Consider the following 42,562-nt stretch of genomic DNA (forward strand, 5'->3'; position numbering starts at 1 on the left):
AGGACGTCCTGACACACCCGACGGCAGCAGCAAGCGCGCCTCGCCGGACGGTTACTAAACGCGTGAAGGTTCTCGGCGGGGACAATAGTTCGCCCCCCTACCCGCGTGACGCGCAAACGGCCTGCCGCGATGTGATTGTAGAGCGTGGTCCTGCCTAGGCTGGATGCCTGACAGGCCTCTCGGATGGTATATCCAAGCTTTGGCGTGTAGGTGTGCATTTCCGCTTTTCCCTACAGCAACACGCAAAGGCGGACGCGCCCGGTCGCTGTAGGACACCGTCAAACAGGTAACCGTTCCGCATAAAATCAGGGGTTCTGGAGAAATGTGTCGGGGAGGCGCTCGGACAGCGCACTTTTCAGCAGCTGCTTAGCAAAAGCTTGTGGTGCCTTTTTCGCGCCTGCTGTGTTCATTAGCGCATCAAAAACTAAGCGGTCGGGTGACTGCGTTCCAACCAAACGGCGGACCCGCTCCCTTATCTCCCGCATGTTCGTCGCAGTTGGATCAATTGGCCAATTCGACTCCTTAACCAGCTTCACGGCTGCATCAGTAGCAGGCCCCACATACGGAGATGCGCCTTCTTGCTGAAAATGGCGCACACAACATTCAGTGATCACGGCCAGCTGACCTTCGATAACCAACTGGCCGATAGACGCCGGAGGCGCCCCAGCCTTTCCCCTACGCCTCTGCTGCAATAGCGGGTTTGAGGCGCCACGTTCGGCATCAATCATCGCCTCGGAAATTGCGGATAGAGGGGTCAAAATGGCAAGAGGGAAGCCTTGGCTGGCAAAGAAGTCGATGACGTGCAAAATCGCGTTATAGGCACCAGTTCGCCCGCCATCGCCTTGATGTTCGAATATAGCTTTCGCAATCGCCAGCCGCGCCTGAAACTCGTTGAGCGCACTATCGAAGGACTGGGTCGCAGCAGACCTTGTCAAGAGGTCGGTCTGTAATGTTATGATGCCGTCGCCATCGGGGCTATGCTTCGATTTCGCTACCGGCAGCTTACGACGCGTCATGCCGCACCTCGAATCGGCTTCACATTGTCGCCAGCTGCGCTTCCCACGGTGCCGCAATAGCTGGCCCAATCATCCATGAGCCGCCGTCGCTTATCGAACAGGTCACCGCGACGATACGCCCGCTCCACCTTGTTATCGATCGTGTGCGCCAAGGCCATTTCCGCGACCTCATGGGCGTAGCCTGTGCATTCAGCACACCAATCACGGAAGCCAGAACGGAACCCATGCACCGTCACATCGATGTCCATCCGGCGCAGCAGCATCGCCATTGCCATCCCAGACATGCCTGCACCCTTGGTCGCCGGAAACAGCCATTCCTTGCCCAGCCCTCGGGTGGATCTCAGAATATCGACTGCACGCTCCGACAGCGGCACGCGATGTTCCTTGCCTGCCTTCATGCGGATTGCCGGGATGGTCCAGACTGCCTTGTCCAGATCGACCTCATCCCACTTTGCGCCGATCACTTCTCCAGTGCGGGCAGCAGTCAGAATGGCAAATTCAAGCGCCAGCGCAGCAACGGCCTCCCGTTTGTGCAGAGCGCCTACAAAGGACGGTATCGTGTCATAAGGCATGGCCTTATGGTGACCACGTGTGAGTTTAGCCCGCGCTGGCAAGATTTGCGCGACATGACCGCGCCAGCGCGCCGGGTTTTCGCCCTCACGGTATCCGCGCGCCTTGGCAGCATCGAGGATGGTCTCGATACGACCGCGAACACGGCTGGCCGTCTCGGGCTTCGTTTTCCAGATCGGTTCAAGGATTTGCAGAACATGGGCGGTGGCGACCTCCGCAACAGGCAACCCCCCGATTACCGGATAGACATAGGTTGCCAGCGTGTTCTTCCATTGCTGCCGGTGCTTGTCATTGCGCCAGCTTCCCTCATTCGCCTCGATATAGGCCTCAGCCACGGCCTTGAACGTGATCCCCGCAACCTGTGACGCCTGCGCGGCAGCAAGGGCCTTAGCGGCCTCCTGCTGGCGCTCTGCAAGCGGATCAACCCCAGCCTTGACCTTGAGGCGCAGCGCAGCGCGCGCGTCACGCGCGTCAGCCAGCGAGATGCCGTCAGGGCCAGCCGCGCCAAGGCCAACATCCCGAGACTTGCCGTTGAGCATGAAGCGGTAAACCCAAGATCGGGCACCGCTCTCCTTCACAAGCAAATGCAGTCCGCCACCATCGGCGTGGCGACCAGGCTTGGCATTCTTCACACCCAGGGGCGTGAGCGCGTTGCTGACCTTCTTTGGCATTATGGCTCCCTAACCGGGAACCGAACCTAGCCCGAGATGCCCTTAATGGCGTCGTAGGTCTCCGTTCCCAAAACAGTTCCCCTATAATAAGGCGGTTTTATGGGAACGCAATGGGACGACCTTGAACGCCTGAGAGCGCAAATCTGGAAAATACCCTCATATTATCAGGGCAATATGGTTGATTTTGAATGCCGGCGAACAATGGCTTGGAGGACACCCTGTCCGCCAGCTCCATATCTGGCCCAAAGACACTTGCTTGAGAGCGATCTGACGTCAGCACCTGGCGGTCCAGCACCGACTTTAGACAGAGTTGATATCAACCACGGTCGGGATCGTGTCGTTGAGCAGCACGATCTTCTTGCGCGCAATACGCCACACACCGTCCTGCGGCACGAGGGCGTATTCATACCGACCGAAGAAGCAGTCCGTCCGGTTCATCCGCACATCGAAGCGATGGCAGGTGAAGGCGGCGGAGACGTCCGCGCTCTCGGCGTCCGCGCGCGTCACCATGACATTGGTCACCTGATGCACCACGCGTGGCAGCGGGGATGATGCGGTGGAGAGCCCAGAGGTGAGGCGCATCACCCGGTCCTCGAGATTGCGGCGGCCCTTGTAGTAGATCAGCGAGAGCTCGCGGTCCGGGTCCTCGGTCGTGATCGTCTCGTCACGCCACGCAGGCATCCAGAACTCGACGTCCGGCGTGAACAGCTCCAGCCATTCGGCAAAGCGCTGCGTGTCGATCAGCAGCGCCTCGCGGTAGAGCAGGTCCTCAGCCTCGGCGCGGGTCAGGGGCGCGCTCATGCTTCTGCACCCCCGGCCATGCGCTTGGCCCATGCGCGGTAGTAGCTATGGAACAGCGTCTCGTCGCACAGCTGCGCGTCCGCGAGTACGCTGCGTTCGGGCGTCATGCCGATCAGGTCGGAGAAGCGGTTGCCGCCTTCCACCGTCGCCGTCATCCCGCGTGCGTAGCCCTGCAACCACGGCTCCACCATGGCACCATAGCCGATCTGGCAGTTCTCGTAGGATACGGTGTCATCCGGCGTCGCCATGCCTGTGGGATTGAAGAAATCCTCGTATTGCCGGATGCGCTGGCGGCGCGCGGCGGCGCTTTCGCCCTTGGGCGCGATGCACCAGGTGCGCATTTCGGTGAGGCCGGGCGCCAGCGGGCGGATCACCCGCAATTGGCTGGAGGCGTTTTCCGCGACCTGCAGATTGGGGAAGATCGTCAGGTTGCGCATGTTGAACATCCAGTCGCGCTTGCCCTCGCCGTGGCGCTCCGCCAGCGCGCCTGCGCTTTCATAGAGCGGGATCGCCGGGGTGATCCCGAAGATGCCCCAGTTGAGCACGTGGCCGTTCGCGAAGCTGTAGCTCCCGCCGGCAACCCCTTGCGCTTCCTCCTTCCAGTAGTCGCTGTTCTCCCAGACCGAGGCGACGACGTCGGCGCTCATTTCCTGCTGCCGCCGCTCCAGCACGCGGATGTAGGAGGGGTGCGCCGAGGTGAAGTGATAGGCGTCCGAGCAATTCTCAAGCTGGAGCTTCCAGTTGGCCTCATAGGTGAATGTCACTTGCCCGGGGACCAGCTCCAGCCCCTCCTCGCTCTGATCCGCGACCAGATCGAGCAGCTTGGCCGCCTCGCCCAGATAGTCCGCCAGCGGCATGACATCGGCGGCCAGACTGCCGAACAGGAACCCGCGATAGGCCTCGAAGCGCGGCAGCGCGGCAAGGCCGTGGTCGTCCTGCTCGAACGCCGCGCTGTAGCAGCCCGCGCGCTGGGACTTGATCGCCTTGCTGCGCCCGGCGCTGTCGAAGCTCCAGCTGTGATAGGGGCACACGTGGAGCCGCGCATTGCCGGCGCGGGTCTGCGCCAGCCGGGCGCCCTTGTGCGGGCAGGAATTGACGAAGGCGCGCAAGGTGCCCTCGCCATCGCGCTGCACCATGACCGGCACGCGGCCCATCGTGGTGGTGAAGAAATCGTGGGGGTTCTCGGCCTGGCTTTCGATGCCGAGGAACACCCAGCCGCCTTCGAATATCTGTGCGATCTCGCGGTCGAACACCGCCTGATCCGTGAAAATCGCGCGGTTGACGCGGAACACCCCGTCCTCTGGGCGGTCGTCAACGAACCGGGTCACATCCATCGTCTCGCCCTTCCTCAATCGATCACGGCTTCGACCAGCGTCGGCCCGTCCGCCGCCAGCGACCAAGTGAGCGCCACATCGAGCGAGGCTGCATCGGCCGCGCTGCGCCCGGTGATGCCATGGCCTTGCGCCAGCGCGCAGAAATCGAGCTCGGGGAACTGCGTGCCCACCAGCGTCTGCAGGCCGAACAACCGCCCGAAACTGTGGAGCGCCTCGTAGCGCCGATTCTTGAGCACGATGAAGCTGACGGCCACGCCCAGTTGCGCGGCGGCGTGGAGCCCCTGGATGGCGTACATCGATGACCCGTCGCCCAGCACCGCGATGATCTTGTCGCCCGGCCGGGCGAGCGCCATGCCGACCGCTGCGGGGAGGCCATGCCCCAGCCCGCCGCTGGCGCAGGTGTAGAACGTGTCCTTCGCCACGATCGGCAGATAATCGTGCATCGGCCCGCGTGCTGACGGCGCCTCCTCGACAATCACGCTACCGGGCGCGCGCAGCGCGGCGAGGCGCTGTAGCACATAGGAATCCGTCATCGCCGAGCCGTCGAGCACCGGTGGCAGCGCGCGCGGTGCCGGCGCTGTCCGTGAAGGCGCAGGGCCGCTTTCCAGCAGCAAGGCTAGCGCCTGACGCGTGTTTGCGACAATCGCCGTGCCCACGGGCGCCCATGCGGCATGGACATGGTTGTCGCCGATCAGCCAGACCTCGGTCCCTTCGGCGATATGCGGCCCATGCCCTTCGACATGGTAAAGGTTCATCGGTCCGCCCAGCGCCAGCACGAAGTCGTGGCCCACCAGCTGCGCGACGATGGCCTCGCGCCCAGCGGTAAGGAACCCGGCAAACAGCGGGTGGTTTTCCGGAAAGCTGCACCGGGCCGACATCGGCGCAACCCAGACGGCGGCCTGATGCTTTTCGGCGAGCGCGATTACCGCGTCCCATGCGCCATCACGCGCGACGCCGGCGCCCACGACCAGCGCGGGCCGCGCGGCCTTGCCCAAGGCTTCTGCGCATTCGGCCATTGCCGTGCGGTCCGGCGCGCGGGCTGCATGGATGCGGCGCGAGGCGAAGGGCTCACCCGGTTGGTCCCAATCATCAATGGGGATCGATACGAACGTCGGGCCATAGGGCGGCGCCATCGCCACCGCATAGGCCCGCGCAATCGCTGCTGGCACGTCCTGCGCGCGCGCCGGCTCGCAGGACCACTTCACGAATGGCTGCGGAAACTCGGTCGCGCGCTCGGCGAACAGGAACGGCTCGTAGGGCAGGATCGAGCGCGCCTGCTGGCCGGCCGTCACCACCAGCGGGGTCTGGTTCTTGAAGGCGGTAAAGAGGTTGCCGAGCGCATGGCCCACGCCCGCTGAGCTGTGCAGGTTGACGATGGCGGCATTGCCAGTCCCTTGCGCAAAGCCGTCCGCCATGCCCAGCACGACGCTTTCCTGCAGGCCCATGACATACCGGAAATCTTCGGGAAAATCGCGGAACATCGGCAGTTCGGTCGAGCCGGGATTGCCGAAGATGGTCGTCAGGCCCAGCTCGCGCAGCAGGCCGATGGTGATCTCGCGAACGCTAGGCATGGTCTCTCCCCGCGGGCCTGCCTCATCGCAAGCTTCGCGCAGCAGAGTGCCCGCCCTTCTCCATAGCTGCAATTGCATTCTTCGCTAAAAGGCATACGTGTCGCGCATGGAATTCGACGAACGCCAGCTTCGGGCATTTCTCGCCATCGCTGAAACCGGCAGCCTCGGTCGTGCCGCTGCGCTTGTCCACCTCACTCAGCCTTCCCTCAGCCGGATGATCCAGGGGATGGAGCAGCGGCTCGGTCACCGCCTGTTCGACAGGCAGAGCAAGGGCATGGATCTCACTCCCGCGGGGGAAATCCTGCTCGATCACGCGCGGCTCCTCGCCTTTGAGATGCAGGCCGCGCGCGACCAGCTCGATGCCTTGCGCGGCCTTCGGCGCGGGGTGGTGCGGATCGGCGCCGTTGCGGCAGTGATGCGCACGTTCGTGACCCGGGCCGTCGCAAAGCTGCTCTCGGAATATCCCGACCTCTCGGTAGAAATGACCGAGGGTACCGACAGCGATCTGCTGAGCGCCCTGCTGGACCGGAAACTCGAGCTGGTCGTGACGGCATCACAGCTCGAATCCGATGCGGTAGAGGCCATGGGAACTTGCGCCTATTCGGACCGGTTCGGCGTGTTTTGTGCTTCAGCCAATCCGATCAGGAATACCCCCTCTATGATGGACCTGGCCAGAGAGAGGTGGGTTATGCCGGGGACTTCCGCCACGCCGCGGATCCAGTTTGCGGCCCGGTTCCGCGAGATCGGCCTCCCCCTGCCGACAGTCCCGGTCGAAACCCGTTCGGTGGAGAGCATGATCGCCGTTTCCGCTGCCAGCCGCCTGCTGTGCTGGCTGCCCGGCCCACTGGTTGCGCCTCACCTTGCTAGTGGCACCATGCGCCAACTCGAAGTCCCAGCACTGGAAACCGAGCGCGAGGTCCTGCTCTATCGCCGCCGCGCGGGGCTTTTGCCGCAGGCCGCGCGGCAGTTTGCGGCGTACTTACCTCTGCGGACTTGACCCCCCAATCCGATCCCGAAACACTCGCGCGCATACGTGAGGAACCAGGTGATGCTTTCGAAGATCGTGATTGTCGGCGCTGGCGCCATGGGCTGCTTTCTGGCTGCGCGCCTCGCGGCTGGCGGGCTCGAGGTGACCGTGGTCGATGTCGATCAGGCGCGGCTCGATGTTATCGGGCGCGAAGGCATCACGCTCCACGATGATAGCGGCACCTCCACGGCGCAGGTCAAGGCCTGCCTCGCCGCCGAGGTGCAGGGGCCGGTCGATCTCGTGCTGCTGATGACCAAAGGCATGTTCAGCGCGGCCGCGATCCATTCGGTCGCCCACCTTGCGGCGCACGACCCGCTGGTGCTCACGCTGCAAAACGGGCTCGGCAATGTGGAAGCGATCGCCGAGGTTTTCCACACCGATCACATCCTGTGGGGCGTGACCGACTTTCCCGCCGATCTCGAAGGTCCGGCTCGGGTCGCCTCGCACGGCGAAGGGCACATCTGGCTGGGCGGCGCCAATGACCGCGCCCATGCCCATACCGATGCCGTGGCCGAAGCGCTGAACCGGGCTGCACTCAATGCCGCGATCGACCCCGAAGTGCGGGTTTCTGTTTGGGAGAAGGTCGCCTTCAACGCCGCGCTCAACCCGCTCTCGACCATCACCGGTCTTCCCGTCGGCGGGCTCGATTGCCTCGAGGGCCGCCGCATCGCCACCGCCGTCGCCGAAGAAACGATTGCGACCGCGATCGCGCTCGGCGTGCCTATCGATCCGGCCCGGGTGCTCACCAAGATCGACTTCGCGCTGGCCAACCACCGCACGCACAAGCCATCAATGCTGCAGGACCGCCTGGCCGGTCGCCGCACCGAGATCGAATCCATCAACGGCGCCATCGTGCGCATGGCCGAACAGGCTGGCGTCGCCACGCCGACCACCCGCATGCTCGCCGATCTGGTGCGCATGGGCGAGCCGCGCGGATAGCTCCTGCCAAGACTTGGCCCACACAACCCTCGCAATAAAGACGAGAACCAATCATGTCGCCAAGTCAAGGCAGCATTGCCTGATCAAACACTGCCGATGCTGCAGCTCAACCGGGTGATCTGGTGCTGTGCATCCAATTGCGTACTTCGTCATGCCACTGTGGGTCCCTGTGTGGGAACCTGGAATATCTGCCCCCAAATTTAGATTTCCATACAATCTCTTAGACCAGAATAAACAAGACTCTGTCCGCCCATGGCAGACCTTGGCCGTCCAACCTTACCTCAAAATCCGGCATTTCTGGCCAGTTGGATCACTTGGCCGAATATGACCTTTGCTTCGCTGGCGGCCATGGCGTGGAGAACTTGTTGCCCGATCAAGGCCAGGGCTGGCGCGCTCAGGAAGCCTCAACCTGACGAGACCACGGCCTGCGATTGAGAAATCGGCGAGCAGGCCTTTCGATCACGAAAAAGGACACCACACCCATGAGTATCGCTGCAAGGAGAAGCGCAAGCGGTGGAAATCGCCAACTGTAGCGCAGGATTGGTTGCTGCCAGAGGTACAGCGAGTAGGACAATATTCCAAAAGCTCTCAAGACCGGATTTGCCAGCATCCTCTTGAAGAACGCTGGCGATGAGTCGAGTCCATTCACCGCAAGTGCCATCAATACCGGGCCAACCGTATAGTGGATCAAATTGGAGGTTGTGAAAAACAGCAGCAGACTGGCACCCATGGTCCAAGGCGCCATTGCTCCCAGTACCTTCGCCACATGAACGGAGCGAGCGCGGTCCTCATTCAGCCAAAGGAAGATCGCCGCTGAAAGAAGCAATGGCGCCGCGCTGACATCCGTCCGCCAATAGATGACATGCACCCCGCCAGGGTTGGCCAACCAGAGCGGGATGGAATGGACCAGAGAAGCGCATGCGATTGCGCTGATAATCCACTTTGCGGTGAAGATGCCGCGCGGGCAGAGCCAAGCGATTATCGCCAAAGCAATGTAGCAATGCTCTTCAACGCATAGCGACCAAATATGGGCTAAATAGCGAGATTCCTCGCCGACCCAATACGCTTGAGCATAGTTTATGGTAAAAGTCAGGGCAGTGAAATATTCCCATGGGTGCATCATGATGGTTCCACGCCAGTAGAACCACATGATTGAATAAATGGCCAGATAATTCACCAACACAATCAAAGCTGGGGCAATTCTTGCAATTCTTCTCTCAAAAAACAATTGAATGGGTTGGCGCTTTACAAATAGAATGTCCGCCATAAGGCGTCCGCTGAGGACGAAAAACAGCGTGACGCCATATCCTCCCAAAACAAATAGTGCGGGGAAATTCCGACTAAGAAAGTGCCCGATAAGGACCGAAATTATCGCCAATCCTCGCCATCCGTCGAGATAGAGAAGACGCTCCGTCGGGTTGGGGTCGAACAAATGGAATCTGCCTTGCATGTCCGCTTGGAAGGAAAACACTGAACAAGCGCATCAAACTGGAGCGCATACCGACAACCGTCAATATGCCGGACCATCGAACAATTCCGGAGGCTTTGGCGATGTGGAGCGATGGTACATCCGACCTTGGGACGCATTGAACCCGGAGGCAGCGGGCCGACTTCAGCCAATGATCAGGAAGTCCAACCATGTCAGTTCGGGATGGTCGCCCTGGCCCATTTGCGCGATTGCGATCGGGCCGCGGCCCGAGGTGCCTTCCGCATCATAGTAGAGCACGCCGGTGGTGGTGTTGTAGATCAGGAACTGGCTGTCTTCCTGCGCGCGCATGGCATCGGCGCCGGCGAGGAAGTTGTCGGCGGTAATCCGCCCTGCGCCGTCGAAATCGGTGAAAATGTCCAGCGAGAGCATGATCTTGTCGCCCTGGGTGTGCGAGAAATCGGTGATCAGGTCGGAATTGGCAGTTGTGTTGGGCGCGGTCGAGAACACGAACTTGTCCGCGCCCTGCCCGCCCGTCAGCTTGTCGTTGCCCTTGCGCCCGTCGAGGCTGTCGTTCCCGTCATCGCCGTCCAGCACGTTGACCTTGTCGTTGCCGACAAGCGTGTTGTCGAGTTCGTTGCCGGTCCCGTTCGAGGAATAGGCCCCCACGATCGTAAGCTTCTCGATCTGCGAGCCAAGCTTGAAATCGACCGTCGAGCGCACTTCGTCGACCCCGCCGCTTGCAACATCAAACACCTGGTCGCGGGCATTGTCGACAAGATAGATGTCGTTGCCCAGACCGCCGAACATGCGATCATCGCCAAGGCCGCCGTCGAGCAGGTCGCTGCCCGATCCGCCGTTCAGCGTGTCGCTGTCGCTGCCGCCGCGCAAGATATCGTTCCCCACGCCGCCGGAAATGTAATCCCGGCCACCGTTGCCGATGAGCGTATCGGCACCGCGACCGCCGAACAGGCGGTCGTTGCCCTGGTTGCCGATGATCACGTTGGCCAGGCCATTGCCAAAGCCCGAATGGTTGGCACGGCCGCTGAATGTCAGGTTCTCGACATGCGATGGCAGGGTGTACTGCGCCAGTGTGGTCAGCACGGTATCCGTGCCTTCGTTGGCCAGCTCGACCGCGCGGTCGGATACGCTGTCGATCATGTAAGTGTCGTTGCCTGGTCCGCCCAGCATGCGGTCCGCGCCCGAGCCGCCATCGAGCACGTCGTTGCCCCTGAGGCCGATCAGGATGTCCCTGCCGCCGAGCGCCTCGATCACGTCGTCGCCGGAAGTACCCGTTAGGGTCTCGGCCGAGTTGGTCCCCTTGATGGTCTTGGGCACTTCGCAATCCTTCGCGCTCTGGGCAGGCAAGGCATCCGGCCTCGTCGCACCGCGCGCGCCCCGCGCAGCGAGCAGGGGCGGCAGAACAGACGGGCGGAAAACCCCGACGTCATGCCCTGCCCCCGGATTGTTGCAGAAGAACTACAGAGATCCGGCAGAACCCGATCAGGCCGTGCCGCGCGGGGATACCGCTTCAGAGGATCAGGTCACCAACCACCAGAGCCGGGGCGCCGTTGCAGCGGATCCAGAAATCGGCAAGGCCGTCGCCGTTGGTATCGCCTTGCAGCACAGTAACGCCAGACATCGCGACACTGCGCAGCTGCCCCGCCACATGGCCGAAGGCGCTGCTGCCGATATACGCGAAGGCATCGTCGCCAGAGCCGTTGAGCGTGTTGGCATCGACCCCGGAGAGGTCAATCTTGTCGCCATCGGAATGGGAAAAATCCGAAATCAAATCGCAGCTTGATGTGGTGAGCCCGCCAAAATCGCCATTGGCAAAACGGAAGCTATCAGCGCCGGTTCCCCCGATCAGCACGTCCCGCCCCGCGCCGCCGATCAACGTGTCTGCCGCGCCCCCGCCCAGCAATTGGTCGGCCCCTGCGCCGCCCGAAAGCACATTGGCAGCGCCATTGCCGCGGATGACATTGGCCAGCGCGTTCCCCGTACCATCGATCGCCGACCAGCCGCCCAGAGTGAGGTTCTCGATGTCGGCAGAGAGCGTGAAGGTGACGTTGGCAACAACCAGATCCCGCCCGGCATTGAGCGCTTCGGTCACGGTATCGCCGACATTGTCGACTCGGTAGGTGTCGTTGCCCAGCCCGCCTGCCATGGCGTCTGCGCCTGCGCCGCCGTCGATCACATTGGCGGTCTTGCCGCCGGTCAAGGTGTCGTTGAACGCGCTGCCGATGAGGTTCTCGATCCCGCTGAGCGTATCCTGGCCGGCGCTCACGGTGTTCTGCGCGGTGGTCACCGAAAGGTCCACCGTTACCGGTCCGCTGGCGCTGGCATAGCTGGCGGTGTCGAGCCCGCTGCTTCCGGTCATTCGGTCGTTCCCGGCCCCACCGCTGAAGATATCGGCGCCGGCGCTGCCGATGAGCGTATCGTTGAAGGCGCTGCCGATCACACTTTCGATGCTGACCAGCGAGTCGCTGCCGATTCCGGCCGCATCGCCGGCATCGGTGCCGCTGGCCGTGCCGGTTGCGAGATTGACGGTTACTGCAGCCTTGGCGCCGAGATAGGTGACAACGTCGGTCCCGTCGCCGCCGTCAATGCTGTCGTTGCCCGTGTCGGTGCCGGCAAGGAAGGCATCGTTGCCGCCTTCGCCCTTCTCGGTGTCAGCCCCGGCTGCGCCGTCGATCAGGTCGTTGCCCGCTCCGCCGCTGATAGTGTCGTCGCCGGCATTGCCCCTGAGCTGGTTCGTCGCATCGTTGCCGACAATGGTATCGTTGCCCGCACCGCCGCGCGCGTTCTCGATCGTGCAGTTGAAGGCGATGCCGATATTGGCGTCGAGCGTGGTCGTCGGGTAGGCGAGCAGCGAGTAGGTGCCGGCCACGAGCGTGATCGAGCAACCTTTCACGAAGGCGCTGAGGTCGAGCGTGTCGTTTCCGCCGGCATCCCAGATCGTCTGGTATACGGGCTGGTCGGGCTTGAAGGTGTAGGTGTCGTCCCCGGTGTGGTACGACATGTTCGCACCGTAGATCTTCTGCACCGCCGCGATGTCGTAGACCCCCGGGGTCAGGATGGTGAACTGGTTGGTTCCGCCGGGCTTGGCGTAGAAAACGCCTTTGGGGGTTGTATACGACATGATCGTATAGCGCATGTCGTCATAGCCGTCGGGTATGATGTTGCCCTCGAAGGGGTGGTCGAGCCCGAGCGCATGGCCGATCTCGTGCATCACCGCGATGTAGTCGTAAGTATAGGGCTGCATGGTCGCGGTCTTGATGCCCGGCTCGATCCAGATGTCGCCCTGTGAGGGATCGTCGCCGTAACTGAAGAACTTGGTATAGCCCCAGAAATCGCTCGAAACCTCGGACGAGAAGGCAATGCGAATATCGCCCACGACCCCGTCCGCCGTTTCGGTCACCTTGGTGAACTTGATGTTGGCGACATCGGCCCAGCTCTGGAACGCGAGGTCGATCCCGGTGATCTGTTTGTCAGTCACGCTGAAATGTTGTGTCGCCGTCGGTTCAGCGCCGTACCCCGAGGTGAATTTGGAGGCGACCCCGTTCAGGAACGGGAAGCTGTAGCTGATCTGCGTCTTGCCATCGGCGACCGTGGCCCACTTTGTGCGGAAGTAGTCCTGGGGCGAGTACAGCGAATCGATGAACGGATCGCCGGTCAGGTCAAATCCCGCGGCAGGGGCTTTGTCGGTGTACAAGGTCATGATGCACGTCCCTCGCCAGCCGCCAAGGGGAAGCCGCGAGGCAATTCTCGCTGGTCAACCCTTAGGGAATCGTTTCCATCATCATAACCGCCCAGCGCCAAATCGACCTCATGAAAAATCGGCCAAAGCGGTGGCAGCGGCATGTGCGCTCGCCCAGGCCCACTGGAAGTTGTAACCGCCGAGCCACCCCGTCACGTCCACGGCCTCCCCGATCGCATGGAGACCCGGAACCGCAGTCGCTCCCATGGTGCGCGACGACAGACCCGCTGTGCTGATCCCGCCTGCGGTCACCTCGGCCTTGGCAAAGCCCTCGCTGCCATTGGGAGTGAAGCGCCATGCGGCAAGCCGCGCCTCGGCCTCGCGTAGCGCCCGGTCGGCGGTGTTGCCAAGCTCGGCCCCGATCGCGAGTTGCTCGCCAAGGCGCACCGCGAGCCGTTCGGGCAGGAGCGCACCCAGCACGCGGGGCAGATGCACGCGCGGCCGCTCGCGTTTGGCCGCCGCGAGCCAGCCCGGCGCCAGATCGGGCAGGAAATCAATGGCGATGCTCTCCCCCGGCCGCCAATAGGAAGACACCTGCAGGATCGCCGGGCCGGAAAGCCCGCGATGTGTGAACAGCGCCGCCTCGCGGAACCGCTGCTTCCCCGCGCTCGCCACGACTTCGGCGGAAACCCCGGAAAGCTCACGGAAAAGCGCATCCTCTCCGGTAAGCGTAAGCGGCACCAGCGCCGGGCGCGGCTGCACCACCTTGAGGCCGAAGCGCCGTGCCAGATCATAGGCAAAGCCGCTCGCGCCCATCTTCGGGATCGAAGACCCGCCGGTCGCGATCACCAGCGCGGGCGCTGCCAGCGTCTCGGCCCCGAAGCCCACGCGGAACAGTCCGTCAGCATGCTCCACCGCGCTGACGGGCAGCCCGCAGCGCAAGTCCACGCCGCCAGCCCGGCACTCTTCCAGCAGCATTGCAACGATCTGCTTTGCCGAGCCGTCGCAGAACAATTGCCCCAGCGTCTTCTCGTGCCATGCAATGCCGTAGCGCTCGACCAGCGCGATGAAATCGGCTGGCGTGTACCGGCTCAGCGCCGAGCGCGCAAAGTGCTGGTTTTCAGAGAGATAGCGCTCGGGGCCCGTGTGCAGGTTGGTGAAGTTGCACCGCCCTCCCCCCGAGATAAGGATCTTCTTGCCCGGTGCATCGGCATGATCGAGCAGCGCGACCCGCTTGCCGCGCTGGCCCGCCAGCCCCGCACAGAACAACCCGGCCGCCCCGGCGCCGAGGATGATGACATCGTGAGTGGCTGGCACGCCCGCTAAATCAGATATGCAGCGCTCGCCCGTAAGCCGCGAGCACACTCTCGTGCATCATCTCCGAAAGCGTTGGATGCGCGAACACGGTGTGCATCAGTTCGGCCTCGGTCGTCTCGAGCGTCTTGCCCACGACATAACCCTGGATCAGCTCGGTAACTTCCGCACCGATCATGTGCGCGCCGAGCAGCTCGCCGGTCTTGGCGTCGAACACCGTCTTGATGAAGCCCTCAGCCTCACCAAGTGCAATGGCCTTGCCGTTGCCGATGAACGGGAACGTGCCGACCTTGAGCTCGTAGCCCGCTTCCTTGGCCTTGGTCTCGGTCAGACCCACGCTTGCGACCTGCGGGTGGCAGTAGGTGCAGCCCGGAATGTTGGTGCGGTCCATCGGATGCGGGTGGGCCTCGCTGTTGCCCAGCGCCTGCGCGATGGCCTCCGCCGCGATCACGCCCTCGTGGCTCGCCTTGTGCGCCAGCCACGGCCCCGGCGTGACGTCGCCGATCGCCCACACGCCCGGCACATTGGTGCGACCATAGCCGTCGATGGCGATGATCCCGCGCTCCGCCTTCACGCCCAGCGCTTCCAGGCCGATGTTCTCGGTGTTCGGCACGATGCCCACGGCCACGATAACATGGCTGAAGTCGTGCTCGGCTGCGGTGCCGTCCTTGCCCTTGATCTTCGCCTTCACGCCGTTTGCGCTTGTGGCGATGCTCTCGACGCCCGACCCGGTCAGGATCGTCATGCCCTGCTTGGTCAGCGACTTTTCGAGGAACGCCGAAACGTCTGCATCTTCCACAGGCACGATCCGGTCGAGCATTTCGACCACGGTCACATCGGCGCCCATATCGTTGTAGAAGCTCGCAAACTCGATCCCGATCGCGCCCGAGCCGATCACCAGCAGCTTGGTCGGCATCGCAGGCGGCACCATGGCATGGCGGTAGGTCCAGATGCGGTCCCCATCGGCCTTGGCAAACGGCAGATCGCGCGCCCGTGCTCCGGTCGCGATGATCACGTGCTTGGCGGAAAGCACCTCGGTGCCCTTCTCGCCCGTCACTTCGACCTGGCCCGCGCCCTTCAGAACGCCGGTGCCCATATGCACGGTGATCTTGTTCTTGCGCATCAGGTGCGTCACGCCCTGATTGAGCTGCTTTGCCACCCCGCGTGAGCGCTTCACCACCGCGTCGATGTCCGCGCGGATGTTGTCCGCCGCCAGACCATACGAGGCCGCATGCTTCATCTGGTTGAACACTTCTGCCGAGCGCAGCAGCGCCTTCGTGGGAATGCATCCCCAGTTGAGGCAGATGCCGCCGAGCAGCTCGCGCTCGACAATGCCGACCTTGAGGCCAAGCTGCGCCGCGCGGATCGCGGCGACATAGCCGCCGGGGCCCGAGCCGAGAACGAGAAGATCGTATGGGTCAGCCATTTCGCATTGATTCCATTCGTTGGAGTGGCCGGAGCACGATCAACCAGCCAAAGACGGCAAACAAATTAGCGGTCACGACTATCGGCAGGCCAAAAAAGATCATGCCGAACGACCCAGCTTGTCCAAGACAACACAAAGCCAACAAAAAGCCCATTGCGTTCGCGCAAACCAGAGCCCGCGCAAAGGTAACGTTACGTGCGCCCTCAAAAGCCATCAGGGTGACCATAGCGATGGGCAAGCCGATCAGGATACTCCCCAAAAGTGGGAGCTGCAGAATGGCGAAAAACCTGAAGAGACGGATATTCTGGTCGGTGTCGTAAGTCAGCAAGGCCGCGATGGGTATGCCAACGGTAAGCCCAGAGAGAAGCGCAACCGCGAACGCTCTAGGCATTACCGAAGTCAGAAGTGGCATCACGCAACCAGCGAAAGCGGGGCTTCGATCAGGCTCTTGAACGCCTGCATCAGTTGCGCGCCTTCCGCCCCGTCGATGGCGCGGTGGTCGAAGCTACCGGTGGCGGACATCACGGTGGCAATCCCCAGCGCATCGTCGATCACATAGGGCCGCTTCTCGCCCGCGCCGATTGCCATGATCATGCCCTGCGGTGGATTGATCACCGCCTCGAACTGCTTGATCCCGAACATGCCGAGGTTGGAAAGGCTCGCCGTGCCGCCCTGGTACTCATGCGGAGCCAGCTTGCCCGCCTTTGCGCGTGCGGCAAGGTCGGCCATATCCTTCTGGATCGCCGAGATCGACTTTACGTCGGCCCCCGTCACGATCGGCGTGATGAGCCCGCCCGGGATCGAGACCGCGACAGCAATGTCGGCGCGCGAGTAACGGATCAGATTGTCGCCCGCGAAGCTCACATTGGCATCGGGCGCCAGGATCAGCGCCTTGCCCAGCGCCTTGATCAGGAGGTCGTTGACCGAGAGCTTCACGCCCTCACCTGCCAGCGCAGCATTCAATTCCGCGCGCAGCTTGAGCAGCTTGTCCAGGCTGATATCGACGGTGAGGTAGTAGTGCGGCACCGTTGCCTTGGCCTCGGTCAGGCGGCGGGCGATGGTCTTGCGCATGCCCGAGAGCTTGACTGCCTCGTGCGGGATATCAGTGCTGAAAGGCGCCGCCGCCGGTGCCGGAGCTGCCACCAGCGCGGGCGCCGCAACGGGGGCGGGAGCCGCAACAACAGCAGCCGGAGCCGCCACGGCAGCAGGCGCCGTCACATCAAGATCGGCCTTGATGATCCGCCCATGCGGGCCGCTGCCCTTGATTTGCGTCAGGTCGATACCCTTCTCGCCAGCAATGCGCTTGGCGAGCGGGCTTGCAACCACGCGCTCACCTGCGACCGGAGCAGGGGCGGCAACCGGTGCAGCAACAGGAGCCGAAGCGGGAGCAGGTGTCGGAGCAGAAGCCGCCGCCACCGGGACGGCAACCGGAGCCGAAGCAATCGGAGCCGGAGCCGGAGCCGAATCCTCGTCATCATCACCGGCAATCGTCGCGATCACGGTGCCGACCTTCACACCCTCGGTGCCCTCCGCCACTTCGATGGCAACAACCGTGCCCTCGTCGACAGCCTCGAACTCCATGGTCGCCTTGTCGGTCTCGATCTCTGCCATGATGTCGCCGGACGAAACCTTGTCACCCACCTTGACCAGCCACTTGGCCAGCGTGCCTTCCTCCATCGTCGGTGACAGCGCGGGCATCTTGATCTGGATCGGCATGGGCAGCTCTTTTCCGTTTTGGTTGCCGGGGCTTGAAGAACGCCCGCTGCACGCGAACGCCCTTGGCACATGGCGCGTCATTTCGCCACCCGGGCAAGGCGGGTCAAGTCTCTTGGCGCTTGCTCCGCATACGAATTAGGCCAATACGCATGACCCAGCCGTATAACCGGCAATGCGTCCGAGCGGTATGGCGCACCGGTCGCAAGGGGGCAGGCAGGATGAACACCGCAAGCGAGGCAGGAAGCATGTCCAGCGCAGACGCTCGGACCGTGCAGCGCGTCTATCTCGTCATCATGGACGATACCGAGGAATCGTGCCGCGCCCTGCGCTTTGCCGCGCGCCGCGCGGTGCGCACCGGCGGGACGGTCCATATCCTCGCGCTTGTCCCCCGGCAGGAATTCGTCGTCTTCGGCAGCATTCAGGCGACCATCGAGGAAGAGGCCCGCGAACGCGCCGAAGACCTCGCCCGCTCCGCAGCCGGCAGCCTTGCCAGCGAATCCGGCCTTTCCCCCGCCGTCGCGGTGCGCACCGGCAGCGGCCCGCAAGTGGTGCGAGAGTATCTCGCCGCGCACCCCGAAGTCTCCGCACTGGTGCTGGGCGCCGCAGCCGACGGCAACCCCGGCCCTCTCGTCACCCACTTCACCTCGCACCTCGGGCAGCTCCCCTGCGTGCTGATGATTGTCCCCGGCGGCATCGACGAAAGCGGCATCGATTCGTTCAGCTGAACGCCTCCGATGTAACGACCACTAAACACCAAACCCCGCTCATTCAGAGCTTGTCGAAGCATCAGGCACAAGTGCCGCGCAGGCACCGTTCGACAAGCTCAGGGTGAACGAGCTTATGTGCGGCTACTTCCGCCGCCCCTGATGCCGGATATTGCGCGGCCGCCCGCGCGGACCCTGCAGGAATCCGCCTGCCTTGCGCGGCCCGCCATCCTGCGGCCGCTGCCCGCGCGGTTCGATGCGTCCTGCGCCCTCGGGCAAGTCCACGGGTTCGAACTTGAGCGCGCCGGTCAGCGGATTGGCTTCGGCCAGCCTGAGCTTGAGGATCATCCCCATGGCAAAGGTCTCGCCCGTTTCCTCGCCGACCAGCACCTGGCGCTTCTCGTCGTGGCCAAAGCGCTCAGCTCCCAATGTCGAAACCGGCACCAGCCCGTCGCCGCCCAGCCCGATGATCGTGGCGAATAGCCCGAACTTCTGGACGCCGGTAATCCGCGTGTCGAACACTTCGCCAACCCGACCCGAAAGCCAGGCCGCGACATAGCGGTCGATTGTCTCGCGCTCGGCTTCCATCGCGCGGCGTTCGGCCATCGAGATCGCCTCACTGATCCGCGCCAGATCCTCGCGGTCCCGGTCCGCCAGGCCCGATGTCGCGGGAATCTCGTGCGCTTCAGGGCGCGGCTGCTCAAGATGCCAGCTGTCGACCAGCGCGCGGTGGACCAGAAGGTCCGAATAGCGCCGGATCGGCGATGTGAAATGCGCGTAGCTGCCGAGCGCGAGGCCAAAGTGCCCGGCATTGCGCGGCCCGTAGTAGGCCTGGGTCTGACTGCGCAGCACCGCTTCCATGACGAGCGCCTTCTCGGCCTCGTCGGTTACGTCCTTCAGCATGCGGTTGAACAGACCCGGCGTGATCACCTGCCCCATCGCCAGCTTGCGCCCGAAGGTCGCGAGATAGTCCTTCAGCGCCACCAGCTTCTCTCGGCTTGGCGGCTCGTGAATCCGGTAGACCACCGGTGCGACTTTGGCCTCCAGCGCCTTGGCCGCTGCGACGTTGGCCGCGATCATGAAATCCTCGACCACGCGGTGCGCATCGAGCCGTTCGCGAATGGCGATTTCGGCGATCTTGCCCGCCTGATCCAGCACCACGCGCCGCTCGGGCAATTCCAGCGCCAGCGGATCTCGCGCATCCCGCGCCTTTTCAAGGAGGCGCCATGCCGCCCAGAGGTTTTGCAAGTGCGGGGCCGCCTCGCCCGCATCGATCCGCCGCTGCGCTTCTTCATAGGCAATCACTTCGGCAATCCGCACCAGCGCCCGCGTAAACCGCCAGCCCGTAACGCGGCCCTGGGCATCGATAGTGAGGTGGCAGGCCATCGCCGCCCGGTCCGCGCCGACTTTCAGCGAGCAGACATCCGCGCTCAAGACATGCGGCAGCATCGGAACCACGCGGTCCGGGAAATAGACCGAGTTGCCGCGCTTCCTTGCCTCGCGGTCGACCGCGCCGCCCGGCCGCACGTAAAAGCTCACATCGGCAATCGCGACCACGGCGCGGAAACCGCCCTCGCCGTCGGGCTCGGCCCAGATCGCATCGTCGTGATCGCGTGCATCCACCGGATCGATTGCCACGATCGGCAGGGCGCGCAAGTCCTCGCGCGTGCCTTCCGACAGCGCCATCGCTGCCGCCACCGCCGCCTCGTCCTGCGCTTCCTGCGGGAACACGAGCGGTATCCCATGCTTGTGGATCGCGATCAGGCTGAACGCGCGCGGCGCCAGCGGATCACCCAGCACTTCGGTCACCTTCAGCCCGGCCCTGGGCGACTTGCTGACCGGCTCGCCCAACACGAGCTGACCCGCCACCGCACCGCCCAGATCTGCGATTTGCACAGCATTGCGCACACGCTTGTCCACAGGCGCAAGCCACGGCTTACCGGCTCCGTCAAACTCCACCACGCCCAAGACTTGCTCGGTTCGCGTCGGCAGCTTCTTCATCACATGGGCGACAAGGCCCCGGCCCGCTTCCTCGGTGCGCGCCAGCACCCGGTCGCCCACCTTGAGCGCGCCGTGTGCGCTGCGCGCCTTGCCGCGCGGCTCCACGATCCGCACGCGCGGCGGCGGCGCGCCATCGTCAGGCTGCCAGCTGTCGGGGATCGCCAAAGGCTGCCCGTCCTCGATCTCCAGAACGCGCAGCACGGTCACTTTGGGCACGCCGCCCATGCGGTGGAACGCGCTGCGGTTGCCATCGATCAGGCCTTCCTCGGCCATATCCTTGAGCAGCGCCTTCAGTGCGATCTTCTCGGTACCCTTGAGCCCGAAGGCACGGGCGATTTCCTTCTTGCCCGCCGGTTCCTCGCTTTGCGCGATAACATCGAGCACCTGCTGGCGGGTGGGAAGGCCGTCGGGGCCATTGGGCGTCTGCTTGCGAATTGCCATCCCGAACCTGTGGCCGCTGGCGGGGCCGATGGCAAGAACCGCCTCAGGGCTTGCCCGCGCTCCCTGGCGCGAACGCTCCGCCCGGCACGGCCGAAGCCACCGGTCCTTCCGCCCCATCCGGCGCAACTGCGCTTACCCCGAAAAACCAGTCGTCACCGCGCACACCCTCAAGCCGCAAGTGCGTGCCGGTCACGCCCTCGGCAACCTTGCGCTCCCAGCCCGGCGCATCGGTGCGCCGCTGCCACACGTTGTAACGCGCCGCCCCCGGCACTGCCGCCCAGTCGACATCGGTGAAGGTCTGCACCGCAGCGGTCACCTTGGCGGTCGGCGGCAAGGGCGCCCCTGCCAGCGCAGCGAGCGCGCGCACATTGAGGCGCGTCACCTTGGCTAGATAGGCAAAGTCCATCGCCTCCACCGTATCGCCGAACGGCCGTCCGGCTTCAGTGCGCACGTTCTGGTGCTGGCGCTCATAGTTTTCGACCGCAACGGTAAAGCGCACCGCCGGATAGCCAGCCTCCTGGAAGGGCAGATGATCCCCGCCGCGCCCCATGCGATCCGCGCGCCAGACCTGCCGCACCGCAAGTCCCGCATCGCCCAGCCCCGCAATCCAGCGCGAAAGGTTGCGCGACGGGCTGTCGTTCTCGCCGCCAATCGCCCGCTGCGCATCGCGCGCGCCTTCACTGGCATCCGCGCGCGGCCCTTCGGAGAACACGCGCACGTGGGCATCATCGACCAGCCCGTCAGACCCACGCGAATTGCCGACGATATCATTGTTGAGCACCGCCTTCACGGTCCAGCCCTGTTTCAGGGCATAGTCCGCGAGCAGCTTGCCGCCATACAGCCCCTGCTCCTCGCCCGAGAGCACGGCATAGACGATCGTGCCCGCAAACTTCTGCTTCGAAAGCACCCGCGCAGCCTCAAGCACCAGCGCGGTGCCCGATCCGTCATCGTTCGCCCCCGGCGCATCGCCTTTGGCATCGAGCGCTTCGGAATTGCGGCTGTCGATATGCCCCTGCACAATCACGACCTCATTGGGCCGCTCCGCGCCGCGCTGGATCGCCACCACGTCAACAAGCCGCGTCGGCGTGGGTACACGGTTGCCCTGCACCACCGTCTCGGGCAGCACGATCTCAAGGCACCCGCCGCACTCCGCACCGGTCTTGCGAAATTCCGCTTCCGCCCAGCGCCGCGCCGCGCCGATCCCGCGCTTCGGATCATCCTGCGAAGAAAGCGTGTGCCGTGTGCCGAAGGCGACAAGCTTGTCGATATCCAAACGGAGGCGCGCTTCCGAAACCGCCTGAGTGGGCTCGGAGGCAGGCTGGGCGCAGGCGGGTAGCGCCAGAAAAAGGGCGGAGAGGCTGACAAGCGTGCGTTGCATTTCTGCACATTAAACGGCCTTTCCCCGCGGGCAAGGTTTCTTGCGCGCTCCTCATCGTCCGATTGCTTGAACCTTGGGGCATGCCTATCGTCCCGGCCGAAGTTTCCAACAGCTTGGGAAATCCGATGCGTCAGACAATCACCACCCTGCTTCTTGCCACCAGCATGTTTTCCGCCGCCGCCTGCGCCGCACCGCTCAAACCCTCGGCTGCCGACGCGTTCGTTGGTGAAGTCGGCGGCAATCCCTCCGATGCGGCGACGATCAACGGGTGGTGCGATCGGGCGATAGCCGAAGCGGCAAAGCGTCAGGCCGCGCTCGAAGGCGAAACCGGCCCTGCGAGCATCGAGACGACATTGCGGGCTTTTGACGACTTGAACAAGGTGATCGGCGACACGCTCAGCCAGATGACGCTTTATCGCCAGGTCATGGCTGATGCGCAGCGCCGCGATGCGGCTGCGGCCTGCGAGGTGAAGCTATACGGCGCAGCAACGCGCCTCAACCTCTCGCGTCCGATCTACGACCGGCTCATGGCGATCAATCCAGCCAGCGCCGATGCGCCGACAAGGCTGCTGCTGACCCGCACCCTCGGTGCGTTCGAGCGCAGCGGTGTCGCGCTTCCCCCGGACCAGCGCGCCAAGGCGCAGGACCTGGCAGACCGGATCGCACAAGCGGGAACCGCGTTCGACCAGACCATCGCGGCATCGCGCAAGACCGTAAGCGCCGATCCGGCTGAGCTGGAGGGCCTGCCCGCCGACTACATCGCCGCGCACAAGCCCGGCAAAGACGGCAAGGTAGAGATCGGCACCGACTATCCGGACTTTATTCCGGCGATGACCTATGCGCAAAGCGAAGCGCTGCGCAGGCGCTTGTACGAAGCCTACATGACCCGCGGCTTTCCCGCCAACGATGCCAACCTGCGCACCCTCATCGACCTGCGTCAGCAACTTGCGACCCTCCTCGGACGCAAGGACCATGCAACGCTGGTGCTCGAGGACAAGATGCTCAACAGCCCGGACAAGGTCGTCGGCCTGCTCGGCGAGCTTTCCAGCGCGGCGCGGCCCGCCGCTCAGCGCGATTATGCGCGCAAGCTGGCGGTGCTGCAGGCTGAAAGGCCCGGCGCGACGGCTTTTCAGCCATGGGATAACGCCTATCTGACCAACATCGTGCAGAAGCGGGACTTTGCCTATGACACCCAGGAGGCGCGCCAGTACTTCGCCTACGACAACGTGCGCGACGGCATCCTGCGGCTGACCGAGGACCTGTTCGGCGTCAAGATCACGCCATGGAAGACCGAGACGTGGGATCCGAAAGTCGAGACCTACGAGATCCGCGAGGCAAGCGGGCCGGAAGCCGGCAAGCTCCTCGGCCGCTTCTTTTTTGACAGCCACCCCCGCGACGGCAAATACGCCCACGCCAACATGATCCCTCTTCGCAGCGGGATTGCGGGCCGCACCGTGCCGGTCGGCGCACTAGTCATGAATCTTCCTGCCGGCGGTCACGACACCGGGCTGATGGAGCACGACGATGTCGAGACGTTCCTCCACGAATTCGGGCACATGCTGCACTTCATCTTCGGCGGCCAGACCCCGGCCTGGGCAGGCCTGAGCGGCTTTGCTACCGAATGGGATTTCGTCGAGGCACCCTCACAGATGCTGGAAGAGTGGGTATACGACTACGACACTCTGGCCCGGTTTGCGGTTGACGCAAAAGGCACCGCGATTCCCCGCTCGCTTGTGGAAAAGATGAACAGAGCCCGGTACTTCAACATCGGCATGACCGACATGCGCCAGTTCGCTCTTTCGAACATCTCGCTTCGGCTCCATCAGGGAGACGCGCCGGCGGACCTCGGTGCGCGCACGCGCGAACTCGATGCAGTCTACAACCCGGTGCCCCTGCCGCAGTTCGCCCAGCCCCAGGACAGCTTCGACCACCTCAACAACTATTCCGCGATCTATTACACCTATCAGTGGTCGAAGGTGATCGCCGACGACATGTTTACCGCCTTCGCCAAAACCGGCCTGCGCGATAAAGCCACGGCACAAAGGTATCGCACGCTCGTTCTTGGCCCCGGCGGATCAAAGCCTGCCGCAGAACTGGTCGCCGACTTCCTTGGCCGTCCGATCAAGATCGACGCCTACAAGGCGGAGATGGCCAAGGACCAATGATCATGGGCGGCACGGTGGCACCGGAGCTGCCGTGCCGCCAGGCTCAATATGACCGCGCCACCAGAATGCGCTCGACCGCCGGCTCTCCCGTAAACGGGCACAGCCCTTCGGCCGGCGCCGCATCCATCGGTGTATTCCGGATTGTCAGCTTGAGTGTTTTCAAGTGCTCGACAACCTTGTCGAGCGCCGCGCCGGTCGGCCGCGACCAGCACAGCTCCACCCAACCCGGAAAGTCCTTGTCCTCGGAAAAGTACGCCGCAAGCCCCGCCAGATCGGCGATCCCACGCTCGATCTGCGCATCGCGCCGCGCGCGGGCTTCCTCGTGGAGCCCCGTCTGGATCGCTTCCAGCTCGCTCGCCGCAGACGCGACGAACTCGTCCTGCGCCATGCCGACGAAATTGGCCTTCCCGTCCGCGCGCCACAGCCGGTCGCGGCGCAGCACGGAAACCTGCCCGCCTTCGGCATCACGCCCGCCGATCTCGAGAATCAGCGGCACACCCTTCTTCACCCAGCCCCAGCGCTTGGCCGTGGCCTTGCCCGGCCGCTTGTCGAGCAGCACGCGCATCTTTTCGTCAAACACCGAGAGCGCGGCGAGCTTTGCCCGCAGCGCCGTGCAGTATTCCAGCAGCGCGGCATCGCCGTCGTTGTCACGCAGCATCGGGAGGATCACGATCTGCTGCGGCGCAATGCGGGGCGGTGTGCGCAGCCCGTCATCGTCGCCGTGGGTCATGATGACGCCGCCGATCATGCGGGTGGACACGCCCCAGCTGGTCGTGTGGCACAGCGTCTGCTGGCCTTCCTTGTCCTGATAGCGGATGCCTGCGGCCTCAGAGAACGTGGTGCCAAGGTAATGCGAGGTGCCCGCCTGCAGCGCCTTGCCGTCCTGCATCATCGCCTCGATCGAGAAAGTCTCGACCGCGCCGGGGAAGCGCTCGTTCTCTGGCTTGGGGCCCGCGACCACCGGCATCGCCAGCACGTCTTCGGCAAAGCTGCGATACATCTCGAGCGCACGCAACGTTTCAGCCATTGCATCGGCCTCGTCGGCGTGGGCGGTATGGCCTTCCTGCCAGAGGAACTCGCTCGTGCGCAGGAACATGCGCGTGCGCATTTCCCAGCGCACCACATTGGCCCACTGGTTCGTCAGCAGCGGCAGATCGCGCCACGACTGGATCCAGCGCGCCATGGCCGCACCAATCACCGTCTCCGACGTCGGCCGCACAATCAGCGGCTCTTCGAGCTTCGCTTCGGGATCGGGCACGAGACCGCCCTTGCCATCCCCGATCAACCGGTGATGGGTGACAACCGCCATTTCCTTGGCAAAGCCCTCGACGTGCTCAGCTTCGCGGGCGAAGTAGGACAGGGGGATGAACAGCGGGAAATAGCAGTTCTCGACGCCCGCTTCCTTGATCCGCTCGTCCATCAGCTTCTGGATGCGCTCCCAGATGCCATAGCCCCACGGCTTGATCACCATGCAGCCGCGCACGCCCGATTCCTCGGCGAGCTCGGCTTCGGCGATCACTGCCTGATACCACTGGGCGAAATCATCCTGCCGCAGGACGGGCAGGGCGTGCTTGATCGGTGAAGTCTGCGTCATGCACGCCGGTTAGGCGGCTCAGGGGATTCGGGCAATCCTGCTTGGCAGTCCTGGCCCGATCCCCTGCATTCCGTTTCAGCGCGAGAGCTGGTCCAGCTTCTGCTGCATGTCGGCCATTTGCCGGCGCAGTGCGGCCAGTTCGTCATCGGCATGCGTGGCGCCGTTCTTCTCCGCTTCGGCCGCCTGCACCGCGCCGGGCACGAATGCGGCGGTCGCGGCCTTGAACAGCTCCATGTTGCGCTGAGCGATCTGAGCAAGAGGATTAGCGCCAATGCTTTCCTCGATCGCCTTGCGCAGCTTGACCTGATTCTCGCGGAAATGCTCCATCGAGGCTTCTAGGTAGCTGGGAAGCAGCGCCTGCATCGAATTGCCATACATCGCGATCAACTGCCGAAGGAAACTCGTCGGCAGCATCTGCTCGCCGCTAGCCTCTTCTTCCATGATGATCTGCGTGAGGATCGTATGCGTGAGATCAGCACCAGTCTTGGCATCCAAGACCTTGAATTCAATGTTTTCCTTGACCATCTGCGCGAGGTGATCAAGCGTGATGTAGCTGGATGTCCGCGTATTATACAGCCGCCGATTGGCGTACTTCTTGATTATGACGGTATCCCCGTCCTTCGCTGCGTTTGCCATTTTTTTGCGCCCCATTGGGATCATGGGTTCGCCTTAGCAGATGCGGTATGTGCAGCGCAATAAACGTTAACGAGTAGCGCAAGATTCACGAATTGCGGGCAAATCTGGTGCCCAGCATGGTCAGCAACTCGTATTGTGAAAGCCCGGATGCCGCAGCCGCACCCGGCAGTGCATAATCGATGCCCAGCCAGTCGCCCTCGCCGCAGTCCAGCGCCATGCTCAGATCGACGATCGTCATGTCCATCGAAACCCGCCCGAGTACAGGCAGCCGCGCGCCTTTCCACAGCACATGGCCCAGACCCGACCAACACCGCAGGTATCCGTCGGCATAGCCCGCCGCGATCACCCCGATACGCATCGCTTCGGAAGCGGTGAATGTCGCGTTGTACCCCACCTTATCGCCCGCGACGAGCTCCCGCACCTGAATGACAGCAGCCTCGGGATAGGCCACTTGCCCGATCGCACCTGCCAGTTCGCCGCGCGGCACCCCGCCATAGAGCGCAAGGCCAGGCCGCGTCAGATCGAAATGATAGTCCGCTCCCAGCGCAATCCCGGCGCTGTTGCACAAGCTATAACGCCGCGCCGGGATGGCATTCGCCACCTCGCGGAACCACGCCAGTTGCTTCGCGTTCTGCGCGCTGTCCTCGTCCGCACTGGCCAGATGGCTGAGGCAGGTATCGATCTGCAGCGCGGCAACCGCCGGATCGCCGATCTCGGCCAAGGGCAGACCAAGCCGGGCCATTCCGGTGTCGACCATCAGGTCACACAGACCGCCACCCGCTGCCAACCAGCGCCGCACCTGGCTGAGCGAATTGAGCACCGGACGCACGCCCAGCGCGCGGGCAAAGGCCGCCTCGGCTTCGTTAATCGGCCCATGCAGCACCGAAACCTGGGCCGCCGGCACGAGCCGCACCGCCTCGGCCGCTTCCTGCCAGTGCGCCACGAACCAGTCGCGGCACCCGGCCCCGGCCAGCACCGGCACCGCTTCGGCGGCGCCCAGCCCGTAGCAGTCCGCCTTGATCGCCGCCCCGGCCCGCGCTGAACCCGAAAGCCCATCCAGCGCTGTCCAGTTCGCAGCAAGCGCCGCGCGATCAAGCCGCAGCCGCAGCGCCGCCGGCGGCAGCACCGCTTCAGGCATCATCGTGGGCAAAGTCCTTTGGAAGACCGCTCTTCAGCCCCCAGAGCCCGACCAGAAACGCCACCAGCACCACCACCCAGGTGTACCACAGTCCGGCATAGGGATCGCCGGTCTTGGCCACGATCAGCGAGGAAATCAGCGGCAGGAACCCGCCGAGATAGCCCGTGCCGATATGATAGGGAATCGACATCGAGCTGTAGCGGATCCGCGCGGGGAACATTTCAGCGAGCACCGAGGCCGCCGGGCCATACGTCGCCCCCGTCAGCGCCATGAGCACGACAAGGCCGAGCACGATCACTGCGCTGCGGCCCATGTCGGGCTTCACCTTGGCAAAGTCGTAGCCTGCCTCTCCCAGCATGGCCTGCAGCACCTTGCCGCGCGCCGCGCTCTTTTCCGCCCAGGGGTAGCTCGCCAGATCAGCCGAGCGTGATCCGATCGTCATCACCAACGCGGGGCCTTGGGAAAGCGAATAGCGCACACCCGAAGCCGAAAGATCCGCCAGCAGCTTGCCGCACGGCGTCGCCTGCTCGGCCGCAAACGGATTGTAGCCGCAATCGGGCCCGCTCACCGCGACCGGTTCGCGCCGCGCCATGTCGGCAAGGCCAGGGTTCGCCGCAGCGCCGATCATCCAGAAGGTCGGGAAAACCAGCACCAGCATGGCGAGATAGCCCAGCACGATCGGCAATTTGCGCCCCACTTTGTCCGAGATATGGCCAAAGAGGACGCTGAACGGCATGCCGATCAGGCAGGCAAGGCCCACGATCAGCTCCGCCGTCGTGTCCTCTACCCGCATCGGGCCCTTGAGGAACGACAGACCGGTAAACATGGCGGTGTAGAAAATCACCGTCAGCCCCGCCGCCACCGCAAACAGCGCCACAAACAGCCGCTTGAGGTTGCCGGGATAGGTAAGGCTCTCGATGAAGGGATTGCCCGCGATCTCGCCGCTTTCCTTCATCGCCTTGAACACAGGGCTTTCGGACAGCTTCAGGCGCATCCACAACGATACCGCGAGCAGCAGGAGGCTGAGCAGGAACGGCACGCGCCAGCCCCATGTCGCCCAGGTTTCGGCGCTCATCAGGCCCTTGCATAGCAGCACGACGACAAGGCTGAGCACAAAGCCGCCGACCACGCTCGACTGGATGAAGCTGGTGAAAAAGCCCCGGCGTGCGGGAGAAGCGTGCTCGGCCACATAGACCGCCGCGCCGCCATATTCGCCGCCCAGCGCCAGGCCCTGCAGAATGCGAAGGAAAATGACGAGCGCGGGCGCGGCATAGCCGATCACCGAGGCCGGCGGAATGAGGCCGACACCAGCGGTCGCAATGCCCATCAATGTCACGGTGACAAGGAAGGTATACTTGCGCCCGAGCCGGTCGCCCAGATAGCCGAACAGCACCGCACCGAGCGGGCGGAAGCCAAAGCCGACCGCAAAGACCAGCCAGAACAGCAGCATCTCGAGCGTCGCGTTGCCTGTCGGGAAAAACGCCTTCGAAAGGATCGCGCCGAGCGTGCCGTAGATGAAGAAGTCGTACCACTCGAACACCGTGCCGACCGACGAGGCCGCCACCACGAGGCGGATTTCCGCCGCACTCGGTTCGGCTGCCGTCATGCCGTGCTTCGCCTCATCCATGCCCACGCTGTTCCCAACCCCTTCCGGACCGCTTCAACGCTGCCCGCTTCCCTTATGAACCGAGGGCTGTAGCGAAGCCGGAGCCAAGGGGAAAGTGCGCTGAAACAAACTGTCGCTTCTCTCGCCCGCGCGCTAGATCCTCATCACGGCGAGGAGCGAAGCCACGAAGCCTTTCAAAACCTCACCCCAGTGCCGCCAGCGCCGCATCCCACGCCAGCATGATCGCGTCATGCCGGGCCGGATAGCCCAGCGCCGGTTCCACCAGCGCAATCCCGGGCCAATCGGGCATGACACTGTTACCCGCCAGCCAGTCTGCCAGCGCCGCGCGCGCCGCTGCTATCTCGTCCCGGCTGCGTCCTTTCGCCGCACTGGCGAAGGCATAGGCCGCCGCCTGCCCGATCGCGCAGGCATGCGCCCGCAGGCCAAGCCCGCTGATCCGCCCCCCATCGTCCACCGCCAGCCCCAGCGCCAACGTGCTGCCGCAGCGCCGCGAGCGCGCATCCCCCCGAAGCGGCAAGGCCTCGTCCCAGGCAAACCCGGCCAGCATAGTCGCCGCGCCGAGGATTTCAGGGGTGTACAGTGTGCGCGCCGGCGCGGTCATTCGCCGTTCGCCGCCTTGTGCAGCCGCCGCTCCATCTCGCGCTTGGCCGCCTTTTTCGCCGCGTTCTTGAGCGCCGTGTCGGTCGCCGCCGCGTTGTCTGCCGCCGCCTTGGCCGCATCGTCGCGGCGAGCGTCGATGATGGTCATCAATTCCTCGCTCGCCGCATTGAGGAAGGGATAGGTCCGCGCCGCCGAAATCCATTGCGGCCTACCGTCCGGCCCCCAGACAACGTCGTAGCCGAATACCAGCAGCGAGAAGCCCAGCACCATGATCACGAAACCCTTGATCGCACCGAAGCCGAACCCGAGTACGCGGTCGATCGGGCCCAGCACCGACGCACGGCTCGCGCTGCCGAGCGAGGAGGCCAGCAGCTTGGTGCCGAAATAGGGAACGATCATCAGCAGCGCAAAGGCAAGCACCCCCGCGCCGGTCTCGCTCTTGAGATTGGGTGTCAAGGCATGGGTGAGCGGCTCATGGCCATAGCGCAGCGCAAACATGCCCACGCACCACGCGACGAGCGAGAGCACTTCCTCGACAAAGCCGCGAAAGAACCCGCCGACCGCGCAGACCGCAACGATCAGGAAAACAACATAATCGAAGCCGGTCATCGCATCGGAAACTACGAGCCGCCCATCACCCGGTCAACGAGATTTGGCAGCAGGGTGATGGGTGCATAGCTGATTCCGGGCACATTTTCATGCGCACCCGAAGGCCCATGCGCCTTGTCGAAGCCCAGCTTGGCCGCCTCGCGCAGCCTGATCGGTGCATGCGCCACCGGCCGCACCTCTCCCGCGAGCGAAATCTCTCCGAACCACGCCGCACCGCCCGAAAGCGGCCTATCCGACAGCGCCGAAACCAGCGCTGCCGCCACCGCGAGGTCCGCCGCCGGATCGGTCAGCCGGTAACCTCCAGCCACGTTGAGGTATACTTCGGCCGATGAAAAGTTGAGGCCGCAGCGTGCCTCCAGCACCGCCAGCAGCATGGCGAGCCGCCCGCTGTCCCAGCCCACCACGGCGCGGCGCGGTGTCGCCCCGCTCTGGAGCCGCACCGTCAGCGCCTGGATCTCGACCAGCACCGGCCGGGTGCCCTCCAGCGCCGGAAACACCGCGCTTCCCGGCACCGGGTTCTCGCGCCCCGAAAGGAACAGCAGCGAAGGGTTGGCCACTTCCTCGAGCCCTGCCCCGGCCATCGCGAACACGCCGATCTCGTCCACCGCGCCGAACCGGTTCTTGAGTGCGCGCAGGATGCGGTACTGGTGGCTGCGCTCGCCCTCGAAGCTCATCACCACATCGACCATGTGTTCCAGCACGCGCGGCCCGGCGATCGTGCCGTCCTTGGTGACGTGGCCCACCAGCACCAGCGCCGCCCCGCTCGCCTTGGCATAGCGGATCAGCTCAAACGCGCAGCCGCGCACCTGGCTCACCGTCCCGGGCGCGCCTTCGATCTGGTCGGAATACATCGTCTGGATCGAATCGATCACCACCAGCGCCGGCGTGTCCATCGCATTCAGCGTTGTCAGTATATCACGCACCGATGTCGCCGCCGCGAGCCGGATCGGCGCGCCGCCCAGCCCGAGCCGGTCTGCGCGCAGCCGTACCTGGTCCGCCGCCTCTTCGCCGCTGATATAGACCGCATCGCCGCCCGCATTGGCCACCCTTGCGGCGGCCTGCAGCAGCAGCGTCGATTTGCCGATCCCCGGATCGCCGCCCATCAGGATTGCCGAGCCGGGCACCAAGCCCCCACCCAGCGCGCGGTCAAATTCCGCCAGCCCCGTCTTGCGCCGCTGCGGCAGCTTTACCGGCTGATCGAGCGCGACAAAGGCCACCGGGCGCCCGCCGCTCGACAAGTCGTGCTTTGAGGAAAACACCGTCTCCGGCGCATCCTCCTGCAAGGTGCTCCATTCCCCGCAATCGGGGCATTGCCCCTGCCAGCGGGGTGAAACCCCGCCGCAGGCCTGGCAGACATATCGGCGTTTGGGTTTGGCCATGGGTAAGGCCTAATGCGAACATAGCAGGAACACAAGAGGTGCCAAGCGATCTCACCAGAATGGCATCATCCTCCAAGCCCGCTCATGCTGAGCTCGTCGAAACATCACACCGGGCCCCCGCGCCAACACCCTTCGACGAGATCAGGGTGCGCGGACTTGGTGCCGATTGCTCGGAGAACAAAAGAAATGGTGCCCCTGGCCAGACTCGAACTGGCACGTCTCTCGACAACCGATTTTGAGTCGGTCGCGTCTACCATTCCACCACAGGGGCACAGGGAGCGGACTTAGCCGCCCCCGCCAACGGCTTCAAGCCGAAGTCTTGATCGCCGTCACAACCAGTTTATGCAGTTTCGAATGCAGCGCATCGTTACCGGCCAGAACCGTATCGGAGCAAATCGGCTGCGAACGCCCGCGGTAGTCTGAAACGAACCCGCCCGCCTCGCGCACAAGGAGGCAACCCGCCGCCGTATCCCAAGGCTGCAACGCACTTTCCCAAAACCCGTCGAACCGGCCCGCCGCGACCCACGCGAGATCGAGCGCTGCCGAGCCATGGCGCCGGATGCCCGCCACGCGCGGTCCCAGTTCGTGATAGATCCGCGTCCACTCGCCCATGTCGCCGCGCCCTGCGAAGGGAATGCCGGTCGCGATCAGCGCCTCGTCCATGTTGCGCCGGGCGGATACACGCAGGCGCCGGTCCTGCAGCCAGGCACCCCGGCTCTTTTCGGCCCAGAAGCTCTCGTCAGTGATCGGCTGGTAGACGATCCCCGCAGTAACTTCGCCCCAGCCCGAACCATCCGGCCCCTTGCCGTCGAGCGCCGGCTCCTGCACCGCGATCGAGATCGCGAAATGCGGAATGCCGTGGAGGAAGTTGCTGGTGCCATCGAGCGGATCGATGATGAAGCGCGGCTTGCCCGGCTCCCCTTCGATCGTGCCGCCTTCCTCGAGCTCAAAGCCCCAACCGGGCCGCGCCGCCCGCAGTTCGTCCCACAGCGTGCGCTCGGCGGCCTGGTCGGCCTTTGAGACGAAGTCCGCCGGCCCCTTGCGGCTCACCTGGAGATGCTCGACTTCGCCGAAATCACGGCGCAGCCGCTGGCCGGCCTTGCGGGCAGCTTTCTCCATCACCCGCATCAGGCCTGAAATGGCTGACATTCTGCTTCAGCCCACCTTGCCGACGTAAGTACGCTCGTAGACGTCAACCACGATCCGCGTGCCGCTCGAGATATGCGGCGGCACCATCACGCGCACGCCGTTATCCAGAATCGCGGGCTTGAAGCTGGAGGAAGCCGTCTGCCCCTTCACCACGGCGTCGGCTTCAACGATGGTCGCCTCGACCTGCTCGGGCAGCTGCACCGAGATCGGACGCTCTTCCCACATTTCGAGCAGCACGGTCATGCCGTCCTGCAGGAACGCCACTGCCTCACCCAGAAGGTCGGCCGGCAGGGTGATCTGGTCGTAGTTTTCCACGTCCATGAAGATCAGGTCGTCGCCTTCCTTGTACAGGAACTGGAAGTCCTTGGTATCGAGGCGCACGCGCTCGACCGTGTCGGCGCTGCGGAAGCGCACGTTGGTCTTGCGGCCGTCGATCAGGTTCTTCATCTCGACCTGCATGAACGCGCCGCCCTTGCCGGGCTGGGTGTGCTGCGTCTTGGCAACTTTCCAGATGCCCTTTTCGTATTCCAGGATATTGCCCGGACGGATGTCCACGCCGCTGATCTTCATGATGGAAAGAGCCCCATTGAACGGAAGGGTTGGAAAGCACCGGCAAGGTGCGAGAGCGCGGCCCTTAGCGCCATGCGGCGATTGCTTCAAGCCGCTGCGGCATGCTAACCGACCGGCCATGATCCGAGCCGCTGCCTTTGCTCTCTTCCTTGCCGCCGCCGCGCCGGCGATGGCAGCCCCCGGCGGCGCGATGTGGACGGTTTTGCAAGGCCGCTGGATGTGCGAATTGCCGGGCGACGCCACTACCCCGCCCACGCCGCAACCGGCGGAGAATTTCAACATTGTCCCCGATTCAAGCTACGTCGTATCGGGCCAGCGCGGCACCTATCTGCTGCTGGGCAACAAGTTCACGATGACCTCGGGCCCCTTTGCCGGACGCCGCTTCGTCAAGGTCGGCCTCTCGCTGATCAAGCTCGGCCCCGATGACCGGCGCGAACCGCTGCGCTGCGTCCGCGCAGGTGCCGTGCGCGACGATTTTACCGCCGATACCGCCGCTTCTGCCGAATAGGCGTTCAGCGCTCCGCCAGCGCCTGCTCAATGGCCTCCATCAAAGCACGCACGCCTTCGGCTTCGTCACCGCCCCACACCGCGTGGCTCACAGCAAGAAAATCCGCGCCTGCCGCAACAAGCGGCGCGCAGTTCGCCGCCGTGATGCCGCCGATCGCCACACAGGGCAGTTCGAACAGCATCGACCACCACTGCAGCAATTCGGGCTCGGCAACGTGCTTGGTGTCCTTGGTCGAACTCGGGAAGAAGGCGCCGAAAGCGACATAGTCCGCGCCCGCCTCGCCGGCTTCCATGGCCAGGTGCCGGCTAGCATGGCAGGTCACGCCGATCTGCGCCGCCTTGCCAAGCCGCGCCCGTGCGTCGGCGACGGTGCCGTCGTCCTGCCCCAGATGCACCCCGTCCGCCCCCAGTCGCTTTGCCAGGCCGACTGAATCGTTGATGATGAATGCCACCTCCCGATCCGCGCAGATGCGCTGAAGCGGCTCGGCCAGACGCGCCGCCTCGTGCTCGGGCACGTCCTTCACGCGGAACTGGAACGCTGCGACCGGCCCCGCATCAAGCGCGCGTGCAAGGCGATCGGGAAATGTGCCGCCCACGTCGAGCGGCGAGATCAGGTAAAGCTGGCAAGCGGGGTCAGACATGCCGGGGCCTTAGCGAGACGCGGCCGAGAGCGCAAATGGGGCTGCAATCCAACGGCCTGCGCGACACCGCCCTCCTCCTCGTCTTTGCGAGGAGCGAAGCGACGAAGCAATCCAGAGCGAATGTGCTGGGCCGCTCCGGATTGCTTCGCAGCGCTAGCAATGACGAAATTTCTTTGGGAGGGGACTTGAAGAGCCAGCCTCAGACCATCTTCACCGTCGAGCCGCGATGGATCTCGTCGATCGCACCGCCGAGCGAGGCATCGAACTCGTCTTCGCTCATGTGCGCGCGCAAGTCTTCCAGCAGGGCGCGGCTGAAGCTTGCGATAATGCCGTTGTTCCTGGCGAGCTCGACGCAAGCCTCGGGCCGCTTGAACCCGCCCGAGAGCGCGACAACCCGCAGCACACGCGGATGCGCCACCAGCGGGTCGAACAAGCCCGGCACCACCGGCAGCGAGAGCTTGAGCATCACTTCCTCGCCCTCGGCAAGGCCGTCCAGCGCCTTCAGCAGTTCGTCGAGGAGGATCGCATCACACTCGGCGCGCGTCTCGCTCTTGATGTTCACTTCAGGCTCGATGATCGGCATCATGCCGTGCGAAAGCACCTGGCGGCCGATCTCGAACTGCTGTGCCACCACCGCAGCAATGCCTTCGCGGTTCGCCGAGTTGATCACCGAGCGTTCCTTGGTTCCGAACACGCCCAGCGCCTTCGAGCGCACCAACAGCTCGTCGAGCGTCGGCATCGGCTTCATCAACTGCACGCCGTTGGCTTCGTCCTCGAGGCCCTTGTCGATCTTGATGAAGGGGACGACGCTCTTGGCAATCAGCGCCTCGGGCACCGGAACCCCGTCAACATGGCCGTCCATCGTGCGCTCGAACAGGATCGCGCCGATCACCTTCTCGCCGGAGAACGCGGCCGAGCGAATGATGCGCGCGCGCATTTCGTGGATCAGGCCGAACATCTCGGCCTCGATGCTCCACGCGCCTTCCTCGATGCCGTAGCCCGCCAGCGCCTTGGGAGTGGAACCGCCGCTCTGGTCCAGCGCCGCGATAAAGCCCTGTCCGGCAGCGATCTTCGCCTTCATCGAAGCGTAGTCCATGGCGTGTCCCTCATAGCGTGCATTCGTATGCGCGAGCCCTTAGTGCGACTCTTGCCGCACTGCAATATACCAGCGCCGCTCCCGCGCGATTTATTGGTGCCGGTTACGCTTCGAGAGCCGCCACGCCGGGCAGCACGCGGCCCTCCATCCATTCCAGGAAGGCGCCGCCCGCAGTCGAGACATACGTGAAGTCTGCTGCCGCGCCGGCGTGGCTCAGCGCGGCGACGGTATCGCCGCCGCCCGCGACCGAAACCAAGGAACCCTCGCGGGTAAGCGCCGCTGCGGTGCGCGCCAGCGCCACGGTCGCGGTGTCGAAGGGCGGGGTTTCGAACGCGCCCATCGGCCCGTTCCACACCAGCGTGCGGCAGACCTTGAGCACATCTGCAAGCGCTTCGGTCGCCGCCGGGCCGACGTCGAGGATCATCTCGTCGGCTGCCACTTCATGCACGTTGCAAGTGCGCAGAGAGGGCGGATTGGCCGCGAATTCCTTTGCCACCACCACGTCGTAAGGCAGATGCACCGTGCAGCCCGCAGCGTCTGCCGCCTCGAGAATCGCTTCAGCGGTCGGTGCCAGATCATGCTCGCAGAGCGACTTGCCGACATCGACCCCGCGCGCGGCAAGAAACGTGTTCGCCATGCCGCCGCCGATGATCAGATGATCGACCTTGCCGACCAGGTGCTTCAGCACATCGAGCTTGGACGAAACCTTGGCCCCGCCGACCACAGCCGCCACCGGATGCTCGGGATGATCGAGCGCCTTGCCCAGCGCTTCAAGCTCGGCCTGCATCGAGCGCCCGGCATAGGCCGGCAGCACATGCGCCAGCCCCTCGGTCGTCGCATGCGCGCGGTGCGCGGCGGAAAAGGCGTCGTTCACATAGATATCGGCGTTCTCGGCAATCGCCTTGGCCAGTTCGGGATCGTTCTTTTCCTCGCCCTTCCAGAACCGAGTGTTCTCAAGGCACGCAATCCCGCCCTCGGGCAGGATACCGACCACCTGCGTAACCACCGGCCCGGCAATTTCGGAAACGAACATCACTTCGCGGCCCAGCACCCGCTCGACCGCACCGATCACCATGCTTAGCGACTGGGTCGAGACGCGCTCACCCTTGGGCCGGCCGAAGTGCGCGAGCAGCAGCACCTTCGCGCCCTTGTCGGCGAGTTCGAGGATCGTCGGCTTGGCGGCCTGCACGCGGGTATCGTCGGTCACCGCGCCATCCTGCATCGGGAGGTTGAGGTCCACGCGCACCAGCACGACCTTGCCGCGCACGTCACCTATATCGTCCAGGGTCCGAAAAGCGCTCATTCCTCGATCCTCACTTCATCGCCCAAGGCAATTTCGCCCTCGCTGATCACTCGCCCGCAAATCCCGCCACGCCAATCGGGCGTCAGCGCCGCGCGCAACCCCTCGCGCAGGGCATCCATGCGGCTGCAGGGATCGCACTCGCAGCGCACCTCGATGCGCAAACCGTTGCCTATGGCGATCACCTTGCCCGCCTCGCGCGGCAGGCGCACGCCCGATACGAGCAGATTGGCCCGCCGGTCGGACCAGACGAGGCCGTCCGCCCCGCCAAGGTCCTTAAGCGCCGCAGCCCAGCTCTCGGCCTCGATCACGGTGATCTGCCGGTTGCCCTTCTTGCCTTCCGGCACCGGCCCCCGGCAATCGCCCTCAAGCCCCAGATCAGGGGTTACGCTGGCACGGTCCAGCGTTTCCATAGGCCCGCGGGACACCTTGTGCCGGGCAATCCCGTCAAGTCGTCCCGCGCCCATGGTCTTTCCCCCGGGACCGAAGTTTCAGAGCAGTCCGCCCATCACGCCGGCCGTATCGACCATGCGGTTCGAGAAGCCCCACTCGTTGTCGTACCACGAAAGCACGCGCACCAGCTTGCCGTCGATCACCGCGGTTTCGAGGCTGTCGATGGTCGAGCTGTGCGCATCATGGTTGTAGTCGATGGAGACCAGCGGCTCGTCGCTGAAGCCGAGCACGCCCTTGAGCGCGCCTTCCGACGCCGCCTTGAGCAGCGCGTTGACTTCTTCCTTGGTCGTGTCGCGCGCGGGCTGGAAGGTCAGGTCCACCACCGAGACGTTGGGGGTCGGCACGCGGATCGCCGAACCGTCGAGCTTGCCCTTAAGTTCGGGCAGAACCTCGCCCACCGCGCGAGCAGCACCCGTCGTGGTCGGGATCATGCTCATCGCAGCCGCGCGCGCACGGCGCGGATCGTCGTGGATCTGGTCAAGGATCTTCTGGTCGTTGGTATAGGCATGCACCGTGGTCATAAGACCGCGCACGATCCCGATCTTGTCATTGAGCACCTTGGCAAACGGCGCGAGGCAGTTGGTGGTGCACGAAGCGTTCGAGACAATGGTATGCTCGGCGGTCAGCTTATCGTGGTTCACGCCATAGACGACGGTGAGGTCCACGTTCTTGCCCGGGGCGGAGATGAGCACCTTCTTGGCGCCCGCCGCGATGTGCTTTTCGCAACTGGCGCGGTCGGTGAAGAAGCCGGTGCATTCGAGCACGATGTCAACGCCCTGCGCGCCGTGCGGCAGGTTGGCGGGATCGCGCTCGGCCGTCACGTGGATGCGCTTGCCATTGATCACGAGATCGGTGCCGTCGACTTCGACAGTCCCCGAAAAGGCGCCGTGAACGCTGTCGCGCTTGAACAGCAGAGCATTGGCCTTGGCGCTTGCCAGATCGTTGATCGAGACGAGCTCCAGCCCGCAGTCCGGCCGTTCCAGAATGGCCCGCGCCACATTGCGCCCGATGCGCCCGAACCCGTTGATCGCAACCTTGGTCGCCATGATACTGTTCTCCTGAATGGTATCGCTTACGAAAGCCGCGCGAGAACGCGCGGCAGGATCTTTTCAGCCGTCAGGCCGAAGTGGTCGTATAATTTGTCGATCGGCGCCGAAGCCCCGAAGCTGTCGATGCCGATGGCGAGCCCATCGCCGACATACTTCTGCCAGCCAAGCGTCACCCCCGCCTCGATCGAAACTTTGAGCACGCCTTCCGGCAGCAGGTCCGCGCGGTATTGAGCGTCCTGCGCGTCGAACAGTTCCCAGCACGGCACCGAAATCACGTCCGCGCCGATACCCTGCGCTTCGAGCGCCTTGGCCACATCGCCGGCAATCGCCACTTCCGAACCGCTTGCAAGAAGCACGACCTTGCGCTCGGCGCTGGCAGCCACGAGGCGGTAAGCGCCCTTGGCCGAGCGGTTTGTCAGACGGCTCCAACCCTCATCGCCCGCTCCGCGCAGTTGCGGAAGGTTCTGCCGCGAGAGTGCAAGAACCGAAGGCGTATGAGTCGTTTCCAACGCGAGCGCCCAGCATTCCGCAGTCTCGATCACGTCGGCCGGGCGATAGACGTTGAGATTGGGGATCAACCGCAGCGACATGACATGCTCGACCGGCTGGTGCGTCGGCCCGTCCTCGCCAAGGCCGATCGAGTCATGGGTCATGACATAGACGACCTGGGCATGCTGCAGCGCCGACATGCGGATCGCGTTGCGGCAGTAGTCGGAGAAGACCAGGAACGTGCCGCCATAAGGCACGACGCCGCCATGCAGCGCCATGCCGTTCATCGCCGCCGCCATGCCAAACTCGCGGATGCCATAGGCAACATGGCGGCCGTCATAGCTGTCCGCGCTGAACAGCGGGGTGAACTTGGTCTTGGTAAGGTTCGAACCTGTCAGGTCCGCACTGCCGCCGACGAGGTGGGGTATCTTCTCGGTCAGCGGACCCAAGGCCATTTCGGATGCCTTGCGGGTCGCCACCTTCTGCGGCGCAGCGACGAGACCTTCAATGTAATCTTCAAGCGCGGGCGCCGCGAGGTCAGCGATGCCCATCAAACGGCTCTCGAACTCGGAGCGCGAAGCCGATGCCGCAAGGCGCGCAGCCCAAGCCGAATGGGCAGCCTTGCCGGTCTCACCCGTCGAACGCCAATTCGCCAGAATATCGGCGGGAACTTCGAACGGCGCGTTCGACCAGCCCAGATACTCGCGCGCGGCGGCAACTTCGGCACCGCCCAGCGGCGAGCCGTGCACATTGTGCCCGCCCTGCTTGTTAGGCGCGCCCTTGCCGATGACGGTACGGCAGGAAACAAGCGAGGGCCGAGGATCGGCGGCAGCTTCGGCGAGTGCGCGCGCGATATCGGCAAAGTCATGCCCGTTGCAGCTGGTCGTGTGCCAACCGCTGGCGTCATAGCGCGCGAGAATGTCCTCGCTTGTCGAAAGCGAGGTGTTGCCGTCGATGGTGATCTTGTTGTCGTCCCACAGCACGTTGAGCCGGCCCAGCTTCAGCGTGCCCGCAAGGCCCACCGCCTCGTGGTTCACGCCTTCCATCAGGCAGCCGTCGCCCGCAATCACCCAGGTCTTGTGGTCGACCAGCTCATCGCCGAATGCGGCATTGAGGTGCCGCTCGGCCATCGCCATGCCCACTGCCATGGCAATGCCCTGCCCCAGAGGCCCGGTGGTGCATTCCACGCCTTCCAGCATGTCGTTTTCGGGATGCCCGGCGCAAGGGCTGCCCATCTGCCGGAAATTGCGGATGTCGTCCATTGTCGGCGCGGCATAGCCCGTCAGGTGCAGCAGCGCATAGATCAGCATCGAGCCATGCCCGGCCGAAAGCACGAAACGGTCGCGGTCAGCCCACTTGGGCGCAGCGGGATCGAACTTCAGAAACTCGCTGAACAGCACGGTCGCCACGTCGGCCATACCCATCGGCATGCCGGGGTGCCCGGAATTGGCGGCCTCGACCGCATCCATGGCAAGGGCCCGAATTGCGTTCGCCATGGGCGCCAGCACGGCCCGATCCCGTTCCATCGTCAGTCAAAGCCCTCGATCTGGCGGCAAAAGCCGCGCGCGCGCCCGATTCGGCAGCGCGCCCTCTTTGGGAGCCCCACCCCGGAGCGTCAAGGTTGGGGAAAGGCGGCCGCTTCCCGGCTTGCGAGCCAAGGCATTTGTGCTAGCGAAGGCCCCCATGACCACTGCGGCCCCGGATTCCACGCTCTATGCAGCGCTCGAACGGATCGAGCAGGCCTTGGCCCGGCTCGAAGTTGCGGTCGCCGCAGTGCCACCTGTGTCCGAAGTTGCCGATCTGCGCACCCGTCACCGCAAGCTCAAGGAGCAGGTGAAGCAGGAAATCCAGCAGCTCGATCTCCTGCTAGCCAACCTGCCACAATGATGCTCCGGCCTGCCACAGGACTTCGCGCATGAGCCCAGGACTTCGCCCATGAGCAATGTGACGCTGACAATCGGCGGCCGCCCCTACACCGTCTCCGCGCCCGATGGCGAGGAATCGCATATCGAGATGCTTGGCCGCATGGTCGCCGAACGCGCCGGAAGCGGCAGCGGCCCCGGCGTCAGCGAAACGCGCATGCTGCTCTTCGCCGCGCTCACGTTGGCAGACGAACTGCATGATCTGCACCGCCAGATGCCCCCGCCGGGCGAAGAGCCGCCCGCCGCCGAAGTCATTGCCCGGATCGAAACGCTGGCCGCGCGGGTGGAGAAGCTTGCCGCACAGCTCGAAGAGCCCGCCACTTGAGAAAGCGCGCTGCCTCCCCTACATGAGGGGAGACGGGTACTGCCCGGCACGTGCCACATGAAATCCCTGAGGCTATAAGCAAATCCTTGGGGGCTGTCCCTGCCCTGGCCCTGGCCCTGGTATATGGTCCCCACCTGACGTGAACGCGTCAGAGGATTCTCCTGGAAACGACCCATGGTGGTCCCGTCACCCCCGGCACGAAGCCACCACTTCTGAAAGCAGGCGCGAAAGGACAAAAGCGTGGATACCGTCGATGCGGGCCTCGCCAAGGCCGCCCTGCGCAAGGCGCTGCGCACCGCCCGGCGCGAACATGTCGCCGCTCTAGATCCCCGGGTGCGCGCACTGATGTTCCTGCGCCCGCCCGTCCCGCTCGCCGCGCTCGTGCCGCCGGGCGTGGTCATCGGCCTCTATGCTGCCATTGCCGATGAAGCGCCGACCACGGGCTATGCCCGCTTCTTCCACGAAGCGGGTCATCCCATCGCAATGCCGTGGTTCGCGCAGCGCGGCGCGCCGATGGAATTTCGCCGCTGGGCCTCGCCCCATCTTGATGAGCTCCTTGCCCCCGGCCCCTACGGCGCCGCGCAGCCGCTCGCCGATGCGGCGCCCCTTGTGCCGGATGTGCTTTTCGTCCCGCTGGTGGGCTTCACCGCAACAGGCGGCCGCCTCGGCCAGGGCGGCGGCCATTACGACCGCTGGCTGGAGCATCGTCACCATGTCCTTGCCATCGGCATGGCCTGGGACAGCCAGTTGGCCGAAAACCTGCCCACCGAGGCGCATGACAGGCCGCTCGCCGCAGTGGTAACGCCCACGCGGCTATACGGCCCCTTCTGAACGGACGCACGATGGACGAACCTCAATCCTACAAGCCGACGTGGCGCAAACCTTTCGGCATCCTCGCGCTGGTCCTTGGCTTGTTCGGCTATGCGCTGATCGTCGCCGGGCTATCGGGGCCGATCGGCAAGCTTCCGGTGCTGGTGCAGACCTTGGTCTACATCATCCTCGGCACCGTCTGGCTGCTGCCGCTGCGCCGGTTTCTGATCTGGATGGAAACGGGCCGCTGGGGCTGACACCCAAGACCCGCAAAGGACAATGGCGCGAGTGACGGGGCTCGAACCCGCGACCTCCGGCGTGACAGGCCGGCACTCTAACCAACTGAGCTACACCCGCACACTGTCCGGTGGGAGGAAGCCCGCAGCGCCGCCCCCTCAGGTCCTCAAAGCGAGTGGCGCGAGTGACGGGGCTCGAACCCGCGACCTCCGGCGTGACAGGCCGGCACTC

At 64.4% G+C, this 42,562-nt stretch carries 38 protein-coding genes and 2 tRNA genes; 9 read left to right on the forward strand and 31 right to left on the reverse strand.

Going from position 1 to position 42,562, the window contains the following annotated elements; translation table 11 throughout:
* Positions 1-305 precede the first annotated feature (305 nt).
* The 5 genes from WCL10_RS18275 to mdlC all read right to left on the reverse strand — a co-directional run bounded on the left by WCL10_RS18275 (position 306) and on the right by mdlC (position 5,963).
* Positions 306-1,016 carry a hypothetical protein gene (locus WCL10_RS18275; protein ID WP_336897080.1) on the reverse strand — a complete coding sequence of 237 codons (711 nt, stop codon included), beginning with the start codon at positions 1,014-1,016 and terminating at the stop codon, positions 306-308.
* Positions 1,013-2,257 (reverse strand): integrase arm-type DNA-binding domain-containing protein, encoded by a 1,245-nt coding sequence (locus tag WCL10_RS18280; RefSeq protein ID WP_336897081.1) that lies wholly within the window; start codon positions 2,255-2,257, stop codon positions 1,013-1,015. Before WCL10_RS18280 ends, WCL10_RS18275 begins: the two co-directional genes overlap by 4 nt.
* A 300-nt stretch (positions 2,258-2,557) precedes the next feature.
* Complete coding sequence (locus WCL10_RS18285) at positions 2,558-3,058, reverse strand: aromatic-ring-hydroxylating dioxygenase subunit beta (RefSeq protein ID WP_336897082.1); 501 nt, start codon at positions 3,056-3,058, stop codon at positions 2,558-2,560.
* Positions 3,055-4,392: an aromatic ring-hydroxylating dioxygenase subunit alpha gene (locus WCL10_RS18290; protein WP_336897083.1), complete on the reverse strand. Its 1,338-nt coding sequence runs from the start codon at positions 4,390-4,392 to the stop codon at positions 3,055-3,057. The genes WCL10_RS18285 and WCL10_RS18290 overlap by 4 nt, the downstream gene beginning before the upstream one ends.
* Before the next feature lie 14 nt (positions 4,393-4,406).
* Entirely contained in the window at positions 4,407-5,963 is a 1,557-nt protein-coding gene (gene mdlC / locus WCL10_RS18295; protein ID WP_336897084.1) for a benzoylformate decarboxylase, read from the reverse strand.
* A 106-nt stretch (positions 5,964-6,069) separates the two neighbouring features.
* On the opposite strand from mdlC, the gene WCL10_RS18300 reads away from it, so the two are divergent.
* Together WCL10_RS18300 and WCL10_RS18305 are read left to right on the forward strand one after the other, a co-directional pair.
* Positions 6,070-6,960 (forward strand): LysR family transcriptional regulator, encoded by an 891-nt coding sequence (locus tag WCL10_RS18300; protein WP_336897085.1) that lies wholly within the window; start codon positions 6,070-6,072, stop codon positions 6,958-6,960.
* Between the two features lie 51 nt (positions 6,961-7,011).
* Positions 7,012-7,929: a ketopantoate reductase family protein gene (locus tag WCL10_RS18305; protein WP_336897086.1), complete on the forward strand. Its 918-nt coding sequence runs from the start codon at positions 7,012-7,014 to the stop codon at positions 7,927-7,929.
* A gap of 394 nt (positions 7,930-8,323) precedes the next feature.
* Here the strand turns inward: WCL10_RS18305 and WCL10_RS18310 are convergent, their stop codons facing one another.
* The 7 genes from WCL10_RS18310 to WCL10_RS18340 form a co-directional block, all read right to left on the reverse strand.
* Positions 8,324-9,379: an acyltransferase gene (locus WCL10_RS18310; protein WP_336897087.1), complete on the reverse strand. Its 1,056-nt coding sequence runs from the start codon at positions 9,377-9,379 to the stop codon at positions 8,324-8,326.
* Between the two features lie 162 nt (positions 9,380-9,541).
* Entirely contained in the window at positions 9,542-10,693 is a 1,152-nt protein-coding gene (locus tag WCL10_RS18315) for a calcium-binding protein (protein ID WP_336897088.1), read from the reverse strand.
* Between the two features lie 193 nt (positions 10,694-10,886).
* Complete coding sequence (locus WCL10_RS18320) at positions 10,887-13,076, reverse strand: M10 family metallopeptidase (protein ID WP_336897089.1); 2,190 nt, start codon at positions 13,074-13,076, stop codon at positions 10,887-10,889.
* Positions 13,077-13,184: 108 nt separating this feature from the next.
* A complete protein-coding gene (locus tag WCL10_RS18325) occupies positions 13,185-14,372 on the reverse strand; it encodes an NAD(P)/FAD-dependent oxidoreductase (RefSeq protein WP_336897090.1) in 1,188 nt (395 codons plus the stop codon).
* Between the two features lie 10 nt (positions 14,373-14,382).
* A complete protein-coding gene (lpdA, locus tag WCL10_RS18330) occupies positions 14,383-15,795 on the reverse strand; it encodes a dihydrolipoyl dehydrogenase (protein ID WP_336897091.1) in 1,413 nt (470 codons plus the stop codon).
* A complete protein-coding gene (locus WCL10_RS18335; protein WP_336897092.1) occupies positions 15,788-16,123 on the reverse strand; it encodes a hypothetical protein in 336 nt (111 codons plus the stop codon). Before WCL10_RS18335 ends, lpdA begins: the two co-directional genes overlap by 8 nt.
* An 83-nt stretch (positions 16,124-16,206) precedes the next feature.
* On the reverse strand, positions 16,207-17,511 hold the full coding sequence (locus WCL10_RS18340; RefSeq protein ID WP_336897093.1) for a pyruvate dehydrogenase complex dihydrolipoamide acetyltransferase: 1,305 nt from the start codon (positions 17,509-17,511) through the stop codon (positions 16,207-16,209).
* Between the two features lie 245 nt (positions 17,512-17,756).
* Between WCL10_RS18340 and WCL10_RS18345 the strand changes: the two genes are divergently transcribed.
* Positions 17,757-18,236, forward strand: coding sequence for a universal stress protein (locus WCL10_RS18345; RefSeq protein ID WP_336897094.1), 480 nt, complete (start codon positions 17,757-17,759; stop codon positions 18,234-18,236).
* 123 nt (positions 18,237-18,359) lie between these two features.
* Here WCL10_RS18345 and WCL10_RS18350 read toward each other — a convergent pair whose 3' ends face one another.
* Together WCL10_RS18350 and WCL10_RS18355 are read right to left on the reverse strand one after the other, a co-directional pair.
* Positions 18,360-20,657: a VacB/RNase II family 3'-5' exoribonuclease gene (locus WCL10_RS18350; protein WP_336897095.1), complete on the reverse strand. Its 2,298-nt coding sequence runs from the start codon at positions 20,655-20,657 to the stop codon at positions 18,360-18,362.
* 43 nt (positions 20,658-20,700) lie between these two features.
* Positions 20,701-22,035 (reverse strand): M20/M25/M40 family metallo-hydrolase, encoded by a 1,335-nt coding sequence (locus WCL10_RS18355; RefSeq protein ID WP_336897096.1) that lies wholly within the window; start codon positions 22,033-22,035, stop codon positions 20,701-20,703.
* An 80-nt stretch (positions 22,036-22,115) separates the two neighbouring features.
* Between WCL10_RS18355 and WCL10_RS18360 the strand changes: the two genes are divergently transcribed.
* The gene (locus tag WCL10_RS18360; RefSeq protein ID WP_336897097.1) at positions 22,116-24,200 is read left to right on the forward strand and encodes a M3 family metallopeptidase; all 2,085 of its coding nucleotides are present in this window, start codon (positions 22,116-22,118) and stop codon (positions 24,198-24,200) included.
* A gap of 43 nt (positions 24,201-24,243) precedes the next feature.
* Here the strand turns inward: WCL10_RS18360 and WCL10_RS18365 are convergent, their stop codons facing one another.
* The 10 genes from WCL10_RS18365 to efp form a co-directional block, all read right to left on the reverse strand.
* Positions 24,244-25,794: an aminoacyl--tRNA ligase-related protein gene (locus tag WCL10_RS18365; RefSeq protein WP_336897098.1), complete on the reverse strand. Its 1,551-nt coding sequence runs from the start codon at positions 25,792-25,794 to the stop codon at positions 24,244-24,246.
* A 75-nt stretch (positions 25,795-25,869) separates the two neighbouring features.
* Complete coding sequence (phaR, locus tag WCL10_RS18370; protein ID WP_336897117.1) at positions 25,870-26,430, reverse strand: polyhydroxyalkanoate synthesis repressor PhaR; 561 nt, start codon at positions 26,428-26,430, stop codon at positions 25,870-25,872.
* A gap of 85 nt (positions 26,431-26,515) precedes the next feature.
* Positions 26,516-27,571, reverse strand: coding sequence for an alanine racemase (locus WCL10_RS18375; protein WP_336897099.1), 1,056 nt, complete (start codon positions 27,569-27,571; stop codon positions 26,516-26,518).
* Complete coding sequence (locus WCL10_RS18380) at positions 27,561-29,195, reverse strand: MFS transporter (RefSeq protein WP_336897100.1); 1,635 nt, start codon at positions 29,193-29,195, stop codon at positions 27,561-27,563. The genes WCL10_RS18375 and WCL10_RS18380 overlap by 11 nt, the downstream gene beginning before the upstream one ends.
* A gap of 181 nt (positions 29,196-29,376) precedes the next feature.
* Entirely contained in the window at positions 29,377-29,796 is a 420-nt protein-coding gene (locus WCL10_RS18385; RefSeq protein ID WP_336897101.1) for an iron-sulfur cluster assembly scaffold protein, read from the reverse strand.
* Positions 29,793-30,404, reverse strand: coding sequence for a CvpA family protein (locus WCL10_RS18390; protein WP_336897102.1), 612 nt, complete (start codon positions 30,402-30,404; stop codon positions 29,793-29,795). Before WCL10_RS18390 ends, WCL10_RS18385 begins: the two co-directional genes overlap by 4 nt.
* Before the next feature lie 11 nt (positions 30,405-30,415).
* Positions 30,416-31,783, reverse strand: a complete 1,368-nt coding sequence (gene radA, locus WCL10_RS18395) for a DNA repair protein RadA (protein ID WP_336897103.1) — start codon at positions 31,781-31,783, stop codon at positions 30,416-30,418.
* Between the two features lie 187 nt (positions 31,784-31,970).
* Positions 31,971-32,054 (reverse strand) — tRNA-Leu (locus WCL10_RS18400).
* Between the two features lie 35 nt (positions 32,055-32,089).
* Positions 32,090-32,932, reverse strand: coding sequence for an inositol monophosphatase family protein (locus tag WCL10_RS18405; protein WP_336897104.1), 843 nt, complete (start codon positions 32,930-32,932; stop codon positions 32,090-32,092).
* Between the two features lie 6 nt (positions 32,933-32,938).
* The gene (efp, locus tag WCL10_RS18410) at positions 32,939-33,502 is read right to left on the reverse strand and encodes an elongation factor P (RefSeq protein ID WP_336897105.1); all 564 of its coding nucleotides are present in this window, start codon (positions 33,500-33,502) and stop codon (positions 32,939-32,941) included.
* Between the two features lie 118 nt (positions 33,503-33,620).
* On the opposite strand from efp, the gene WCL10_RS18415 reads away from it, so the two are divergent.
* Entirely contained in the window at positions 33,621-34,010 is a 390-nt protein-coding gene (locus tag WCL10_RS18415; RefSeq protein ID WP_336897106.1) for a hypothetical protein, read from the forward strand.
* A 4-nt stretch (positions 34,011-34,014) separates the two neighbouring features.
* Here the strand turns inward: WCL10_RS18415 and thiE are convergent, their stop codons facing one another.
* The 6 genes from thiE to tkt form a co-directional block, all read right to left on the reverse strand.
* A complete protein-coding gene (gene thiE, locus WCL10_RS18420) occupies positions 34,015-34,650 on the reverse strand; it encodes a thiamine phosphate synthase (protein WP_336897107.1) in 636 nt (211 codons plus the stop codon).
* A gap of 199 nt (positions 34,651-34,849) precedes the next feature.
* Positions 34,850-35,746 carry a fructose bisphosphate aldolase gene (locus WCL10_RS18425; RefSeq protein ID WP_336897108.1) on the reverse strand — a complete coding sequence of 299 codons (897 nt, stop codon included), beginning with the start codon at positions 35,744-35,746 and terminating at the stop codon, positions 34,850-34,852.
* A 103-nt stretch (positions 35,747-35,849) separates the two neighbouring features.
* Positions 35,850-37,049: a phosphoglycerate kinase gene (locus WCL10_RS18430; RefSeq protein ID WP_336897109.1), complete on the reverse strand. Its 1,200-nt coding sequence runs from the start codon at positions 37,047-37,049 to the stop codon at positions 35,850-35,852.
* The gene (locus WCL10_RS18435) at positions 37,046-37,459 is read right to left on the reverse strand and encodes an MOSC domain-containing protein (RefSeq protein ID WP_336897110.1); all 414 of its coding nucleotides are present in this window, start codon (positions 37,457-37,459) and stop codon (positions 37,046-37,048) included. The genes WCL10_RS18430 and WCL10_RS18435 overlap by 4 nt, the downstream gene beginning before the upstream one ends.
* A 78-nt stretch (positions 37,460-37,537) precedes the next feature.
* On the reverse strand, positions 37,538-38,545 hold the full coding sequence (gene gap, locus WCL10_RS18440) for a type I glyceraldehyde-3-phosphate dehydrogenase (RefSeq protein WP_336897111.1): 1,008 nt from the start codon (positions 38,543-38,545) through the stop codon (positions 37,538-37,540).
* Positions 38,546-38,571: 26 nt separating this feature from the next.
* The gene (gene tkt, locus WCL10_RS18445; protein ID WP_336897112.1) at positions 38,572-40,563 is read right to left on the reverse strand and encodes a transketolase; all 1,992 of its coding nucleotides are present in this window, start codon (positions 40,561-40,563) and stop codon (positions 38,572-38,574) included.
* A 157-nt stretch (positions 40,564-40,720) separates the two neighbouring features.
* Here tkt and WCL10_RS18450 point away from each other — a divergent pair, with 157 nt between their 5' ends.
* The 4 genes from WCL10_RS18450 (at position 40,721) to WCL10_RS18465 (ending at position 42,351) form a co-directional block, all read left to right on the forward strand.
* Positions 40,721-40,924 carry a hypothetical protein gene (locus WCL10_RS18450; protein WP_336897113.1) on the forward strand — a complete coding sequence of 68 codons (204 nt, stop codon included), beginning with the start codon at positions 40,721-40,723 and terminating at the stop codon, positions 40,922-40,924.
* 48 nt (positions 40,925-40,972) lie between these two features.
* Positions 40,973-41,284 (forward strand): cell division protein ZapA, encoded by a 312-nt coding sequence (locus WCL10_RS18455; protein ID WP_336897114.1) that lies wholly within the window; start codon positions 40,973-40,975, stop codon positions 41,282-41,284.
* Between the two features lie 240 nt (positions 41,285-41,524).
* A complete protein-coding gene (locus WCL10_RS18460; RefSeq protein WP_336897115.1) occupies positions 41,525-42,115 on the forward strand; it encodes a 5-formyltetrahydrofolate cyclo-ligase in 591 nt (196 codons plus the stop codon).
* An 11-nt stretch (positions 42,116-42,126) separates the two neighbouring features.
* A complete protein-coding gene (locus tag WCL10_RS18465; protein ID WP_336897116.1) occupies positions 42,127-42,351 on the forward strand; it encodes a DUF2842 domain-containing protein in 225 nt (74 codons plus the stop codon).
* A 23-nt stretch (positions 42,352-42,374) separates the two neighbouring features.
* Here the strand turns inward: WCL10_RS18465 and WCL10_RS18470 are convergent.
* Positions 42,375-42,451 (reverse strand) — tRNA-Asp (locus tag WCL10_RS18470).
* Positions 42,452-42,562 lie beyond the last annotated feature (111 nt).

It is taken from the genome of Novosphingobium sp. (assembly GCF_037133355.1).
GTDB lineage: Bacteria > Pseudomonadota > Alphaproteobacteria > Sphingomonadales > Sphingomonadaceae > Novosphingobium.

Coding starts and splice junctions, on each gene's coding strand:
- WCL10_RS18275 (WP_336897080.1), bottom strand. CDS start 1,016: ATGACGCGTCGTAAGCTGCCGGTAGCGAAATCGAAGCATAGCCCCGAT.
- WCL10_RS18280 (WP_336897081.1), bottom strand. CDS start 2,257: ATGCCAAAGAAGGTCAGCAACGCGCTCACGCCCCTGGGTGTGAAGAAT.
- WCL10_RS18285 (WP_336897082.1), bottom strand. CDS start 3,058: ATGAGCGCGCCCCTGACCCGCGCCGAGGCTGAGGACCTGCTCTACCGC.
- WCL10_RS18290 (WP_336897083.1), bottom strand. CDS start 4,392: ATGGATGTGACCCGGTTCGTTGACGACCGCCCAGAGGACGGGGTGTTC.
- mdlC (WP_336897084.1), bottom strand. CDS start 5,963: ATGCCTAGCGTTCGCGAGATCACCATCGGCCTGCTGCGCGAGCTGGGC.
- WCL10_RS18300 (WP_336897085.1), top strand. CDS start 6,070: ATGGAATTCGACGAACGCCAGCTTCGGGCATTTCTCGCCATCGCTGAA.
- WCL10_RS18305 (WP_336897086.1), top strand. CDS start 7,012: ATGCTTTCGAAGATCGTGATTGTCGGCGCTGGCGCCATGGGCTGCTTT.
- WCL10_RS18310 (WP_336897087.1), bottom strand. CDS start 9,379: ATGCAAGGCAGATTCCATTTGTTCGACCCCAACCCGACGGAGCGTCTT.
- WCL10_RS18320 (WP_336897089.1), bottom strand. CDS start 13,076: ATGACCTTGTACACCGACAAAGCCCCTGCCGCGGGATTTGACCTGACC.
- lpdA (WP_336897091.1), bottom strand. CDS start 15,795: ATGGCTGACCCATACGATCTTCTCGTTCTCGGCTCGGGCCCCGGCGGC.
- WCL10_RS18340 (WP_336897093.1), bottom strand. CDS start 17,511: ATGCCGATCCAGATCAAGATGCCCGCGCTGTCACCGACGATGGAGGAA.
- WCL10_RS18345 (WP_336897094.1), top strand. CDS start 17,757: ATGTCCAGCGCAGACGCTCGGACCGTGCAGCGCGTCTATCTCGTCATC.
- WCL10_RS18350 (WP_336897095.1), bottom strand. CDS start 20,657: ATGGCAATTCGCAAGCAGACGCCCAATGGCCCCGACGGCCTTCCCACC.
- WCL10_RS18355 (WP_336897096.1), bottom strand. CDS start 22,035: ATGCAACGCACGCTTGTCAGCCTCTCCGCCCTTTTTCTGGCGCTACCC.
- WCL10_RS18360 (WP_336897097.1), top strand. CDS start 22,116: ATGCCTATCGTCCCGGCCGAAGTTTCCAACAGCTTGGGAAATCCGATG.
- WCL10_RS18365 (WP_336897098.1), bottom strand. CDS start 25,794: ATGACGCAGACTTCACCGATCAAGCACGCCCTGCCCGTCCTGCGGCAG.
- phaR (WP_336897117.1), bottom strand. CDS start 26,430: ATGGCAAACGCAGCGAAGGACGGGGATACCGTCATAATCAAGAAGTAC.
- WCL10_RS18375 (WP_336897099.1), bottom strand. CDS start 27,571: ATGATGCCTGAAGCGGTGCTGCCGCCGGCGGCGCTGCGGCTGCGGCTT.
- WCL10_RS18380 (WP_336897100.1), bottom strand. CDS start 29,195: ATGGATGAGGCGAAGCACGGCATGACGGCAGCCGAACCGAGTGCGGCG.
- WCL10_RS18385 (WP_336897101.1), bottom strand. CDS start 29,796: ATGACCGCGCCGGCGCGCACACTGTACACCCCTGAAATCCTCGGCGCG.
- WCL10_RS18390 (WP_336897102.1), bottom strand. CDS start 30,404: ATGACCGGCTTCGATTATGTTGTTTTCCTGATCGTTGCGGTCTGCGCG.
- radA (WP_336897103.1), bottom strand. CDS start 31,783: ATGGCCAAACCCAAACGCCGATATGTCTGCCAGGCCTGCGGCGGGGTT.
- WCL10_RS18405 (WP_336897104.1), bottom strand. CDS start 32,932: ATGTCAGCCATTTCAGGCCTGATGCGGGTGATGGAGAAAGCTGCCCGC.
- efp (WP_336897105.1), bottom strand. CDS start 33,502: ATGAAGATCAGCGGCGTGGACATCCGTCCGGGCAATATCCTGGAATAC.
- WCL10_RS18415 (WP_336897106.1), top strand. CDS start 33,621: ATGATCCGAGCCGCTGCCTTTGCTCTCTTCCTTGCCGCCGCCGCGCCG.
- thiE (WP_336897107.1), bottom strand. CDS start 34,650: ATGTCTGACCCCGCTTGCCAGCTTTACCTGATCTCGCCGCTCGACGTG.
- WCL10_RS18425 (WP_336897108.1), bottom strand. CDS start 35,746: ATGGACTACGCTTCGATGAAGGCGAAGATCGCTGCCGGACAGGGCTTT.
- WCL10_RS18430 (WP_336897109.1), bottom strand. CDS start 37,049: ATGAGCGCTTTTCGGACCCTGGACGATATAGGTGACGTGCGCGGCAAG.
- WCL10_RS18435 (WP_336897110.1), bottom strand. CDS start 37,459: ATGGAAACGCTGGACCGTGCCAGCGTAACCCCTGATCTGGGGCTTGAG.
- gap (WP_336897111.1), bottom strand. CDS start 38,545: ATGGCGACCAAGGTTGCGATCAACGGGTTCGGGCGCATCGGGCGCAAT.
- tkt (WP_336897112.1), bottom strand. CDS start 40,563: ATGGAACGGGATCGGGCCGTGCTGGCGCCCATGGCGAACGCAATTCGG.
- WCL10_RS18450 (WP_336897113.1), top strand. CDS start 40,721: ATGACCACTGCGGCCCCGGATTCCACGCTCTATGCAGCGCTCGAACGG.
- WCL10_RS18455 (WP_336897114.1), top strand. CDS start 40,973: ATGAGCAATGTGACGCTGACAATCGGCGGCCGCCCCTACACCGTCTCC.
- WCL10_RS18465 (WP_336897116.1), top strand. CDS start 42,127: ATGGACGAACCTCAATCCTACAAGCCGACGTGGCGCAAACCTTTCGGC.